The 57671-nt window shown below is 71.9% G+C and carries 57 protein-coding genes (1 of these 57 running past the window's edge); 23 read left to right on the forward strand and 34 right to left on the reverse strand.

Features of this window, described 5'->3' with window-relative positions; genetic code table 11:
- Positions 1–1097: 1097 nt before the first annotated feature.
- Entirely contained in the window at positions 1098–1535 is a 438-nt protein-coding gene (locus AC2A1K_RS18170; protein ID WP_483897712.1) for a CBS domain-containing protein, read from the forward strand.
- 37 nt (positions 1536–1572) lie between these two features.
- Positions 1573–2859, forward strand: coding sequence for an ArsB/NhaD family transporter (locus AC2A1K_RS18175; RefSeq protein ID WP_483897713.1), 1287 nt, complete (start codon positions 1573–1575; stop codon positions 2857–2859).
- A gap of 36 nt (positions 2860–2895) precedes the next feature.
- On the opposite strand, the gene AC2A1K_RS18180 is transcribed toward AC2A1K_RS18175, so the two are convergent.
- The 3 genes from AC2A1K_RS18180 to AC2A1K_RS18190 form a co-directional block, all read right to left on the reverse strand.
- A complete protein-coding gene (locus AC2A1K_RS18180) occupies positions 2896–3255 on the reverse strand; it encodes a DUF3040 domain-containing protein (RefSeq protein WP_483897714.1) in 360 nt (119 codons plus the stop codon).
- A gap of 118 nt (positions 3256–3373) precedes the next feature.
- Positions 3374–4444: an SPFH domain-containing protein gene (locus AC2A1K_RS18185; RefSeq protein WP_483897715.1), complete on the reverse strand. Its 1071-nt coding sequence runs from the start codon at positions 4442–4444 to the stop codon at positions 3374–3376.
- Positions 4445–4446: 2 nt separating this feature from the next.
- Positions 4447–4878 (reverse strand): NfeD family protein, encoded by a 432-nt coding sequence (locus AC2A1K_RS18190; RefSeq protein WP_483897716.1) that lies wholly within the window; start codon positions 4876–4878, stop codon positions 4447–4449.
- Positions 4879–4982: 104 nt separating this feature from the next.
- Here AC2A1K_RS18190 and AC2A1K_RS18195 point away from each other — a divergent pair, with 104 nt between their 5' ends.
- From AC2A1K_RS18195 to AC2A1K_RS18220, 6 genes are all read left to right on the forward strand, one after another.
- Positions 4983–6155 (forward strand): sensor histidine kinase, encoded by a 1173-nt coding sequence (locus AC2A1K_RS18195; protein ID WP_483897717.1) that lies wholly within the window; start codon positions 4983–4985, stop codon positions 6153–6155.
- Complete coding sequence (locus AC2A1K_RS18200; protein ID WP_483897718.1) at positions 6155–6820, forward strand: response regulator; 666 nt, start codon at positions 6155–6157, stop codon at positions 6818–6820. The genes AC2A1K_RS18195 and AC2A1K_RS18200 overlap by 1 nt, the downstream gene beginning before the upstream one ends.
- A 214-nt stretch (positions 6821–7034) precedes the next feature.
- The gene (locus tag AC2A1K_RS18205) at positions 7035–8465 is read left to right on the forward strand and encodes a form I ribulose bisphosphate carboxylase large subunit (RefSeq protein WP_483897719.1); all 1431 of its coding nucleotides are present in this window, start codon (positions 7035–7037) and stop codon (positions 8463–8465) included.
- Between the two features lie 14 nt (positions 8466–8479).
- A complete protein-coding gene (locus AC2A1K_RS18210) occupies positions 8480–8908 on the forward strand; it encodes a RuBisCO small subunit-like domain-containing protein (RefSeq protein ID WP_483897720.1) in 429 nt (142 codons plus the stop codon).
- Between the two features lie 3 nt (positions 8909–8911).
- Positions 8912–9898 carry a CbbX protein gene (cbbX, locus tag AC2A1K_RS18215; RefSeq protein ID WP_483897721.1) on the forward strand — a complete coding sequence of 329 codons (987 nt, stop codon included), beginning with the start codon at positions 8912–8914 and terminating at the stop codon, positions 9896–9898.
- Positions 9899–9920: 22 nt separating this feature from the next.
- Positions 9921–10817, forward strand: a complete 897-nt coding sequence (locus AC2A1K_RS18220) for a LysR family transcriptional regulator (protein ID WP_483897722.1) — start codon at positions 9921–9923, stop codon at positions 10815–10817.
- A gap of 446 nt (positions 10818–11263) precedes the next feature.
- On the opposite strand, the gene AC2A1K_RS18225 is transcribed toward AC2A1K_RS18220, so the two are convergent.
- Positions 11264–11725, reverse strand: a complete 462-nt coding sequence (locus tag AC2A1K_RS18225) for an ATP-binding protein (protein ID WP_483897723.1) — start codon at positions 11723–11725, stop codon at positions 11264–11266.
- Positions 11726–12076: 351 nt separating this feature from the next.
- Between AC2A1K_RS18225 and AC2A1K_RS18230 the strand changes: the two genes are divergently transcribed.
- The 9 genes from AC2A1K_RS18230 (at position 12077) to AC2A1K_RS18270 (ending at position 23560) form a co-directional block, all read left to right on the forward strand.
- Complete coding sequence (locus AC2A1K_RS18230; RefSeq protein ID WP_483897724.1) at positions 12077–12325, forward strand: hypothetical protein; 249 nt, start codon at positions 12077–12079, stop codon at positions 12323–12325.
- Between the two features lie 417 nt (positions 12326–12742).
- Positions 12743–14332, forward strand: a complete 1590-nt coding sequence (locus tag AC2A1K_RS18235; protein ID WP_483897725.1) for a DHA2 family efflux MFS transporter permease subunit — start codon at positions 12743–12745, stop codon at positions 14330–14332.
- A 24-nt stretch (positions 14333–14356) separates the two neighbouring features.
- A complete protein-coding gene (locus AC2A1K_RS18240) occupies positions 14357–14956 on the forward strand; it encodes a dihydrofolate reductase family protein (RefSeq protein WP_483897726.1) in 600 nt (199 codons plus the stop codon).
- Between the two features lie 590 nt (positions 14957–15546).
- Positions 15547–15909 carry a histone-like nucleoid-structuring protein Lsr2 gene (locus AC2A1K_RS18245; RefSeq protein WP_483897811.1) on the forward strand — a complete coding sequence of 121 codons (363 nt, stop codon included), beginning with the start codon at positions 15547–15549 and terminating at the stop codon, positions 15907–15909.
- A gap of 468 nt (positions 15910–16377) precedes the next feature.
- The gene (kdpF, locus tag AC2A1K_RS18250) at positions 16378–16476 is read left to right on the forward strand and encodes a K(+)-transporting ATPase subunit F (protein WP_483897727.1); all 99 of its coding nucleotides are present in this window, start codon (positions 16378–16380) and stop codon (positions 16474–16476) included.
- On the forward strand, positions 16476–18113 hold the full coding sequence (kdpA, locus tag AC2A1K_RS18255; protein WP_483897728.1) for a potassium-transporting ATPase subunit KdpA: 1638 nt from the start codon (positions 16476–16478) through the stop codon (positions 18111–18113). The genes kdpF and kdpA overlap by 1 nt, the downstream gene beginning before the upstream one ends.
- Positions 18110–20224: a potassium-transporting ATPase subunit KdpB gene (kdpB, locus tag AC2A1K_RS18260; RefSeq protein ID WP_483897729.1), complete on the forward strand. Its 2115-nt coding sequence runs from the start codon at positions 18110–18112 to the stop codon at positions 20222–20224. Before kdpA ends, kdpB begins: the two co-directional genes overlap by 4 nt.
- Positions 20225–20227: 3 nt before the next feature.
- A complete protein-coding gene (locus AC2A1K_RS18265; RefSeq protein WP_483897730.1) occupies positions 20228–20917 on the forward strand; it encodes a potassium-transporting ATPase subunit C in 690 nt (229 codons plus the stop codon).
- Between the two features lie 54 nt (positions 20918–20971).
- Positions 20972–23560, forward strand: a complete 2589-nt coding sequence (locus AC2A1K_RS18270; RefSeq protein WP_483897731.1) for a sensor histidine kinase — start codon at positions 20972–20974, stop codon at positions 23558–23560.
- Here AC2A1K_RS18270 and AC2A1K_RS18275 read toward each other — a convergent pair.
- From AC2A1K_RS18275 to AC2A1K_RS18305, 7 genes are all read right to left on the reverse strand, one after another.
- Entirely contained in the window at positions 23547–23816 is a 270-nt protein-coding gene (locus AC2A1K_RS18275; RefSeq protein WP_483897732.1) for a hypothetical protein, read from the reverse strand. The two genes, AC2A1K_RS18270 and AC2A1K_RS18275, sit on opposite strands and share 14 nt — an antisense overlap.
- On the reverse strand, positions 23813–24799 hold the full coding sequence (locus tag AC2A1K_RS18280) for a universal stress protein (RefSeq protein WP_483897733.1): 987 nt from the start codon (positions 24797–24799) through the stop codon (positions 23813–23815). The genes AC2A1K_RS18275 and AC2A1K_RS18280 overlap by 4 nt, the downstream gene beginning before the upstream one ends.
- The gene (locus tag AC2A1K_RS18285; RefSeq protein WP_483897734.1) at positions 24799–25827 is read right to left on the reverse strand and encodes a universal stress protein; all 1029 of its coding nucleotides are present in this window, start codon (positions 25825–25827) and stop codon (positions 24799–24801) included. Before AC2A1K_RS18285 ends, AC2A1K_RS18280 begins: the two co-directional genes overlap by 1 nt.
- A 93-nt stretch (positions 25828–25920) precedes the next feature.
- Entirely contained in the window at positions 25921–26466 is a 546-nt protein-coding gene (locus AC2A1K_RS18290) for a GbsR/MarR family transcriptional regulator (RefSeq protein ID WP_483897735.1), read from the reverse strand.
- On the reverse strand, positions 26463–28082 hold the full coding sequence (locus AC2A1K_RS18295) for a hypothetical protein (protein ID WP_483897736.1): 1620 nt from the start codon (positions 28080–28082) through the stop codon (positions 26463–26465). The genes AC2A1K_RS18290 and AC2A1K_RS18295 overlap by 4 nt, the downstream gene beginning before the upstream one ends.
- The gene (locus tag AC2A1K_RS18300) at positions 28079–29026 is read right to left on the reverse strand and encodes an ABC transporter ATP-binding protein (protein ID WP_483897737.1); all 948 of its coding nucleotides are present in this window, start codon (positions 29024–29026) and stop codon (positions 28079–28081) included. Before AC2A1K_RS18300 ends, AC2A1K_RS18295 begins: the two co-directional genes overlap by 4 nt.
- Before the next feature lie 29 nt (positions 29027–29055).
- On the reverse strand, positions 29056–31848 hold the full coding sequence (locus AC2A1K_RS18305) for a cation-translocating P-type ATPase (RefSeq protein ID WP_483897738.1): 2793 nt from the start codon (positions 31846–31848) through the stop codon (positions 29056–29058).
- A 258-nt stretch (positions 31849–32106) separates the two neighbouring features.
- Between AC2A1K_RS18305 and AC2A1K_RS18310 the strand changes: the two genes are divergently transcribed.
- Positions 32107–34851, forward strand: coding sequence for a cation-translocating P-type ATPase (locus tag AC2A1K_RS18310; RefSeq protein ID WP_483897739.1), 2745 nt, complete (start codon positions 32107–32109; stop codon positions 34849–34851).
- The gene (locus AC2A1K_RS18315; protein ID WP_483897740.1) at positions 34848–35747 is read left to right on the forward strand and encodes a universal stress protein; all 900 of its coding nucleotides are present in this window, start codon (positions 34848–34850) and stop codon (positions 35745–35747) included. Before AC2A1K_RS18310 ends, AC2A1K_RS18315 begins: the two co-directional genes overlap by 4 nt.
- Positions 35748–35777: 30 nt before the next feature.
- Here the strand turns inward: AC2A1K_RS18315 and AC2A1K_RS18320 are convergent, their stop codons facing one another.
- Together AC2A1K_RS18320 and AC2A1K_RS18325 are read right to left on the reverse strand one after the other, a co-directional pair.
- A complete protein-coding gene (locus AC2A1K_RS18320; protein ID WP_483897741.1) occupies positions 35778–38225 on the reverse strand; it encodes a glycoside hydrolase family 65 protein in 2448 nt (815 codons plus the stop codon).
- A 5-nt stretch (positions 38226–38230) separates the two neighbouring features.
- Positions 38231–38755 (reverse strand): universal stress protein, encoded by a 525-nt coding sequence (locus AC2A1K_RS18325; RefSeq protein ID WP_483897742.1) that lies wholly within the window; start codon positions 38753–38755, stop codon positions 38231–38233.
- 229 nt (positions 38756–38984) lie between these two features.
- Here AC2A1K_RS18325 and AC2A1K_RS18330 point away from each other — a divergent pair, with 229 nt between their 5' ends.
- Entirely contained in the window at positions 38985–40058 is a 1074-nt protein-coding gene (locus AC2A1K_RS18330; protein ID WP_483897743.1) for an NAD(P)-dependent alcohol dehydrogenase, read from the forward strand.
- Positions 40059–40065: 7 nt separating this feature from the next.
- Positions 40066–40479, forward strand: a complete 414-nt coding sequence (locus AC2A1K_RS18335; protein WP_483897744.1) for a pyridoxamine 5'-phosphate oxidase family protein — start codon at positions 40066–40068, stop codon at positions 40477–40479.
- On the opposite strand, the gene AC2A1K_RS18340 is transcribed toward AC2A1K_RS18335, so the two are convergent.
- The 4 genes from AC2A1K_RS18340 to AC2A1K_RS18355 form a co-directional block, all read right to left on the reverse strand.
- Entirely contained in the window at positions 40453–41004 is a 552-nt protein-coding gene (locus AC2A1K_RS18340; RefSeq protein ID WP_483897745.1) for an ATP-binding protein, read from the reverse strand. The two genes, AC2A1K_RS18335 and AC2A1K_RS18340, sit on opposite strands and share 27 nt — an antisense overlap.
- 292 nt (positions 41005–41296) lie before the next feature.
- Entirely contained in the window at positions 41297–41500 is a 204-nt protein-coding gene (locus AC2A1K_RS18345) for a hypothetical protein (protein WP_483897746.1), read from the reverse strand.
- A 160-nt stretch (positions 41501–41660) separates the two neighbouring features.
- Positions 41661–42383, reverse strand: coding sequence for an SDR family NAD(P)-dependent oxidoreductase (locus AC2A1K_RS18350; protein ID WP_483897747.1), 723 nt, complete (start codon positions 42381–42383; stop codon positions 41661–41663).
- 5 nt (positions 42384–42388) lie between these two features.
- On the reverse strand, positions 42389–42841 hold the full coding sequence (locus tag AC2A1K_RS18355) for a hypothetical protein (RefSeq protein ID WP_483897748.1): 453 nt from the start codon (positions 42839–42841) through the stop codon (positions 42389–42391).
- Between the two features lie 101 nt (positions 42842–42942).
- On the opposite strand from AC2A1K_RS18355, the gene AC2A1K_RS18360 reads away from it, so the two are divergent.
- Entirely contained in the window at positions 42943–44265 is a 1323-nt protein-coding gene (locus tag AC2A1K_RS18360) for a sensor histidine kinase (RefSeq protein ID WP_483897749.1), read from the forward strand.
- Positions 44262–44882: a response regulator gene (locus AC2A1K_RS18365; RefSeq protein ID WP_483897750.1), complete on the forward strand. Its 621-nt coding sequence runs from the start codon at positions 44262–44264 to the stop codon at positions 44880–44882. The genes AC2A1K_RS18360 and AC2A1K_RS18365 overlap by 4 nt, the downstream gene beginning before the upstream one ends.
- Positions 44883–44984: 102 nt before the next feature.
- On the opposite strand, the gene AC2A1K_RS18370 is transcribed toward AC2A1K_RS18365, so the two are convergent.
- The 17 genes from AC2A1K_RS18370 to AC2A1K_RS18450 all read right to left on the reverse strand — a co-directional run.
- A complete protein-coding gene (locus AC2A1K_RS18370) occupies positions 44985–46199 on the reverse strand; it encodes an alpha/beta hydrolase family protein (RefSeq protein WP_483897751.1) in 1215 nt (404 codons plus the stop codon).
- A gap of 70 nt (positions 46200–46269) precedes the next feature.
- Positions 46270–46704, reverse strand: coding sequence for a sensor histidine kinase (locus AC2A1K_RS18375; protein WP_483897752.1), 435 nt, complete (start codon positions 46702–46704; stop codon positions 46270–46272).
- Entirely contained in the window at positions 46665–47171 is a 507-nt protein-coding gene (locus AC2A1K_RS18380; RefSeq protein ID WP_483897753.1) for a hypothetical protein, read from the reverse strand. The genes AC2A1K_RS18375 and AC2A1K_RS18380 overlap by 40 nt, the downstream gene beginning before the upstream one ends.
- Before the next feature lie 143 nt (positions 47172–47314).
- Complete coding sequence (locus AC2A1K_RS18385) at positions 47315–47653, reverse strand: NIPSNAP family protein (RefSeq protein ID WP_483897754.1); 339 nt, start codon at positions 47651–47653, stop codon at positions 47315–47317.
- A gap of 20 nt (positions 47654–47673) precedes the next feature.
- Positions 47674–48768, reverse strand: coding sequence for an LLM class flavin-dependent oxidoreductase (locus AC2A1K_RS18390; protein WP_483897755.1), 1095 nt, complete (start codon positions 48766–48768; stop codon positions 47674–47676).
- Between the two features lie 86 nt (positions 48769–48854).
- On the reverse strand, positions 48855–49367 hold the full coding sequence (locus tag AC2A1K_RS18395; protein WP_483897756.1) for a cupin domain-containing protein: 513 nt from the start codon (positions 49365–49367) through the stop codon (positions 48855–48857).
- A gap of 105 nt (positions 49368–49472) precedes the next feature.
- Positions 49473–50543, reverse strand: a complete 1071-nt coding sequence (locus AC2A1K_RS18400; protein ID WP_483897757.1) for a phosphotriesterase family protein — start codon at positions 50541–50543, stop codon at positions 49473–49475.
- A gap of 37 nt (positions 50544–50580) precedes the next feature.
- Entirely contained in the window at positions 50581–51534 is a 954-nt protein-coding gene (locus AC2A1K_RS18405; protein WP_483897758.1) for a PfkB family carbohydrate kinase, read from the reverse strand.
- Positions 51531–52565, reverse strand: a complete 1035-nt coding sequence (locus tag AC2A1K_RS18410; RefSeq protein ID WP_483897759.1) for a LacI family DNA-binding transcriptional regulator — start codon at positions 52563–52565, stop codon at positions 51531–51533. Before AC2A1K_RS18410 ends, AC2A1K_RS18405 begins: the two co-directional genes overlap by 4 nt.
- On the reverse strand, positions 52562–53359 hold the full coding sequence (locus tag AC2A1K_RS18415; RefSeq protein WP_483897760.1) for a glutamine amidotransferase: 798 nt from the start codon (positions 53357–53359) through the stop codon (positions 52562–52564). Before AC2A1K_RS18415 ends, AC2A1K_RS18410 begins: the two co-directional genes overlap by 4 nt.
- 75 nt (positions 53360–53434) lie before the next feature.
- Positions 53435–54118, reverse strand: coding sequence for an HAD family hydrolase (locus AC2A1K_RS18420; protein ID WP_483897761.1), 684 nt, complete (start codon positions 54116–54118; stop codon positions 53435–53437).
- Between the two features lie 21 nt (positions 54119–54139).
- Entirely contained in the window at positions 54140–54328 is a 189-nt protein-coding gene (locus AC2A1K_RS18425) for a tautomerase family protein (RefSeq protein WP_483897762.1), read from the reverse strand.
- Between the two features lie 51 nt (positions 54329–54379).
- Complete coding sequence (locus AC2A1K_RS18430) at positions 54380–55642, reverse strand: metal-dependent hydrolase family protein (RefSeq protein WP_483897763.1); 1263 nt, start codon at positions 55640–55642, stop codon at positions 54380–54382.
- A gap of 6 nt (positions 55643–55648) precedes the next feature.
- Positions 55649–55804 carry a hypothetical protein gene (locus AC2A1K_RS18435; RefSeq protein ID WP_483897764.1) on the reverse strand — a complete coding sequence of 52 codons (156 nt, stop codon included), beginning with the start codon at positions 55802–55804 and terminating at the stop codon, positions 55649–55651.
- Positions 55801–56061 carry a hypothetical protein gene (locus AC2A1K_RS18440; RefSeq protein WP_483897765.1) on the reverse strand — a complete coding sequence of 87 codons (261 nt, stop codon included), beginning with the start codon at positions 56059–56061 and terminating at the stop codon, positions 55801–55803. The genes AC2A1K_RS18435 and AC2A1K_RS18440 overlap by 4 nt, the downstream gene beginning before the upstream one ends.
- Before the next feature lie 28 nt (positions 56062–56089).
- Positions 56090–56635 (reverse strand): pyridoxamine 5'-phosphate oxidase family protein, encoded by a 546-nt coding sequence (locus tag AC2A1K_RS18445; RefSeq protein ID WP_483897766.1) that lies wholly within the window; start codon positions 56633–56635, stop codon positions 56090–56092.
- A 175-nt stretch (positions 56636–56810) separates the two neighbouring features.
- Positions 56811–57671 carry the 3' portion of a ribose-phosphate diphosphokinase gene (locus AC2A1K_RS18450; protein ID WP_483897767.1) on the reverse strand. 192 nt of this gene lie beyond the right edge of the window, so 861 of the gene's 1053 nt are visible here — the last part of the coding sequence; its start codon lies off the right edge, out of view — the gene reads right to left on this strand; it ends in the stop codon at positions 56811–56813.

Below are 57671 nucleotides of genomic sequence, written 5' to 3' on the forward strand. Positions count from 1 at the left end.
TGAACATAGGTACCGGTACGCGCGATCTCCTCACACACCGCAGCCACCCGCGGCTCGACCGGCCCCGCCTCCGGGTTCTCAGCGTGAAACAGCCGAACGAACTCCTCGGCCTCCCCCGGATCGACACGGGACCCGACCGCTCCGATCACCGCCGCCTTCGCCGGTCGCCGACCCTCCCGACCGTCTCCCTCGGTCGCCGACGGCAGGGAACCGGTCGACGGAGCCTCGACGCGACCCGATCGGGACCGATCCGTCCTTTCTGCGCCGACCGAGCTCCGCGCCGGAGAGCGGTCGACGGTGATGACGTTGACGGCCTCTGCGCTCATTTCACCCCATGCGTCTCACGAACAACGTGCGGCGCTTGCGACCCTCGCGCAAACCTGGCTCATCGTGCGTGACAGATCTCGGGTGAGGGACCCCCGAACGGGTCGCCCAGTGCACCACAGGGAGACACGCAGCGTTGTCCCGCGTCACCAGAACCAGCGCCGGGAACGGCGCACGGACCCGCCTCCGGACCAGCTCAGGGCCGACAGACGGCCGAGGGCCTGGCGTTGGCAGCAGGGTTGCCGACCGCAGACCGGAGTCGACTACGACCTTCGGCCGCCGGGGTCGTGACTCGTCCTCGAATCGTGACCCGGCCACTCTTTCGGGCGATGATCGCCCGTATCCCCTCGTCGAGTTCGTGCCCCGTCACCGCCGAGTGCCTCGCCGAGGGATCCGCTGGCGCCTGCTCGTCGTCGTCGCGACGAGCCTGGACGGCCGACGCTCGCGCCGGGAGGACACCACGCGTGCGGTGACCTGACGGTCCGGTGTCCAGCCCTGCTCGAGAGTAGCCCACGTCTCGAGCCGCTCTCCGCGAAGACGACCGCGCTCCTACATGACTCTTCCCGCGCGATCTCGGTGGTGGACCCCATGGAGCACGTTCGAGCAGGCCTGCACTGTCAGGCACTTGGGCCTACTCCGACGATCACCCATGCCGGCGGTGACCATGCGGGACTCCGTGCGTTGGTTGACATCCGCTTCGCGGACGGCCCACGTTCTGGTGGACCACGCGGGATGTGGGGGGGAATGTGCCCTTGAGAGCCCACGAGATCCTCATGGAGGTCCCGACCGTGACCGGCGACGACCGCGTCGCCACCGCGGTGCGGTTGATGGCGGGTGCCCGCCTGCCGGGGCTGATCGTGGTCGACGAACGGCGCAGACCCCTCGCCGTACTGCCGGGGACGCAGGTCCTGCGTCTGACCGTGCCGCGGGCCCACCAGGAGGACCCGGCGCTGGCGCGGACCATCGACGAACCGCATGCGGACCTGTTCTGGCAGGAGCTCGGCGAACGGACCGTGGGCGAGTGCCTGCCGCAGCGTCGGGACAGGATGGCCGCGATCGGCCTGGACGCGACACTGCTCGAGGCCGCGGCGCTGATGGCGCGGCTGCGCAGCCCGTTGCTCGCCGTGGTCGACGGCGGGGGTCACCTGGTCGGGGGCGTCACCCTGGAAGGTCTGCTCGCGGCGCTGTCGCGCGCCGACTCCTCCGGCTGAGCCGCTTCGCCTCGACCCGAGCGGCCGGGGCGCGGCGATGAGCGCGTTGCTCGCGCTGGGCATCTTCTCGGTCGCGTTCTTCTTCATCGCCACCGAGAAGGCCGACAAGGTCAAGACGGTTCTGATCGCAGCGGGGGTGATGACCGCCCTGGGGCTGGCCCCGGGCGCGCAGGTGTTCTTCTCGGAACGGCAGGGAATCGACTGGAACGTCATCTTCCTCCTCCTCGGCATGATGGTGATCGTCGGCGTCATCAAGCAGACCGGGATGTTCGACTTCCTCGCGATCTGGGCGGCGAAACGCGCGCACGGCAGGCCGTACCGGCTCATGGTGATGCTGATGGTCATCACTGGCGTCGCCTCACCGTTCCTGGACAACGTCACGATCATCATGCTGGTGGTTCCCGTCACCGTGGTGGTCTGCAATCGACTGCAGGTTCCCGCCCAGCCGTACATCATCGCGGAGGTCCTCGCCTCGAACATCGGCGGCGCGGCCACATTGATCGGCGACCCCCCGAACATCATCATCGGTAGTCGGGCCGGCCTCACCTTCAACGACTTCCTCATCCACATGGCTCCCATTTCGGCGGTCACGTTCATCGCGTTCGTCCTGTTCACCCGGGTGCTGTTCCGCAAGGAGTTCGTGTTCAACCCGGACAAGGCCGCCGAGGTGATGACGCTCAACGAGCACCGCGCCATCACCGATCGAGGTCTGTTGAGGCGCTGCTTGTACGTGCTCGGACTCGTCATCGCCGGTTTCGCGCTGCACACGGTGTTGCACCTGGAGCCGTCGATCGTGGCCCTGCTGGGTGCCGGCCTCATGTTGTTGATCTCCCGTGCCGACATCCACGAGACGATGGGCGAGGTCGAGTGGCCGACCTTGGTCTTCTTCATGGGTCTGTTCGTGATGGTCGCCGGACTGGGAAACACCGGGGTGATCGACGCGGTCGGCGCCTGGTCCATCCGGGTGGTCGGGGACGACTATCTGGCGGCGGCCACCACGCTGATCTTCGGCTCGGCCGTGCTCGGTGCCTTCTTCGACAACATCCCCTACGCGGCGACGATGGCGCCGGTCGTCGAGGAGCTGGTGGCGGGTGTTCCGGATCCCGCCATCGGACAGGCCCTGTGGTGGGCGTTCGCCCTCGGAGCCGACTTCGGCGGCAACGGGACCGCGGTCGCGGCGAGCGCCAATGTGGTCGCGATCGGCGTCGCGGCGCGAACCGGGCACAGGATCTCGTTCTGGCAGTTCACCAAGTACGGCATCGTGGTCACGCTCCTGAGCTGCATCATGGCGTGGTCGTACATCACGTTGCGGTACTTCACCTGAACCTTTCCGCACGAAGTGCACCGACCCACGGAGGGCTCACGACGGTGGCTGCTCCCGGGTCGTCGGTGGCTCGGACCGACCGGTGTCGCGCGTGGCGTACATGCCGACGAGAACCGGAATCGACATGACGAGGAGCACGACGAGTCCGGCTCGCCATTCGGCAGGTAACACGACCAGCGCGACGATCAGCACGACACTCGCCTGGATGGTGACGTTGAGGACTCGCGGCGAGGCGCCCCTGAACAACCGAGGGCCTTCCCACGCCATACGGGCGCTGAGCCGGGGGGCCTCGGCGGTGAGAGAGGCTTCGAGATCGGCGAGAGCATGCTTCTCCCGTTCAGAGAGAGGGCGCGCGTCGCGGGGGCCGGGGTCGGGGGGTGGCGGGGTGAGTGGCATGGCGACTCCCAAGTCGCGGGCGACCCTTTACCGACCCGATGTCTGTCGAGTTCCCGGTCTTGGACCTCGAGGAGGACGTTCGAGTCGTGAGGGCGCGGTCAATTCGATCCTCGATCTCCTATTGTCGATCCGCAACGAGTTCGACGTCGTCGGTGGGCTCGGCGGAGGACTCGGTCACGGACTCGGCCGCGGTCTCGGTGGCGGCCACGGCGGCGAGAACGGCGTCCGCCACGGCCTCGGTCGCGGCTTCGGTGTCGCGGGCGACGAGCTCGTCGGATGACTCGCCCGGGTGGTCTCGACCGGCCACCGGGGACAGCGTCTCGGTGAAGGCGCGGGAGACATCGCGGAGTGCGGACGTGACCTCGCCGGGGATCACCCAGAAGGTGTTGCCCTCCCCGGCGGCGAGCTGCGGGAGCACCTGGAGGTACTGGTAGGCGAGGAGCTTGGGATCGGGATCGTTGCGGTGCACGGCCTGGAACACCTCGTCGATCTCGCGCGCCCGACCCTCGGCCTGCAGGATCAGGGCGGTGCGCTCGCCCTCCGCGCGCAGGATCGTGCCCTGCTTGTCCCCCTCGGCCGTCAGGACCTGGGACTGCCGGCTGCCCTCGGCGGCGAGGATCGCGGCGCGCTTGTCCCGCTCGGCGCGCATCTGCTTCTCCATCGCGTCCTTGATGCTCGTCGGCGGATCGATGGCCTTGATCTCCACGCGGTTGACCCGCAGCCCCCACCGCCCGGTCGCATCGTCGAGGACGCTGCGCAGCTGGCTGTTGATGTTGTCGCGTGAGGTCAGGGTGCGCTCCAGGTCCATCGACCCCACCACGTTGCGCAGCGTGGTCACCGTGAGCTGCTCGACGGCCTGCAGGTAGTTGGCGATCTCGTAGGCGGCCGAGCGCGGATCGGTGACCTGGAAGTAGAGCACCGTGTCGATCTCCACGACCAGGTTGTCCTCGGTGATGACCGGCTGTGGAGCGAACGACACCACCTGCTCGCGAAGATCGAGGGGCGGGTAGACACGATCGATGTAGGGGATCACGAAGCTGAGCCCGGGCCGGAGGGTGCGGTGATACCGACCGAGACGCTCCACGTTGCGTGCCCGGGCCTGCGGGACGATGCGTACCGCGCGCGTCACGGTCACCACCGTCAGCACGACGACCACCACCGCGGCGACCGTCAACGACGACAACTCCACGATCACTCCCGTCGGTACACGATGGCGGTGGCGCCGTCGATACGGAGGATGTCGACGGTGGCTCCCACCGGGATCGGGGTGTCGCCGTCCAGGGCTCGGGCCGTCCATTCCTCACCGCCGAGCCGCACCGTCCCGGTCCGACCGGTCACCTCGCGCAGGACGAAGGCCGACCGTCCGCGGAGCGCGTCCACGCCGAACGGTTCCTCGTGCGGCCCGTGCGCGTAGCGGGCGGCGACGGGACGCAGGAACACCACGCCGAGCACCGCGGCCATCGCGAAGGTGAGGAGTTGGAGGGGAAGCGGCAATCCGACTGCCGCCGCTCCCGCGGCGATCAGCGCCGATCCGCCGAGCAGGCCCGCCACGGCGGTGAGCGTGAATGCCTCGAGCGCGCACAGGGCGGCCGCGGCGATCAGCCACACGGCCCACGGAGTCACGTGTTCGACCCCCTTTCCGACCACCACCCCGCCCGGAAAGGCCAACCCGGCCCAGGCTGCCGTCGAGGCGACCGAACGGTTCCGGGCCGGGGCCCTCGGGGGAAGTGTCGGCCGACCCGACCGTCGCAGCCATCGGGTCCAGCACCCATATCGACCCGGGCGCCCCGCCGTCGGTCTCGAGGCCACCGACCACGGCGGAAAGTTGGGGGCTGGGCTCCATGGACAGCCCGACGCGGCGGGGTGACGCTGTGACGATGTCCGCCGCGATCGTCGGCTCTGCCCCGCCACCCTCCGGAGAGGATCATCTCTTCGGGAGGAGAACACCGGCCACGGCCTTGTTCCGTCGGTTGCTGCTGATGAACGCCCTGGTCTTCCTGGCCGGAACGGGAGTCCTCGCTCTGTCGCCGGCCACCGTCTCGACGCCGATCGCCGTCACCGAGGTCAGTGTTCTCACCGCCGGGGCCGGCGTGATGCTGGCCGTGAACGCATGGATGCTCCGAGTCACCCTCAGACCACTGGACGGGCTCACGGCACTCATGGAGCGCGTGGACCTCCTCCGGCCGGGGGAACGTCTCGCCGTCAGCCCCGGCGGCGATGTCGGGCATCTCCTGCACACGTTCAACGAGATGCTCGACCGGCTGGAGGCCGAGCGGGGTGAGAGCAGCGCACAAGCGCTCGCGGCCCAGGAAGGCGAACGTCGACGGATCGCCCAGGAGCTGCACGACGAGATCGGCCAGAGCCTCACCGCGGTGCTCCTGAGCCTGAAGCGCACGGTGGACCGCGCCCCGAACGACCTGCGTGAGGAGCTCGGGACCGTGCAGGAGCTGGTCCGCACCAGCCTGGACGAGGTCCGGCAGGTGGCCCGGCGGCTGCGCCCCGGTGTGCTGGAGGACCTCGGGCTGGTCAGCGCCATGAGCGCGCTGGCCGGCGACTTCGCCGAGGCCACCGGTGTCCCGGTCACCCGCCACCTGGATCAGGGCCTGCCCGTCCTGCCGAGGTCGGCCGAGCTCGTGCTCTACCGGGTCGCCCAGGAGGGACTCACCAACATCGCGCGACACGCCCAGGCCGACCGGGTCGAGCTGTCGCTGACCAACGAGAGCAGCGGGGTGGTGCTGCGGATCGCCGACGACGGCGTCGGCATGCGTGGCGCTCCGGAGGGAACCGGCATTCGCGGGATGCGGGAGCGGGCGATCCTCGTCAACGCCCAGCTCGTCCTGCGGCCGGGCCCACGCCGGGGCACCGAGGTCCGGCTGCGGCTGCCCGTCGAGCCGCGGTGATGGTCGACCGGCCGCCGACGCGGACTCGCATCCTCCTGGCGGACGATCACGCGCTGGTTCGACGCGGCCTGCACCTCATCCTCGACGGCGAGCCCGACCTCGTCGTGGTCGACGAGGTCGGCGACGGCGCGGAAGCCGTGGAGCGGTGCATGCGCGGCGACGTCGACCTGGCCATCGTCGATATCGCGATGCCGCGGATGACGGGGCTGCAGGCGGCCCGCGAGATGTCGCGACGCTCGCCGGACGTGCGCATCCTCATCCTGTCGATGTACGACAACGAGCAGTACTTCTTCGAGGCACTCAGAGCCGGTGCCTGCGGGTACGTGCTCAAGTCGGTGGCCGACCGCGACCTGGTGGAAGCCTGCCGCGCGGCGATGCGCAACGAACCGTTCCTGTACGCGGGAGCCATCACCGCCCTCATCCGGGACTATCTGCAACGCCACCGGGACGGACAGGCCGTCGCAGGCCACCTCCTCACCTCCCGCGAGGAAGAGATCGTCAAGCTCGTCGCCGAGGGCCACTCCTCCCGAGAGATCGCCGAAACGCTGTTCATCAGCGTCAAGACCGTCGACCGTCATCGAGCGAACATCCTGCAGAAGCTCGGCATGCGCGACCGGCTCGAGCTCACCCGCTTCGCCATCCGAGCCGGCCTGGTCGAGCCCTGAGCTCCTCGTCCTCCGGGACAGCGCCGGCGCCCCGGCGAGCGCGCCAGGTGGGAGGTCCGTCGTGGTGCGTGCTCCCCGTCAGGGCCGCGAGCTCGCGGGGGCCGGCCCGGTCGGCGTCGTTCTCGGCCGCCTCCCGCGACACTTCGGTCATCACTCAAGTGTTCACGGAAAAGACTCGATAGACGCCCAGGCCCGAGCCCCCGACCCTCGGGGCATGAGCGAACGATGGAACGCCGGAGTCATCCCCTACGCCGAGATGGGCTACTGGCAACCCGACTACGTCCCCCAGGACACGGACGTCCTGGCGACCTTCCGGATCACCCCACAGGACGGGGTGCCGCCGGAGGAGGCAGGCGCCGCGGTCGCGGGTGAGTCGAGCACCGCCACCTGGACGGTCGTCTGGACCGACCGGCTCACCGCCCACGAGCACTACCAGGCGAAGTGTTACAAGGTCGAGGCGGTGCCCAGCTCGCCGGGGCAGTACATCGCCTGGATCGCCTACGACATCGACCTGTTCGAGGAGGGGTCGATCGCGAACCTGACGAGCTCGATCATCGGCAACGTCTTCGGCTTCAAGCCGCTCAAGGCGCTACGGCTCGAGGACATGCGCATCCCGGTCGGGTACGTGAAGACCTTCCAGGGCCCCGCGCACGGGATCGTCATGGAGCGCGAGTACCTCAACAAGTACGGCCGCCCGCTGCTCGGGGCGACCACGAAGCCCAAGCTCGGCCTCTCGGCCCGCAACTACGGCCGCGTCGTCTACGAGGCCCTGCGCGGCGGTCTGGACTTCACCAAGGACGACGAGAACATCAACTCCCAGCCCTTCATGCGCTGGCGCGACCGGTTCCTGTTCGTCATGGAGGCGGTGAACCGCGCCCAGTCCTGCACCGGTGAGATCAAGGGCCACTACCTCAACGTCACCGCCGCGACGATGGAGGACATGTACGAGCGGGCGAACTTCGCCAAGGAGATCGGCTCGGTCATCGTGATGATCGACCTGACGGTCGGGTACACCGCGATCCAGTCGATGGCGACCTGGGCCCGGGCCAACGGCGTCATCCTGCACCTGCACCGCGCGGGCCACGGCACCTTCACCCGCCAGAAGACTCACGGCGTCAGCTTCCGGGTGCTGGCCAAGTGGATGCGGCTCGCCGGGGTGGACCACATCCACGCGGGCACCGTCGTGGGCAAGCTCGAGGGCGACCCGAACACCACGGCCGGCTTCTACGAGGTCCTCCGCGACGACCACGTGGCCGCGGACCCGGTGAAGGGGCTCTACTTCGACCAGGACTGGCAGTCTCTGGCGCCGGTCTTCCCGGTGGCCTCCGGCGGCATCCACGCCGGCCAGATGCACCAGCTCCTGCACCTGCTGGGCGAGGACACCGTCCTGCAGTTCGGGGGCGGCACCATCGGCCACCCGATGGGCATCGCGGCGGGTGCCGAGGCCAATCGGGTCGCGCTCGAGGCGATGATCAAGGCGCGTAACGAGGGCCGCGACTACGAGAAGGAGGGCGAGGACGTCCTGCGCAAGGCCGCGTCGAAGAACCGCGCGCTGGACATGGCGCTCTCCACGTGGGGTGACATCACGTTCAACTACGAGTCCACCGACACCGCCGACGTGGTCTCCACGCCCACCACGGTCTGACGAGGAGCCGGATCATGCGCATCACCCAGGGGACGTTCTCCTACCTGCCCGACTTCACCGACGAGGAGATCTCCCAGCAGATCGAGTACTGCCTGGACAACGACTGGCCGCTGTCGGTGGAGTTCACCGACGACCCCCACCCCCGCAACATCTACTGGGAGATGTGGGGCCTGCCGATGTTCGACCTCAAGGACCCGGCCGGTGTCCTGCTCGAGGTCAACGAGTGCCGTAAGGCGAAGCCGAACCACTACATCCGGCTCAACGCCTACGACGCGCGCCTCGGACGCCAGACGACCGCGCTCTCGTTCATCGTCCAGCGCCCGCCGCAGGAGCCGGGCTTCCGCCTCGAGCGCCAGGAGGCCGACGACCGTCGGATCCGGTACACCGCCCACGCCTACGCCACGGACCGCCCCGCCGGGGAGCGGTACTCCCCGGCGGAGTGACCGATGAGCACATCGGCCGAGACCGGCCGGAACTCCTTCGGGTTCCGGCCGGGGGACGACGACGAGCAGGAGGCCGAGGCGCTCTCGTCCGACGCCGTGGTCGATCTGGCCGAGGCGCGGCGGGAGTCGGGCATCGACGAGGTGCTCGAGAAGCTCGATGCCGAGCTCGTGGGCCTGGCCCCGGTGAAGACACGGATCGAGGAGATCGCCTGCCTGCTGCTGATCGACCGCATGCGGGAGCGGTTCGGGATCACCGCTCAGCGTCCGACCCTGCACATGTGCTTCACCGGCAACCCGGGGACGGGCAAGACCACCGTGGCGTTGCGGATGGCCGAGCTGCTGCACCGGCTCGGCTACCTGCGGCGCAACCAGCTCGTGAGCGTCACCCGCGACGATCTGGTCGGTGAGTACGTGGGGCACACGGCGCCGAAGACCAAGGACGTGGTCAAGCGGGCGATGGGCGGCGTGCTGTTCATCGACGAGGCGTACTACCTCTACAAGGTCGAGAACGACCGGGACTACGGCTCCGAGTCGATCGAGATCCTGCTGCAGGTGATGGAGAACAACCGCGACGACCTCGTGGTGATCCTTGCCGGGTACGCCGACAAGATGGACGTGTTCTTCGCGGCGAACCCCGGGATGCAGAGCCGGATCGCCCACCACATCACGTTCCCGGACTACACGGTCGAGGAGCTCGAGGAGATCGCGGTGATGATGGCCGACGATCTCGACTACCGGTTCGCCGACGACGCGCGCGGGGTGCTGCGCGACTACCTCGAGCGCCGCGTGGGCCAGCCGTGGTTCGCCAACGCGCGCAGCGTCCGGAACGCGATGGAGCGGGCCCGGTTGCGGCAGGCCCGTAGGCTCCTCGATCAGGACGACCCTCGGGTCGACCTGACCGCGCTGACCACGATCGAGGCGGCGGACCTGCTCGCCAGCCGCGTGTTCAGCGAGGAGGCCGACTCCGGGGCGACCGTGCGCTCGTACTGACGCGGACCGACCGAGGGATCAGGTGACCACCAACGCCAGGCTGCGGACCCTGATCGAGCTGGCCGAGGCCGGCTCGGTCCGGGCCGCCGCCGAGCGCCTCGTGGTCACCGAGTCGTCGGTGTCGGCGGCGCTCAGCGCGCTCAGCGCCGAGGTGGGCACCGCGCTGCTCACCCGGCACGGGCGCGGGGTCCGCCTGACCGCCGCCGGCGAGCGCTACGTCGAGTACGCGAGGCGGATCCTCGGCCTGCACGCCGAGGCCGTCCTCGCGGCGGGCGCGGAGGCCGATCCCGAGCACGGGGCGGTCCGCCTCGCCGCCGTCACGACCGCCGGGGAGTACCTGATCCCGGGCATGCTCGCCTCCTTCCGGGCCAAGCACCCGGGCGTGACGTTGCAGCTCGAGGTCGCCCCCCGCGGTCTGGTGTGGCCGATGCTGCGCCGCCACGAGGTCGATCTGGCCGTCGCCGGGCGGCCACCGGACGACCTGCTCGACTCCCGGGTGCGGGCGGTGAGCCCGAACGCGGTGGTCGTGGTCGGCGCGCCGCAGGAGCGGGCCGGCTTCGACCCGGCCCAGGTGACCTGGCTGCTGCGCGAGCCCGGTTCGGGGATGCGGGCCACCTGCACGGCCGTGCTCGAACGCCTCGACATCGCTCCGTCGTCGATGACGCTGGGCTCGAACGGCGCGGTCGTCGCCGCCGCCGTGGCCGGGCTCGGGGTCACGCTCGTGTCGCGGCAGGCCGTGCATCGCGAGCTGGACGCCGGCGCGCTGATCGAGCTGCCGCTCGCCGGCGTCCCGCTGGAGCGGCCCTGGCACATGGTCACCCACCCGGACCCGACGCCGTCCACCCGGCTCCTCATCGAGCACGTGCTCGCCACCCGCGAGCTCGGCTGGCGCGAGCCTGCCCCGGACCGCACGGCCTGACCGCACGGCACGGCCCCCGTCGGCAGGCTCGGGGGGCTGCGGGTCGCGACCCGTCCCGGGGCGAAGGTGCGCCCTGCCCAAACGCGCGGAGCAGGAACTGCTCACCGGCGTCCCGCACATCACCGCGGGCCACCCCGAGCTGGTGCGCGCCGTCGAGACCATCCCGGTGGCCCCGCGCCGTGGCCCCGACCCCTCGACGCCAGCACGCCAGCACGCCAGCACGCCAGCACGGTTGCCCAGCGTCATGAACCTCTCGGGGGTCTCCCCCACTGGCCGACCCAGATGGTCACCGAGGGCTGACGAAAGCGCGATCTGCGCTCTTCCGATCCGGTGACATCATGCGCGTGTTCCGTTCTCGACGTTTCTCTTCCACGCGGAAGAGTCAAATTATTCGGTAGAAGTTCTTCTTTGGGGAACTGCTCCCGAGGCGGAGTGCCGCCCGAGCGCTATCTCGGGTCGCGGTGGCGCCGGGGAAGGGGCATGCGGTGATGGACGAGAGTCACCGAGGTCCCGCCCGGGCCGGGCTGGATGCGGCTGAGGTCGGCCAGGCGATTCATGAGTTCGATCCCTCGACCGCGGTGGCCGGGGTCGGGGTCGGGGTCCTGCCAGTGACCGTCGTCGCGGACCACGATGGTGACGCGGTCACCGTGATCGTCCGCCCGCACGCACATCGTGCCGACCGTGGCGGTCTCGGCGAAGGCGTGGTCAGCCGCGTTCTCGAGAGCCTCACTGGTGGCCAGCGTGAGGTCGTCGGCGACGTCGAGCTCGTTGGGGTCGTCACCGAGAGCGTCATCCAGCCATCGACGCACCGCGCGGCGCAGGATCCCCACGTTCGACGAGACCGCGGTCGCGCTGGCGGTCAGCGGAGGAACAGCGGTCACCGCAGACACCAGCTCCCACTTCCGCACGGTGCTCATCATGTGGCGTCGGCAGAGTTCCCGAGGGTTCTGCGCAGCACACCCTCACGGCACGGTCGAGCGGCCTCGGCCCGCCGGCGCCCGGAGACCGCCGCGCTGATCCTCGGCGCCGTTGTCGGTCGGACCATGACCAGGGTGGTGATGTTAGAGCCGTGGACCTTCCGGGGTATTCCGTTATCTGAGCGTGATGTGTGGCTTCGGGAGCCGGGCGCTCAGGACAGGTCGGGGACCTCTTGCGGGTGCAGGTCGAGCACTCCACGATTCGCGCCCGGGAGCTGTCGCCATGCACGAGGACGTGCTGAGCTCGCTCGCACGGACACGGTTCCGGGCGGAGCCGCAGCGATGAGCGGCGCCCGTGACGGCGTCGACGACAACGCCTTCGTGGTGATCGTCGCCGATCCCCAGACCGGGGAGCTCGACTGCTACGGGCCCCACCGGGAGCTCGGCACCGCCGAACACCACGCGGATCGCCTGCGCCGCGAGTTCGATCTCGCGGACCTCCCCGACGTCGTTGTCGTGGTCTCCCGATGCCAGACGCCACCGAGACCACCGCCGACTCCACCATCGGGTCCGCCGCGTCAGCTGCCCTGAGCCGCGGCCATGGACTCGTGAGCACGTGTGCCCGCGGACGGCGGCGCCTCGGCCGCCGCTGCTCGCGACGCCAGCGAAATCCACCGAACTCGAGCGGTGCACGCCTGCGCAGCCGCGGCGAGCAGGACACCGTCGAGCTGGTCGCAACGGCAGCCCAGGCCACGCGGCCCCGACGGGGCGTCCGTGTCGGTCGACATGGACGGTACTTCTCTGCCGTATTCAACGTATAGCGCAGTGGGGGACTTGTGGCAAGACCCGGGCCGTACCTCAGAATCAGCGCTCGTTGTCTCCAGCCCCTGCACCAACCGGCCCGATCGATCGGGGTCAATCAGCCCGATTCTGCGCGCCAGGGGCGACGGCTGACTGACCCGGCGAGCACTAGACAGCGGCCGGTTCGCTGACGAGCAAGGAACGGTCTTGGCACAATCCACCACTGGTACCAGCACCGAAAACGCGGCAACCACGCCGGACAAGCTCGACCGGAGAATCCTCGCGATCGGCGGCGTGATCGTACTCGGTGCGGTCATGGCGATGCTCGACATCACGGTAGTGAACGTCGCGCTCGATCAGTTGATCGTCGAGTTCGGCACCACGCTCACCACGATGCAATGGGTGATCACCGGCTACACGCTCGCCCTCGTCACGGTGATCCCGATTTCTGGCTGGGCCGCGGATCGGTTCGGGAGCAAGCGGGTCTACCTCACCGCAGTGTTGGTGTTCGTCGCCGGCTCGGCGTTGGCCGGCATCGCGTGGTCGGCGGAGTCGCTGATCTTCTTCCGGGTCCTGCAGGGCCTCGGCGGCGGCATGCTGCTCCCGCTCAGTACGGCGATCCTGGTCGGCGCGTCCGGCCCGGCGCGAATCGGCCGGGTGATGGCCGTACTCGGCATCGCCATGCAGCTCGCGCCGATCGCGGGCCCCGTCCTCGGCGGTTGGCTGGTCGACGACCTGTCGTGGCGCGCAATCTTCGCCGTGAACGTTCCGATCGGCATCGTGACGCTGATTCTCGGCGCGCGCATCCTCCCGGACGACGAGCCCCGGGAAGCGGAGAGACTCGACGCGGTCGGACTGCTGCTGCTCTCGCCGGGCCTGGCCGCACTGATCTACGGCCTCGCCCAGGTGCCCGCGCACGGAGGTGTCGCCCACCCCGAGGTGTACCTCCCCGCAGGGGCCGGCGCCGTCCTGGCCGTCGTGTTCGTGTGGCACGCAGCGCGCACCCCGCACGCCCTGATCGACCTGACGCTGTTCCGCAGCCGGGGTTTCTCGGTCGCCGCAGCAACAATGGCGCTGTTCATGATCGCTGCACTCGGCTCCATGCTGCTGTTCCCGCTGTACTTCCAGCAGGTGCGGGCGCAGAGCGCGCTGCAGGCGGGCCTCTTGATCGTGCCCCAGGGAATCGGCGCAATGATCATCCTGCCGATCTCCGGCCGCCTGGTCGACCGCGGCCATGCCGCACGCCTCGTGCCGACGGGCATGGCGCTGGTCATCGGCGTGACCGTGGTGCTCACCCAGCTCACCGACACCACCCCGTACTGGCTGATCGGCGGGGCACTGTTCGTGCTGGGCCTCGCGATGGGCATGGTCGGCATGCCGACCATGTCGATCGCGCTCAAGACGCTACGGCCACCGGACATCCCACGCGGCACGACAACCTTGACCATCATTCAGCAGAGCGCCGCTGCGATCGGCACCGCGACGCTCTCGGTGATCCTCTCCCACGAGATCGAGAACCGGCTGGCACCGGCCGTCGCCCAGCTGAGGGCACGGACTCCATCCGGAGCCGACACCATCGTGCTGGGCGCCCCGCCCGAGCAACTGCGCCCCCTGCTCGCCGCCCCCTTGGCCCACGCCTACGCCTCGACCTTCACCTGGGCGCAGGTACTGCTCGCTCTGGCACTGCTTTCGGCTCTGTTCCTGCCGCGCGGCAGGGCCGGGAACCGACGAGCTCCTCTCGACGGGGACAGGACGAGGACCCACGAGAGCCACGACCACGTCGAAACAAAGGAGTAGGCAATGACCGCACATCCTGGTCAGGTGATCGCCAACCAGACGATCTCGGCCGATGGGTATTCGGCCGGAATCAACCAGACCGAGGAACGACCGTTCGGCGAGGACGGCGGTGACGGCTGGGGCGACACGCTGCACGCCTGGATGTTCGACCCCGGCGACGACAACCAGGCGGAGGTCGAGCAGATCAACACCGCCGCCGCGGTCATCATGGGGCGCAATATGTTCGGCCCCGTACGGGGCGAATGGGATCGCCCATGGAACGGCTGGTGGGGCGACGATCCACCGTTCCACGCGCCGGTGTTCGTGCTCACCCACCACGCCCGGGAGCCCCAACCCATGGAGGGCGGCACCACCTATCACTTCGTCACCGACGGCATTCAGTCGGCACTCTCGCAGGCGCGGGCCGTGGCCGGCTCCGGCGACATCTCGATTCACGGAGGAGCGACCACCATCAACGAGTACCTGGCCGCCGGCCTGGTCGACGAGCTGCGGTTGCACATCGTTCCGCTCACCCTCGGTGCGGGCTCACGACTGTTCGACGGAGTCCCACCGCTGGCTCTCGAGCAGAAGACGTCGCGGGTAGCGCGTTCGGTCGTGCACGTGACCTACCGCGTACTCCGCTGAGCGGGACAGCAGCCCGCCGACGCGCGGGCAACAGCCACGACCTCTGCCAGTAACGAGGCCGTCGCCGCGCGGCGCCCCGGGATCCAGCGCGTCGTCGACCGCCTCGAGGGCACCGCCGCGGACACCGGCGACGGAGTGGGACCGTCGCGCGAAACGGGGCAGTTCAGGGCCGCTGCTACCGAAGTCGCCGCGGATCTCCGCGTCGAGCCTGCACCACCCAGGCTTCGGTCTGCGACAGCGAATGCCGCGCCATGGGTGTTCAGCACCCCCGGCCTGCTGAACACAGGCCGCGATGCGCCTCCTCCAGGTCGCGCCGAGCGGACATCCGGATGCCCGACTACCGGGCGCATGGAGAAATTCTTGCCAAGGCAGAGAGCGCCCTGCGGCGGGTGCGCGACCGAAGCAGATCACGCCGGCGTCGACCGCGGGCGCGCCACGTCATGAGTGGCGACAAGAAGACTCGGGCCGGTACGAGCGGCTGTCGGTGCAGCAATGATCGTCACTCAACGGGGCATTCCCAACGCGCCGGTTGCGGCGCTGATGTATAACGATACCGAGAACGACCGAAACCTCCTTGAAAGATGGACCATATGGCGCGGAAGACTGTGGTGTCCCTGATCGATGACCTCGACCAGACCGAGGCCGGCGAGACGGTCGAATTCGGGCTCGACGGCGTCAGTTACGAGATCGACCTTTCGGACGAGAACGCGGAGAGGTTGCGCGAGGCGCTGGAGAACTATGTGGCGCACGCGCGTCGACAGGGCGGCCGACGTCGGAGCCGGGCCGCCGGCCGTCCGGCAGCTCGGCGGGGCGCGACCAGCGGGACGCGTCCGTCATCGGACCGTGAGCAGAATCAGGCCATCCGGGAGTGGGCTCGTGGGCAGGGTATGACCGTGTCCGACCGTGGCCGCATTCCGAGCGAGATCACCGCGGCCTACCAGAAGGCTCACTAGCCGATCAGCCCGCGGGCTCCACGACAGTGGAGCGAAGGTCGCCAGCAACCACGGCCATCCTCCGCAAGGGACTTCCACGCCGTCGCCACCGCCCGTTCGCGGGCTCACCCGATCAGTAGATGTCCCGATGGCGGACCGCCCCTTGACCGCGGCGGCGGTGAGGGCGGCGGCGACGAGTTCGCGGAGCCCATAGCGGGCGACCACGGAACGGACTACCGGCTCCGAGCCGTCGCCGTCGGGCAGGTCACACCTGGCTAGGGGAGCGTGAAAAGGCGGCGGCGCCGCGTCAACGACGCGTCAAGACGACGCCGCGCGCTTCGCGATGCCCGCATGCTCGGCGACCGCGTGCGCCGCCGACCGAGGCGGTCCTCCGAGGGAAGGGAATCCGGTGCTCGATCTCCTCTTCGCGGGCGTGGTGATCGCGATCTTCGCGGTCCTGGTGCTCGCCGTGCGCGGGCTGGACCGGCGGTGAGCGGCGAGGCGGTCGCCAACCTGATCGGCGGCCTCGTCGCTCTGGGTCTGCTCGTGTACCTCGTGATCGCGCTGCTGCGCCCAGAGCGCTTCTGATGGCCGGGCTCCTGCAGGTCCTCACCCTGCTCGTGCTGCTCGCCGCGGTCTGGCGTCCCTTCGGGGACTGGATGGCGCGCGTCTACACCGACGAGCGCGACTGGGGGGTCGAGCGCGTGCTCTACCGCGTGGTGCGCGTCGATCCCCGCTCCGAGCAGCGGGCGAGCACCTACGCCGTCGCGATCCTCGCGTTCTCGTTCGCCGGTATCGTCCTGCTCTATCTGATGCAGCGCCTCCAGACGCTGGTGCCGTGGTCGTTCGACCGCGGAGCGGTGGAGCCCGGCGTCGCGTTCAACACCGCGATCTCCTTCGTCACCAACACGAACTGGCAGTCCTACGTCCCCGAGACGACCATGGCCCACACGGTGCAGCTGGCCGGTCTGACCGTCCAGAACTTCGTCTCGGCGGCGGTGGGCATGGCCGTGGCCGTCGCCCTGATCCGCGGCTTCGTCCGCAGCCGCACCGATCGACTCGGCAACGCGTGGGTCGACATCGTGCGCGGCTGCACGCGGATCCTGCTGCCGATCGCGACGGTCGCCGCGGTGGCGCTCGTCGCGACGGGCGTCGTCATGAGCCTGCGCTCGGGGGTCGACCTCGTCGGCCCGGACGGGCGCCCGACGACGGCGGCGATCGCGCCGGTGGCGTCCGAGGAGGCGATCAAGCAGCTCGGGACCAACGGCGGCGGCATCCTCAACGCCAACTCCGCGCACCCGTTCGAGAACCCGAACCCGCTGTCGAACCTCCTCGAGCTCTTCCTGATGCTCGTGATCCCGGTGGCGCTCACGCGCACGTTCGGCCGCATGGTCGGCTCGATCCGCCAGGGCGTCTCGCTGCTCGCCGTCATGGGCGGCCTGTGGGGCGTCATGCTCGCGGTGATCTGGAGTGCGGAGGCGACCAGCGCCTCGTTCGCCGGAGCGAACATGGAGGGCAAGGAGGTCCGGTTCGGCATCCCCGGGTCGGCGCTGTTCGCGAACACCACCACCGGCACCTCGACCGGGGCGGTCAACTCGCTGCACGACAGCTACTCGGCCTTCGGCGGCGGCGGGACGCTGCTGAACATCCTGTTCTCGGAGACGACTCCGGGCGGCGTCGGGGCCGGGCTCTACGGGATCCTCATCATCGCGATCATCGCGGTGTTCCTCGCCGGGCTCATGGTCGGGCGCACGCCGGAGTACCTCGGCAAGCGCCTCGGTCGCCGCGAGGTGACGTGCGCGGTGGTCGTCACCCTGACGATGCCCGCGCTCGTGCTCTTCGGCACCGGCGTCGCGATCGCCCTGCCGAGCACCTCCGACGCGATGACGAACGACGGCCCGCACGGCCTGTCCGAGGTCCTCTACGCCTTCGCGTCGGCCGCGAACAACAACGGATCGGCGTTCGGCGGCCTCACGGTCACGAGCGGGTTCTTCCAGATCGCGCTCGGGATCGCGATGCTGCTCGGCCGCTTCCTGCCGATCGTCGCCGTGCTCGCCCTGGCCGGGCTGCTCGCGCGGCAGCCCCGGGTCGCGCCGTCCTCCGGGACGCTCGCGACCGGTACTCCCCTGTTCTCGATGCTCGTCGCCGGCACGATCGTGCTGGTCGCGGCGATCACGTTCCTGCCTGCCCTGGCACTGAGCCCCATCGCGGAGGGACTGTCGTGACCGCCCCGACCTTCCACAACGCCCGTCCGCCCGCCGAGGCGGAGGAGCTCCACGCCGCGCGCACCGGCCGGGCCGTCGGCGCCGGCGCGTTCCGGCCCGCGCAGCTGCTCGAGTCGCTGCCGACGGCGCTGCGCAAGCTCGACCCGCGCCACCAGGTGCGCAACCCCGTGATGTTCGTGGTGTGGGTCGGCTCGGTCGTCGTCACCGTGGCGACCACCCTCGACCCGAGCGTGTTCGCCGCGCTCATCGCGATCTGGCTGTGGTTCACCGTCGTGTTCGCGAACCTCGCCGAGGCCGTCGCCGAGGGCCGCGGGCGCGCCCAGGCCGACGCGTTGCGGGCGACGCGGACGGACACGGTGGCCCGGCTCGTCGAGGGCGGGGAGGTGCCGGCCACCGACCTGCGCGTCGACGACCTCGTCGTCGTCGAGGCCGGGCAGACGATCCCCGGTGACGGCGAGATCGTCGAGGGCATCGCGACCGTCGACGAGTCGGCGATCACCGGCGAGTCCGCGCCCGTGGTCCGCGAGTCCGGCGGCGACCTCTCCTCGGTCACGGGCGGCACCACGGTGCTCTCCGACCGGATCGTCGTGCGGATCACCGCGAAGCCGGGCGAGTCGTTCGTCGACCGCATGATCGCGCTGGTCGAGGGCGCACAGCGGCAGAAGACGCCGAACGAGATCGCCCTGACGATCCTGCTCTCGGCGCTGACGATCGTGTTCCTGCTCGCGGTGGTGACACTGCAACCGATGGCAGGCTACTCCGGTCAGCTGCAGTCGCTCGTGGTGCTGGTGGCCCTGCTGGTGTGCCTCATCCCGACGACGATCGGTGCTCTGCTCTCCGCGATCGGCATCGCCGGGATGGACCGGCTCGTGCAGCGGAACGTGCTCGCGACCTCGGGCCGCGCCGTGGAGGCCGCCGGCGACGTGTCGACGCTGCTGCTCGACAAGACCGGCACCATCACCTACGGCAACCGCCGCGCGACCGCCCTCCACCCCCTGGACGGCGTCGACCCCGCGGACCTCGCCGCCGCGGCCCGGCTCGCGAGCCTGGCCGACACCACACCCGAGGGGCGCTCGATCGTCTCGCTGTGCGCCGACGCCTCCAGGCTGCCCGCGGAGGCGTCCGCCGCCGAGGCCGCGGCAGAGTTCGTGCCGTTCAGCGCGACCACCCGCATGTCCGGGGTGAACATCGACGGCCGCGAGGTGCGCAAGGGTGCGACGTCGGCGGTTCTCGCCTGGCTCGATGACGACCGCGACCGCGCCCGCCTCGAGGCGATCGCCACCGAGGTCGCGGAGCGCGGCGGCACGCCCCTGGTGGTCGCCCATGTGAGTACTTTCCGGGCCTATAGCACCGGAAAGCGCTCACGTGGGAGGGCGCTGGGGGTCGTGGAGCTCTCCGACGTCGTCAAGGCCGGCATCACGGAGCGGTTCGCCGAGCTGCGCACGATGGGCATCAAGACCGTCATGATCACCGGCGACAACCCGGTGACCGCGCGGGCGATCGCCGCCGAGTCCGGTGTCGACGACGTCCTCGCCGAGGCGACCCCCGAGGACAAGCTCGCCCTCATCCGCCGCGAGCAGGCCGGCGGGCGGATGGTCGCCATGACCGGCGACGGCACCAACGACGCGCCCGCCCTCGCGCAGGCCGACGTCGGCGTCGCCATGAACTCGGGGACGACCGCGGCCAAGGAGGCCGGCAACATGGTCGACCTCGACTCCGACCCCACCAAGCTCATCGGTGTGGTCGAGGTCGGCAAGCAGATGCTGATCACCCGCGGCGCCCTGACCACGTTCTCGCTGGCCAACGACCTCGCGAAGTACTTCGCGATCCTGCCCGCGATGTTCGTGGCGATCTTCCCGCAGCTCGCCGCCCTCAACGTCATGGCGCTCGCCACGCCGCAGTCGGCGATCCTCTCGGCGGTCGTCTTCAACGCCCTGGTGATCGTGGCGCTGATCCCGCTGGCCCTACGGGGCGTGCGCTTCCGGCCCTCGACGTCGGACCGGCTGCTGCGTCGCAACCTGCTCGTCTACGGACTCGGCGGCATCGTCGTCCCCTTCCTCGGCATCTTCCTCATCGACCTCGTCGTCCGGCTCATCCCGGGGATCGGCTGAACCATGACCACCGTCACCGACCAGCAGACCGAGTACGACCCCGACCACACGCCACGCGAGTCGGCCGTCACCGGCACCCAGCTGCGGCGCCAGGCCGCCGCCGCCGTGCGGGTCCTGCTCGCGCTCACCGTCCTGCTCGGCGTCGTCTACCCCGCGGTCGTCTGGAGCGTCTCGCGCATCCCGGGACTGTCCGCGAACGCCGAGGGCTCGGTCCTGCCGAACGGCAGCTCCTCGCTGATCGGCATCGATCCGGTGCCCGCGGACCCCGCCGCCGACCCGTGGTTCCACACACGGCCCTCGGCGTCGGCCCCCGACGACGCGATCGCGGGCCTCGGCCCCGCGGACGCCACGACCTCGGGCGGCTCCAACCTCGGCCCGTCGTCGGGGGACCTCGAGCAGGCCGTGCAGGAACGCCGCGCCGCCATCGCCGCCCGCGACGGCGTCAACCCCGCGACGATCCCCCCGGACGCGCTGACCGCCTCGGGCTCCGGGCTCGACCCGCAGATCAGCCCCGCGTACGCGACGCAGCAGGTGCCGCGCGTCGCGCGGGTCGCCGGCCTGCCCGAGGATCGGGTGCGGGCGCTGGTCGCGGACGCCACCGAGGGGCGCACGCTCGGGTTCCTGGGCGAGCCGCGGGTGGACGTGCCGGAGCTCAACGCGGCCCTCGTGACAGCGAGGCCCGGGATCCGCTGACGTCGGTGGCGGAGGATGCCATCACACGCTTCCACCGGGGAGGAGGGACCAGACATGCCCGACGAGAATTCCTCCGAGCGCGCTCACGGCGGTGAGGGCGATCCGTCCGGGACCAGCGGCTCGCCGGCGGCGCACCGGCGGGGTGAGCTGCGCATCCACCTCGGTGCGGCGCCGGGCGTCGGCAAGACCTACGCCGCGCTCAACGAGGCCCACCGCCGCCTCGACCGCGGCACCGACGTCGTCGTCGGGCTCGTCGAGACCCACGGGCGGGCGCGCACGGCCGAGCTGCTCGCGGGCCTCGAGGTCCTGTCGCGCAAGGTGATCGACCACCGCGGCACCGAGCTCACCGAGCTCGACGTCGACGCCGTGCTCGCCCGCGCGCCCGAGGTGTGCGTGGTCGACGAGCTCGCGCACTCCTGCGCGCCCGGCTCGCGGCACGCCAAGCGGTGGGAGGACGTCGAGGAGCTGCTCGCGGCCGGGATCGACGTGATCTCCACGGTGAACGTGCAGCACCTCGAGTCGCTCGGCGACGTCGTCGAGCGCATCACCGGCGTCCGCCAGCGCGAGACGATCCCGGACGCCGTGGTGCGCGCGGCCGACCAGATCGAGCTGGTCGACATCACGCCCGAGGCGCTGCGCCGGCGCATGGCCCACGGCAACATCTACCGCCCCGAGAAGATCGACGCCTCGCTGGCGAACTACTTCCGCACCGGCAACCTCATCGCGCTGCGCGAGCTGGCGCTGCTGTGGGTCGCCGACCAGGTCGACGTCGCCCTGCAGCGCTACCGCAGCCAGGAGGCGATCTCGGAGGTGTGGGAGGCCCGCGAGCGGGTGGTCGTCGCCGTCACCGGCGGGCCCGAGAGCGCGACGGTCATGCGCCGCGCGGCGCGCATCGCCCGCCGCGCCGGGTCGGCCGACCTGCTCTGCGTGCACGTGCTCCGCAGCGATGGCCTCACGCGGCCGGGGCCCGGGACCAACGCTGCGGCGCTGCGCCGCCTCGCCGAGGACGTGGACGCGTCGTTCCACACCCTGGTCGGAGACGACGTCCCCGCCGCGCTGCTCGACTTCGCCCGCGCCGCCAACGCCACCCAGCTGGTACTCGGCACCTCCCGGCGCTCACGGTGGGCGCGGGCGCTCGACCCCGGCATCGGGGCGCGGACGATCGCGCGGTCCGGGAGCATCGACGTCCACCTGGTCACCCACGCCGAGGCCGGGCCCACGCCGCGGCGGCGGATGTCGCTGCCGGCGCGGCGCCACGCGTTCGGCTGGCCCGCCGCCGTGCTGCTGCCCGTGCTCGCGACCGTCATCGGGGTGGTGCTGCGCGAGTCGGTCGACCTCTCCACCGACGTCGTGCTGTTCTTCCTCGCCACCGTGGTCACCGCCATGATCGGCGGGCTCGCACCCGCGCTGCTGGCGGCCATCAGCGGCGGTCTGCTGCTCAACGTCTTCCTCACCCCACCCCTCTACACCCTGACCGTGGCGCGGCCGGAGAACGCGTTCGCGATCGTGGCGATGGTCCTCGTCGCCCTGCTCGTGGCCGCCGTCGTCGACCGCGCCGACCGTCGCTCCGCCCAGGCCACCACCGCCCGCGCCGAGGCGACACTGCTCACCTCGTTCGCCCGCGTCGTGCTCTCGCGCTCAGACCCGCTGCCCAAGCTCCTCGAGCGGGTGCGCGAGGCCTTCGGGCTCACATCCGTGGCTGTGATGGAGCGAGACACGAAGGCCGGCTGGGAGATCACCGCCTGCACCGGGGACACGCCGTGCACGAAGCCCGCCGAGGCCGACGTCGACGTCGAGATCGACGAGGGCGTGCACCTCGTGGGCACCGGACGCACGCTGACCGCGCAGGAGAGCGCGCTGTTCGCCACGGTCAGCGGGCAGGCCCTGCTCGCCCTGCGCAACCGGCGGATGGCCGCGCAGGCCACCGAGGCGCAGCGCCGCGCCGACGCCGCGGGCCTGCGCACCGCGCTGCTCTCGGCGGTCGGGCACGACCTGCGCACCCCGCTCACCGCGATCAAGGCGGCCGCCGGGAGCCTGCGCGCCCCCGGACTCCCGATGTCCGACGGTGACCGCGCCGAGCTGCTCGCGACCGTCGAGGAATCCGCCGACCGCCTCACCGGACTGGTCGACAACCTCCTTGACTCCTCTCGCCTGGCGGCGGGCACCGTCACCCCGATCGCCGAAGAGGTCGGCCTCGACGAGATCGTCGCCACGGCGATGGCAAGCGTCCACGGCGATATCAGGCGGGTGCGCTCGGAGGTCCGCGAAGACCTCCCCGATGTCCTCGCCGACACCGGGCTCGGCGAGCGGATCGTCGCCAACCTCATCGACAACGGACTGCGCCACGGCGGCGACGGCACCGTCGCGATCCGTGCGAGCGCCTACGGCGACCGCGTCGAGCTGCGCGTCGTCGACACCGGACCCGGAGTGCCGCGCAAGAAGCACGACCACCTGTTCATGCCGTTCCAGCAACTCGGCGACAACCGGCGAGCGACCGGGGTCGGGCTCGGCCTGCACGTGGCGCGCGGCTTCACCGAGGCGATGGGCGGCACTCTCGATGCCGAGGACACCCCAGGCGGTGGCCTGACGATGGTGCTGTCCCTGCCGGCAGCTCGGGTCCCGGCTCCGGTCACGACCCCATGAATCGCGTCCTCGTCGTCGTCGACGACGACCCCGCCTGCGCCGCGCGCTGCGGAGCAACCTCACCGCGCACGGCCACCACGTCGTACTCGCCGCCGACGGCGCCGCGGCCCTGCGCGCCGCGGCCGAGCACCCGCCGCTCCGGCGCGGCGCCGTGGTCGCGCCAGAACAGGGCCCGCTGGTCCCACACGACGCTCCCGTCGCCGCGGAGCACCGCGTTCGAACGACGGGACTGGCCCTGACGCTCCGGGCACATCACGACATGGATCGTCCGCTCGTCGCGGCGAGGCCGGGCCGGCTCGCCGCGCTCGTCGCGGTGGAACCGAGTGGAGGTGAGAGACCTTCACCGGGGGGCGGCACGACGGCGACGGGGCACGGCGCCCGGTGCACCATCGCGCGGCCGACCGACCCCAGCAGGAGCCCGGCGAAGCCGCCACGACCACGGGAGCCGACCACCAGCAGTCGCGCACCCCGGGCCCGGTCGAGCAGGACCCGGGCGGGATGCGAGCGCTCGACCACCGTGGACACCACGAGGTCCGGGTGTCTCGCCGACCGGCCCGCCAGCTGTTCGGAGAGCACACGCCGCTCGTCGTCGACGATCGCCTCCCAGTCCAACAACGGTTTCAGGACGGGGTCGACGAACAGGTCCCACCAGGTGTGCACCGCGACCAGCGGGCACCTCGCGGCGTCCGCGGCCGCCACCGCGAAGTCGATCGCGGCCTCGCTCGCCGGGGACCCGTCGACACCGACGACCACCGGCGCGTCCGGGTCGCCGAGCACGTCGCCGCGGACCACGACCACGGGGCCGGCCGCGTGCGCGGCGACCGTCGAGGCCACCGACCCGAGCAGCGCGCCCCCGAGACCACTCGCGCCCTGCTCGCCGACCACGAGCGGCACGTCGGCCGAGGCCCGGGCGAGCAGCGCCGGCGCCGCCGGGCCGTCGACGACCTCCTCGGCGACACACACCCCCGGCGCCTCCGCGCGGGCGGCGTCCGCGGCTCGTGCCGCCACGTCATGGGCGCGGTCGAGGACGTACCGCTGGTAACGACGCCACAGCGCCGCGTCGGTCACGAGCGAAGGGTCCACACCACCGTAGGCGTGCACGACCCGCAGGTCGCGACCCCGGGACACCGCGTCGTGGGCTGCCCAGCGCACGGCCCGCAGCGCGGAGTCCGACTCGTCGGCCCCGACCACGACCGGGTGGCCGGGGCCGGTGTCGGAGACCTCCCGATCCTCGCCCATCACGCTCTCCCCCCTCGACCGCCGTGGCACCCGCCGGCGACTCGGCCGGGTCGGGGCGACCCGGCGACGTCGCCGACGGTCGGCGGCCTCTCACCGCGGGATGGTCGTCCGGCGAGCCTGCCGGACGGCACCACCGTGACCGGGCACGGTGCGGATGCCGTGAGGGCACGGTCCACGGAGCCGCGCCGCCGGCTCCCCCGCTGCCCTCCCGCGCGGTGCCCGACGACGACGAGACCGGCTCCGGTGTCCTCGGCGGCGTCCACGACGGCCCGGACGGCCGCGACGGGCCCGACCCGCAACTCGTACGACGGGGTGGGGAGGTCACGGCGGCTGAGGTCGGCGACGGTGCGCTCGACGAAGGCCCGGGTGCCCTCCTCCACCGCGGTGAGCAGCTCGGCGGTGGCGGCCTCGACGGCCTCGGCCTGCTCGGCGTCGTCGGGGAGATCGGCCACCCAGCCCGGTGGCAGCACACCGGTCACCGCCACGAGGCCCGTCGACCGGGCCGCGGCCTCGGTCAGGGCGTGGTCGAGGGCGGGGCGGCAGTGCGCGGACCCGTCCACGCCCACCACCACCGGCCCACCATCCCCGCCCGCCCCGCGAACGGGCCGGACGACGGTGAGGGGGCAGGTCGTGACGTCCAGCAGCCGCAGCGCCGTCGAGCCGAGCGCCGTGTCGGACGGACCGCCGCGTCCGTGGTCCCCGACCACGACCATGTCCGCACGCGCCGAACGGGCCCGCAGAACCGTGACCGGATCGCCGGCCGGCACGTCGACCGCGGCTCCGGCGGCAGAGCCTCCGAGCGCCATCACCTGCGCGTGGAGCTCGGCCCGCATCTCGGCTCGCGCCGCCTCACCGGTCGCGTCGCCCTCCACCCGGATCACTTCCACGGGCGCGGCCAGCCTGGTCGCGCGCGCGACGGCCCAGGTCACGGCCTCCCACGAGCGCCGCGACCCGTCCCATCCGACGACGACGGGCGCGCCGTGCCCGTGCACGACCGGCGGGACGACGTGCGGTCCGGCACGGGTCATGGCCTCCTCCTCGGCGGGGTGACCGGCGGATCCGGTCGCCACCCCGAGGGTGCAGACCCGTTCCACGGCCTCGGGAGGGCCGGAGGTCCCGGATCATCCGTCGCCTCGTCGTGTTCGGTCCCATTCCTCGAGGAGGGAGGGGAGCTTCTGCACGAGAAAGGTGAAGAACCGCGCCATCTGTTCGACACGCCGGCGGGTGGCGTCGTCCTCGGTTCCCAGGGCGGGCGCCGCGTCGCGGCACATCTCGGCCATGGACTCGTAGAACCCGATGCGCGAGATCGCTCCGCGGTACCAGTCCTCGCGCGCGAGGGAGTACAGACGACGACGGGTGCCCGGAAGGGCGCGCACGCGGACGAGCTGGAGGGACTGCGCATAGTTGAGGGCGCTCGAGACGGCCGCGGCGCTCGCACCGAGCACCTGCTGGAGCTGATCGGCGGTCAGGCCGTCGCCAGGGCTGATCGTCAGGGCCATCAGGACCCGGGCAGGCATACGCGGGAAGCCCTGAGCGTGGAACGCACCGGCCACGTCCTCGGCGAACCGCCAGGCCTGCGTCGTGGGAGTGCCCACGGGCGTGTCCGCATCGTCGTGGGCCGGGTCGGCGGGGCCCTCCGGGTCCGGACCGTCACCGGTGGCGGTCACGGGGAGAGGTCCCTCCTGGCGTAGCAGACGGCGGCGATGCCTGCGCAGACCAACGCCGCCGCCGACATCCACAGCAACGGGGTGAGGTCGGGGTCGGCGGTGGTCACGAGGGGGGTGTGGACGAACGGTGTGACCGAGATCAGCCAGTCCGGGAGGTTGGCCCTGCCACCGAACTCGGCGAGGAACACCCCCACCGCCACCAGAGCCCAGGAGACCGGCGCCGTGAGCCGTGGAACGAGCGCGAACAGCAGGGCCGCGACGCCGACGTAGACCGCAGCCGCCGGTAGCTGCACGAGGACCGCTGCGAGGGTGTGCCCGAGCGCCACGGCCCTGTCGGCACCCGAGGCGAGGTAGACCGACGCGGCCCCCACCCAGGACGCGGCCACGACCGTCAGTGCGGAGAACAACGCGACCATGAGCTGGGACAGTATCCACCGCAACGGACCGACCGGCGTGCCCCTGACCGTCTCGGTGTTCCCGGTGGCCTCCTCTCGTCGTGCCCGCAGCACCACCAGGACGCCGGCGACCGCGGCGCACTCGGCCACGAACAGCATCACGTACCCCAGCAGGAGATCGTAGATCGGTCCGTCCTCTCCGACCGTCGTGCGGATCGTGGTGGCGATCGCCGGATCGGTCCGCGCGGCGTCGCTGCCCAGCAGCGCCAGCGCGGCCGCGAACGCTCCGACCCCCCATCCGGCCACCAGCATCGTCGTCAGGGCACCCCGCTGCAGCCGCAGGGCCAGGCGCACCGAGGTGGCCAACGACGACCCGCCATGGGCCCGCCCCGGCCGCTTGGGGAACAACGAGGCTCCGAACTGCCGGCCGCGTTCCACCAGCAGGGCGGTGACGACCAGGATGACGCCGAGGCCCCCGAGGGCCCCGAGCGCGACCGGATCGACCCGCCCGTAGGGGTTGACCACCTGCGCCAGGGACAGTGGTGAGAACCAGGCCAGCGGGGACGGCTCGGCGGTCAGAGTGATCTCGTCGACGGCGGAGAGCGCGTCGGCGGCCGCCCGGACCAGATAGGCGAGCGTGACGAGCCCCAGTCCCAGACCGACAGCGGTCCGCGCTCCGGACGCCACTTGCCCGCAGACGACGCCCGCGGCCAGGAACACCTCACCGACCAGCACGAGAGCGAACGCAGCCCAGGCGCTTCCCGGGACCGGCGCGCCGCCGAGCACGAACCCGAGGAACACCCCCGACACCAGGACGATCAGGGAACAGGTTCCCGCCACCACCGTGGCGCTCGGGATCGAGAGCCGACCCGTCGCGGCCGCCCGGAGCAGCTCGGTAGCCCCCTCGTCCTCCTGGGCCCGACCATGTCTCACCGCGAAGAGAACGCCGTGGATCGCGACGAGCACGGCGAAGACCATGCCCATCTGGAAGAAGAGGAACGCCCCCGGCTCGGGGCCCTGGGGCATACCGCGGCTGATGAGGAACGCCGGGTTGCCCACTACGAGCTCCAGGGCACCGACCCGCTCGGCGTGGCTGCCGTAGGTGGTCGCCGTCGACATCGCGCTGACCAGAGCCGCCACGAACCCACCGACGGCCCACACCGTGATCTGCCAGCGGTCGCGACGCACCGCCGCGACGACGAGCGTGCGCACCGCGCTCATCGCCCGGAACCGTCGACCCCGGCACCGGCCGCGACCGGATCGTCGTAGTGGCGCAGGAACAGTTCCTCCAACGACGGTGGCACGACCGTCAGGCCTCGCACGTCGAGCCCGGCCAGGATGCCCAGCACCCGAGCGGTGTCGCGCGGCTCGACACCGAACGACACCGTGCGGCCCTCGTGTCGAAGGTCGCTGCTCAGGGCCGCCAGCTGCCGGGCCCGGACCGGGTCGAGATCCACATCCACGGTGTAGCGAGCGGCTGTCAGGTGGCGCAGCTCCTGGAGGGTCCCGGTCTCCACCCGTCGCCCCCGACGGATGATCGAGACCCGATCGGCGAGCTCCTCGACCTCCGAGAGGATGTGACTCGACAACAGGACCGCGGCTCCGCCCGCCGCCGCCCGCTTCGCCTCGTCCTGGAACCGCTGCTCCATCACGGGGTCGAGCCCCGAGGTCGGTTCGTCGAGGATGTACAGCTCCGCCGGCAGCGCGAAGGCGGCCACCAGGGCCACCTTCTGTCGGTTGCCCTTGGAGTAGGTCCGGATCGGCTTCGTCGGATCCAGCTCGAACACGTCGATCAACCGCTCCCGCTCCGAACGGTCCGGCTTCCCGCGACGCAGTCGGATCAGCAGATCGATGGCCTCACCGCCCGACAACGTCGGCCACAGGTTCACCTCCCCGGGCACGTACGCCAACCGCCGGTGCAGCGACGCCGGGTCCACCCACGGGCTACGCCCGAACAGTCGCACCATCCCCGAGTTCGGCCGGTACAGCCCCAGCAGGACGCGGATCACGGTCGACTTCCCTGCCCCGTTCGGCCCGAGCAGGCCATGGATCTCGCACCGCGACACCTCCAGGTCCAGCCCGTCCAGGGCGACGGTGTTCCCGAACTCCTTGCGCAGCCCGGACACGGACACCACCGGATCGGGAGCGAAGCCAGATGCGCGCACGGTCGTGAGAATACCGAAAATTCAGAAAATTATGAATCCCGATCGCATGGAGGGGGTTCGTGCTCGTCGCGTGCGTGGCGGCCGGCCCGCAGGCGCAGCACGACCTTCACGATCTCGACGACCCACAGGATCGTCGAGCCGACCGCCACGCAGGACAGCCACTGGGCAGGCGTGAGGTCGGTGGTCGTGAAGACGTCGTGCAGGACGTCCCACTCGATGACCAGGACCAGCAGCGCGAGGACGGCCGCGGTGGCGGCGAAGGCCGAGCGGTTCTCCAGCGTCGCGCGGGTGAACACGCTGCGGGTCGGGCTGCGCACGTTGAGCAGGTTGAAGATCTGGAAGAACACGAAGGTGGCGAAGGCCATCGTGGCGACCACGGACGGCTCGCCGAGTCGGGGTTCCGGGCCGGGGCCCCAGGCGAGCACCGCCAGTGTGCCCGCCGCCATGACGGCGCTGGCGAGCAGGATCTGCAGGAGACGGTCGCGGGTGAGGATGCGCTCGCGCCGCGGTCGCGGGGGCCGGTGCATCACCTCGGGACGGACCGGGTCGACACCCAGCGACATCGCCGGCGGACCGTCCATGACCAGGTTGACGAACAGGATCTGCAACGCGCTGAACGGCACGCCGCCCGCGATGCCGGTCGCGGCGGCGACCAGGAACGTGACGACGAAGCCCAGCGCGGTGGACACCTGGAACCGCGTGAACTTCACGATGTTGTCGTAGATGCCGCGGCCCCGGCGGACTGCGCTGACGATGGTGGCGAAGTTGTCGTCGGTGAGCACCATGGTCGCGGCCTCCTTGCTCACCTCCGTGCCGGTCACACCCATCGCCACTCCGATGTCGGCCTTGCGCAGCGCCGGGGCGTCGTTGACCCCGTCGCCGGTCATCGCGACGACCTCGCCCTGGGCCTGCAGCGCCCGCACGATCCGGATCTTGTGCTCCGGCGACACCCTGGCGATCACACCGATCCCGTCGAGCCGGCGGGCCAGCTCGTCGTCGGGCACGGCGTCGAGGTCGCGGCCGGTCACCGCCCGTCCGGGGATGCCCAGTTGGTCGGCGATGGCCCCGGCGGTCACGGCGTGGTCGCCGGTGACCATCCGCACCCGGATCCCGCCGGCCCGGCAGTCCGCGATCGCCGGCCCGACCTCCGGGCGAGGCGGATCGACGATGCCGACGAGCGCGAGCAGCACGATCCGGTCGAGCAGCGCCTTCGGGTCCCCGGCCGCGTCGAGGTCGTGGGCATCGATGTCCTCGGCGTCGAAGTCCTGCACGCCCACGGCCAGCACCCGCATCCCCTGCCGGCCCAGCGACGTGTTGGTGGTGTCGTAGATCTCGCGCGCGGCGCGGTCGAGGGGCAGGACCTCGTCTCCGTCGAGGTGACGGTCCGCCCGGGTGGCCAACACGTCCGGGGCTCCCTTGACGAAGCACCGCACGACGTCGCGGCCCTGCTCGTCGCGCCAGCGGTGGAAGGTCGCCATGAACTTGTCGTCGGAGTCGAACGGGACCTCCCCCAGCCGCGGGCGCTCGCCGCGCAGGGCCGCGACGTCGACACCGCCCTTCTCCGCGAGCACCAGCAGCGCACCCTCGGTCGGGTCGCCGACGAGCTCGCCACCGCGCATCTCCGAGTCGGTACACAGCGCCGCGCCCTCCAGCACGCGCCGCACGGCGTCCGGCAGCGGGGACCCGTCGGCGCCGCGGATCCGCCCCTCGCTGCCGTAGCCCTCCCCGGACACCGTGTAGCGACGCCCGCCGACGATCAGCTCCCGGGCGGTCATCTCGTTCACGGTGAGCGTCCCGGTCTTGTCGGTGCAGATCTGGGAGGTGCTGCCCAGCGTCTCGACCGAAGCGAGCTTCTTGACGATGGCGCCCCGCCTGGCCAGCCGCCCGGTTCCCATGGCCAGGGTGAAGGCGACCACCGCCGGCAGACCCTCGGGGATGGCCGCCACCGCCAGCGAGACCGCCGTGACGAACAGGTCGGAGAAGGACTGCCCACGCACCAGTCCCACGACCAGCACGATCGCGATCACGACCCCCGCGACGACCGCCAGGGTGCGCGCGAGGTCGTCGACCTGGCGCTGCAACGGCGTCGTCTCCGGTCCGGCACCGCTCAGCAGGCCGGCGATCCGGCCGATCTCGGTCGCCGTCCCGGTCGCGGTGACCAGCATCTCCCCCCGGCCGCGGGTGACCGTGGTGTTCATGTACACCGCCGTGACGCGGTCGCCCAGCGGCGCGTCCTCGTCGACCTGCGCGGTCGCGGACTTGGTCACCGGCGCCGCCTCGCCGGTCAGCGCCGACTCCTGCACCTCCAACGAGGTCGCCGACCAGAGCCGGCCGTCGGCCGGGACCCGGTCGCCGGCCGCCAGAACGACCACGTCACCGGGCACCAGCGCCTCGGCGTCCACCCGAGCGGTCCGTCCCTCGCGGCGCACCGTGGCCGTGGTGCTGCTCATCGTCCGCAGCGCCTCGAGCGACGCCTCAGCCCGCGACTCCTGCACGAAGCCGATCGTCGCGTTGAGCAGCACCACCACCACGATCGCGATCGGGGTCTCCCACTCCTGCGAGACCAGCAGGCTGACCACAGCGGCGATCAACAGGATGACGATCATCAGGTTCTGGAACTGCCGCAGGAACGCGCGCCACCGAGGCTCCCGCGGGATCTCGCCGAGCCTGTTGGGCCCGTGCTCGGCGATGCGACGTACGGCCTCGGAGTCCGACAACCCGACCCCCGGGCCGACGTCGAGCTCCCTCGCGGCGGCCTCCGCGGGCAGCACATGCCAGACCGGGTCGGCAGCTGCCCGGGATTCCAGGGGTGATCGATGCACGGCGTCGTCCTTCGAGGTCCAGCGGTGTCCGGCGCCGCGGGGACCGGGTCGTGCCGACCGGGTCGCCCCCGGCGGAAGAGCCCGGGCGGCGAGGAAGGAATCGTCGTCGACGAGTCCGATCATGACCCTCCGCACGGTCGCCGACCACGGCCGGACGGGCCCCAGGAACCGGGACCTCCGGCCGGACCGCCCGAGGGAGCAGACAGGGCAAGATCGACGCAGCCGACCACCCCCCGCACGGGCACCGCAGGAGCGTGGATGACTGCCCACACCCCGACGATGGAGCACGCCACCGGCGGGCGTTGGCACGTCCTGTCCCGCCAGGACGTCCTCGGGTGGCTCGACACCGGCCCGCGGGGCCTGTCCTCGGTGGAGGCCGCGGCCCGGCTGGAGCGATCCGGCCGCAACGAGCTCCCCGTCGCGGAGTCCGCGTCCGCGCTGGCCGTCCTGCTGCGGCAGTTCGTCAGCCCGCTGATCGGGATCCTGCTCATCACCTTCGCCATCACCACGGTGCAGGGTCACTGGGTGGACGCCGCCGCGATCGGCGTGGTACTGGCCCTCAACGCCGGCATCGGCTTCTGGCAGGAACGCAAGGCCGCGACGGCCGTCCGTGCCCTGCAACGGCTTTCGGTGCCGGTGTGTCGGGTCCTGCGGGACGACTCCGAGCAGGAGATGGTCGCCGCCGAGCTCGTGGCCGGGGACGTGGTGCTGCTGCAGAGCGGCGAGCGGGTACCGGCCGACCTGCGGCTGCTCGAGGTCAACGGCCTGCAGGTCGACGAGTCGATGCTCACCGGCGAGGCCATGCCGGCGACCAAGCAGGTCCACCGCCTGCCCGTGCACACCCTGGCCGCCGACCGCACCAACATCGCCTTCAGCGGCACCCTGGTGACCTCTGGTCGCGGACAGGGCGTGGTCGTCGGTACCGGCACGGACACCGAGCTCGGAATGATCAACGCGCTGGTCCAGGGCCCGTCGGGCCGGACGCCACTGACCGTGTTGACGCACTCCCTCGAGCGGCGCATCGGGGTGGTCATCGCGCTCGTGTCTCTATCGATCTTCCTGGCCGGTCTCGCCCTCGGTTACGGCGTCTCGGACATGTTCCGTACGGCCGTGGCTCTGGCGGTCGCCTCCGTCCCCGAGTCGTTGCCGATCGTGCTGACCGTGGCGATGAGTCTGGGCGTCGCCCGGATGGCCCGGCACAACGCGATCGTCCGCTCGCTGCCCGCCGTCGAGACCCTCGGGTCGACGACGGTGATCGGGTCGGACAAGACGGGCACGCTGACCCGCAACGAGCTGACCGTCGAGGTCGTGTGGACGGCGAGCGGCGTGCTCGACCTGAGCGCGGACGGCGCCACGGCCGCCTCGCGGCTGTCGGACACCGTCGGCCGGACGTTGCGCGCCGGCGCGCTGACCAACGAGGCGCACCGGGCGCCCGCCGGATCGAGGACGTCCACCGACGAGCCGCTCGACTTCACCGGCGACGCGGTCGACGTGGCCATGCTGCGCGCCGCGGTGCGCCTGGGTGCGGTCACGACCGAGGAACGGGACGAGCGCTGGACGGTCCACGCGCCGTACGAGCCGGAACTGCAGCTCTCCCAGACCCTCCGGACGGCGCCGGACGGGAGCCGCATCCTCTACGTGAAGGGGGCTCCCGAGGTGCTGGCGGCGCTGTCGACGACCCTGGCCACCGACGACGGCGACCTCCCGTTCGATCCCGAGCCGGTCGACGCGGCGAACGACGGACTCGCGCGGCAAGGGATGCGCGTACTGGCCACGGCCGTGCGGGTGCTCGACCCCGACGAGCCGGTGCACCGCCCCCTGCCACGCCCGTCGGGACTCACCTTCCTCGGGCTCCAGGGGATGGAGGATCCGCCCCGTCCCGGGGTCGTCGCCGCGGTCGCGGACTGCCGGCGCGCCGGGATCACGGTGGTGATGATCACGGGGGACCATCCGGCCACCTCGGCCTCGATCGGCGACCGGCTGGGGTTGGGCACCGGCGCGCCTCCGGTGACCGGTGGCGACATCCAGGACATGGATGACCACCTGCTCACGGCACGGCTGCGCAGCAGCGGGGTGGCGGCCCGGGTGACCCCGCAGGACAAGCTGCGCATCGTCCGGCTGCTCCAGGCCGAGGACGAGGTCGTGGCGGTCACCGGCGACGGGGTGAACGACGCACCGGCCCTGCGCGCGGCGTCGATCGGCGTGGCCATGGGTCGCTCGGGCACCGCGGTCGCCCGCGAGGCCGCCGACATCGTGCTCACCGACGACAACTTCGTGACGATCGTCGACGCCGTCCGCCAGGGTCGGGTGACGTTCAGCGCGATCCGCAAGGCCGCCTTCTTCCTGCTGGCGACCGGCCTGGCCTCACTGCTGTCGGTGTCGATCAACCTGATGGCCGGGCAGCCTCTGCTGTTCCTCCCGGTCCAGCTGCTGTTCATCAACGTCGTCACCAACGGGCTGCAGGACATCGCGCTGGCCTTCGAACCACCCGAGGGCGACGAGCTGGACCGGCACCCGCGGCCCCGCCGGGAAGGCCTGCTGTCGCGAACGCTGTGGCTGCGCACCGTGGTGGTGGCGGCGTGGATGGCCGTGACGATCGTCGTGGCCTTCCGGTGGGCTCTCGAGGCCGGCTATCCCGAGGTGCACGCGCGCACGCTCGCCCTGACGCTGTTCGTGATGCTCAACTTCTGGCTGGTGCTCAGCGCCCGGGCCGAGAACCGTTCCCTGTTCGTCCAGCATCCCCTCGGGAACCCGTTGCTGGTCGGCAGCGCCGTCGGCGCACTCCTGCTGTACTTCGGCGCGACGCAATGGTCGGCCACCGACACGCTCCTGGGGCTGGTCGCACTGGCACCGGGCGAATGGCTCGCCTGCTTCCTGCTCGGTGCCTCCGTGCTCGCCGTCACCGAGACGCACAAGCTCGGCCGGTGGCTCACGCGGACACGCCCCACCCATCCGGGGGAGAGCGGTCGCGCCGATCGGCCGGTCAGCGGAGGGATCGGATGAGCAGTGCGTCCGACGACGTCGTCCTGGCCGGTGTCGACGGCTCGGCCCCGGCGCTGCGCGCAGCCGTCTGGGCGGCGCGCGAGGCACGACTGCGGCAGCTCCCGCTCCGGCTGGTCAACGTGTTCACGTGGCCGGAGGGCACCGTCGACCCGAACGCGGTGCTCGCCCGCCACGTGGCCCACACCTCGGCGGGAGAGCAGTACCGGGCCGACCTGCTGCGCATCGCCGAGGAGGAGCTCGCCGCAGCGGTCACCGCCGCCGAGCAGGCCGCGCCCGGAATCGAGGTCCGCCGCCAGGTGATGCTCGGTACTCCCCGGGACATCCTGCTCTCGGAGGCGGAACGGGCCACCCTCACGGTCGTCGGCAGCCGCGGCAGCGGGGGTTTCGCCGACCTCTTGCTCGGCTCGGTCGCCCTCGCCCTCGCGACCCGCGCGGCCTGTCCGGTCGTGGTCGTCCGCGGTGATCTCCCGTTCCGGACCGGCGCGTCCGTGCTGCTCGGCTTCACCCCCGACGGCACGAGCACGAGTGCGCTGGACTTCGCCTCCGACGCCGCCGCAGCTCGGTGGGTGCCGCTCGACGTGCTGTACGCGTGGCGTGACCGGTACCGGCTACCGGAGGCCGGCGACGTCGGGGAGGCCGGGGAGCGGCTGCTCGCGGAACATCTCGCCGGTCCACGGTCCCGCCACCCCGACCTCGAGGTCCGGGAGCTGATCGTCTCCGAGCGGCCGACCCCGGCACTGATCGACAGGTCGCGCGACGCCCAGCTCGTCGTGGTCGGGTCCCGTGGCCGCAGTGGCCTCGGAGCGCTGATGGGTTCGGTGAGCAACGCCCTGCTCCACCACGCGCAGTGCCCGGTCGCGGTCGTGCGCACCACCGATGTGGCCGCGGCCCGATAGCCCCGACGGAGCTCCGGGAGCCCTGCGGGGTCAGCCGGCGCCTGCGGGCTCCTCGTCCTCCAGCACGCCCACGGCGGTGAAGCGCACCGATTCGCCCGGATGCAGGGTGCGGACCTCCTCGCCGCAGCCGACCCGCACCGGCCCGCCGGGCCCCGCCTCGATCGACACGTGGACGTCGCGTCCGGTCACCACCGCTGTGACCGGGTGTCCGCGGTACTGCAGCGAGAACTCGAGCCGGCCGAACCGTCGGGGCCAGTGCGGGTTGAACCAGAGGACGTCGTGCCGGGTCTCCAGGCCGGCGAAGCACCGTTGCAGCAGGTCGACGCAGCCGGCCATCGCCCCGAGGTGGATTCCCTCCGCCGTGGTCCCGCCCTGGATGTCGGCGATGTCGCTCTGCAGCGCCCGTTCGAAGTGCTCGAGTGCCTGCGCGCGATGGGCCCGGGCCATGACCCAGGAGTGCACCAGGGAGCTGAGGGTGGAGCCGTGGGCGGTGCGTGCCGCGTAGTACTCGATCGTGCGCGGGATGGCCTCGGGCGGCAGCGAGTACCCGAGGTCGGTCAGCAGGGCCCGCAGTTCGTCGGCGGAGAAGAGGAAGAACAGCATGAGGACGTCCGCCTGTTTGGCCGCCTGGAACTCGTCGACCGAGCGCCCCTCGGACTCCAGGATGCGGTCCAGGCGGTGGATGTCGCCGTAGCGCTTCCGGTAGTCGTCCCAGTCGAGCTCCAGCAGGTCGCGATAGCCCTCGAACTGGCTGATGATCGCGTCCGGACCGATGGGCACATACATGCGTCGGGCGATGTCCCGCCACCGCAGGAGCTCGGCCGCGGTCAGACCGAGCTGCTCGACGAGCTCGGTCCGCCGGGTCCACGGCAGAACGGCGAGGACGTCGTGGGCCCGGGCCAGCAGCCACGCCGTCATGACGTTGGTGTAGGCGTTGTCGTCGATCCCCGGGGTCTCGGCCCCCGGGTAGCGGGTGCTGAACTCGTCGGGGCCCATCACCCCCCGGATGTGGAAGCGGTCCCTCGCCGGGTCGTACGTGGCCGCACCCGCGAAGTACCGGGCGATCTCGAGCAGGGTCTCGGCACCGTGGTCGGCGAGGAACTCGATGTCCGCGGTCGCCTGGTGGTACTGCCAGAGGTTGTAGGCGATCGCGAGCCCCACATGCCGCTGCAGGTGACTCGTGTCGGGCGTCCACCGTCCCGAGCGCGGGTTGAGATGGAGGCGCTGGCTCTCCTCCCGTCCGTCGCTCCCGGACTGCCACGGGTACATCGCTCCGACCTGCCCGGCCTCTCGCGCCGCGCGGCGTGCCGCGTCGAGGCGGCGGATGCGGTAGCGCAGCAGCGCCCTGGCGAGGCCGGGCGACCGCAGTGTGAGCACGGGGAAGACGAACAGCTCGTCCCAGAAGACGTGTCCGCGGTAGGCCTCACCGTGAAGACCCCGGGCCGGGATCCCCGCGTCGAGGTCGAGGTTGTGCGTCGAGAGGGTCTGCAGGAGGTGGAACAGGCTCAGACGAAGGCTGCGCAGCGTGTCGTCCGTCGTCGCGTGGTCGCCGTCGTGCAGCTCCAGCCGGAACCGGCGCCACAGCTGCTGCCAGGTCAGCTCGTGGCTCGCCAGGAGCTCGTCGAACGTCGGGGCCTCCGTGACCAGCGCCGTGCTCGCCGAGGACGGCTCCGAGATCGCCGGATCCCGCGAGGTCACCAGCGCGGCGATCTTCTCCACGGCGACGGACTCGGCGTGCCGCACCGGCAGGTCGAACGCCAGGCACACCCGGCCGGGTGTCTCGGCGAACCGTGGCACGTGGTCGACGCCGGCCGTGATGTTCACGGTCCGGGTCCGTGCCGCCTCGGCCACCAGGATCCGGGACTGACGGGAGCGTGCGGTCAGGAGCACGCTGTCGGGGGCGGTCCGACCCGTCGCGGTCGACTCGAGGTGCTCGCCGGCCAGGTCGTGGTACCGGGCCACCCCGCGGTTCGCGACCCGGCCGTCGATGCCGGACTCGATCCGGAGTCGACCCGACCAGTTCTCGGCCGTGACCACCGTGTGCAGTCCCGCCAGGCACGGGCGGGTCACGTGGACGAAGCGACGTTGCCGCACGGTCGTGCGCCGCCCGGCGGGGTCGACGACGGTCAGCACACGCACCAGCAGGCCCCGACGCATGTCGAGCTCGACGCGGTGCACCTCCACGGTCGCGGTCGAGGGGGTGAGCCACTCGCCGTCGTCGACCGCGACGCGGAGATCGAGCCAGTTCGGGAGGTTGACCAGGCTCTCGTTCTCGATCGAGACGCCGTCGATCTCGTCGCGGAGGCGGTTGTAGACCCCTGCGGCGTAGGTGCCCGGGTAGTGCACGCCGTCCGCGCTCGACTCGGGCAGCGCGCCGCGCGTGGCGAACCGGCCGTTGCCGAGGGTGCACAGCGCCTCGCGTCGACCCTCGTCGGACGGGTCGAAACCGTCCCACACCAGCACCCAGCAGTCGCTCACGTCGTTCATCCCTCGCTGCCGCGCCGATCCGCCGCGGCGACCGTGGCCTCGTCCGACCCGACGGACGCCGGAACGATGGTCAGCGGGCAGCGAGCGTGCCGCAGGCACCACCACCCGGTCGATCCCAGCAAAGCGGTCGTCACGCGGCTGCGACCACGGCTGCCGAGCACCAGGAGATCGGCTCCGGAGGACGCGTCGGTGAGCGCCCGGCCCGGGTCGCCCGCGACGACCCGCACCTCGACGGCCGGTACGGCACGGTCGGGACACTCGGCACGCTCGGCGGCCACCACCTCGTCGACCACGGCGCACGCGGCGACCTCCACCGCGGCCGTGATCTCGGCCCGCGCCGCGACGATCGGAACGTGGGCGATGGCCGCGAGGCGCTCCGGGGAGATGAAGGCGGAGACGACCTCGAGCGCCGCCTCACGGCGGCGCGCCTCCTGCAGGGCGTACCGCAGGGCGACGCGTGCGCCGACCGACTCGTCGAGCCCCGCCACCACACGACGGTTCCGACTCGCCGCACCGGCCATGCCCACCACACCTTCCCGGGTCCCCGTCGCCCGACGCTCTCGCCGTACCCGGAACGGGGACAGGGCCCACGGTCCCGACCGCTCGGACCCACCGTCCCCGCAGGACCCCGACGAGGACCCCGACGAGGAGGGACGTGCGTCGTGCGGGACATGAACCGGAAGGACCTCGACGCACGTGGCCGACCGCACTGGGCTTCCTCCCGACACACCGACCCGAGAGGAGAACGCCGTGAAGGCGTGGCGTCTGAACCGGTGGAAGTCCGACCCCGTCCTCGTCGAGCTCGAGCGGCCGCAGCCGTCCACGGGCGAGGTGCTGGTCCGCGTCGGCGGGTCCGGGGCCTGCCATTCCGACCTGCACCTCATGCACGAGTTCGACGAGGGCGTTCTGCCGTGGGGCCCACCGTTCACGCTCGGTCACGAGGTCGCGGGGTGGGTCGAGGAGCTCGGGCCGGGCGTGGAGGACGGCCCCGAGCTCGAGCCCGGCCGTCCCGTGGCCGTCTACGGCCCGTGGGGCTGCGGCCGGTGCGAGCGGTGCCGTGCCGGCGCGGAGACCTATTGCGAGAACCCGGCTGCGGCCCCGGTGCCCGGCGGGGGCGGCGGTCTCGGGCTCGACGGAGGCATGGCCGAGTACATGCTGGTGCCCGCCGCACGCCAGCTCGTTCCGCTGCCGGAGGGTCTCGATCCCGCCGCGGCCGCGCCGCTGACCGACGCCGCGCTGACCCCGTACCACGCGATCCGCCGGTCCTGGCCCAAGCTCCTGCCCGGCAGCACCGCTGTCGTCGTGGGCGTCGGGGGGCTCGGCCACATGGCGTTGCAGATCCTCGCGGCGACCACGGCCTGTCACGTCGTCGCCGTCGACACCCGGCCGGAGGCCCTCGCGCTCGCCGAGCGCACCGGCGCCGAGCTCGCGCTGGCCCCGGACGGGGACACCGCCGACGCGATCCGGGCGTTCACCGGCGGGCGCGGCGCCGACGCCGTCTTCGACTGCGTGGGCTCCGACACCACCCTGGCCCTGGGGGCGGCTGTCGGGCGCACGCTCGGCGACCTGACGATCATCGGTCTCGCCGGCGGCACCCTGCCGCTCGGGTTCTTCGCGGTGCCCTACGAACTGTCGGTACAGACGACGTACTGGGGCACCCGACCGGAACTGATCGAGGTCCTCGATCTCGCCGCCCGTGGCCTGCTCCGCACCGAGATCACGACCTTCACCCTGGAGAACACCCTCGACGCCTACCGGGCGCTGGAGAAGGGCGCCGTCACCGGACGGGCGGTCGTCGTCCCGCACACCGCCGGGCCTCGGTGAGGTGGCCGTGGCGATCACGGAGCCCGGACTGCTCGAACCGCTCGGCCCCGCCGAGTCCCGGGCGCTGCTGATGACCGCCGAGCTCGGGCGCCTCGCCTTCACCGACGAGCACGGCCCGACCGTCGAGCCCTTCGGATTCGCGCTCGAGGGGAGCTCGATCGCGATCGCCGTCGGCCCCGGGAGCGGGGCACGGGGCGCGGTCGGACAGCGCGTGGCCTTCGAGGTCGACGAGGTCGACCTCGTCCGGCGCACCGGGTGGTCGGTGGTGGCGGTCGGCCCCCTCCACGTCGCCCCTGCCGACGCGCTCGCCCGCCCCGAGGCCTGGCCCGACGAGACGATCGGCGCGGAACGGCTCCTGCTCGAGGTCGCCGTCGAGCGCCTCACCGGGCGGCGCCTACGCCGCGAGACGCGGCGCGACTGACCCGCTCGGTCTCGACGAGGCCGACGGTGCTCTCGCCCCAGCGACGCCGGACCGGTCCGGGGTCCCCGATCCTTCGGGGAGGGCATCCTCGCCGAGACCGACGCCGTCGTCGGAGATCGTGAGCCGGACCTCGTGGTCGACGACGTCGAACTCCATCGAGAACCAGGTGGCTCGCGAGTGCTCGATGATGTTCGTGATCGCGGCCGAGACGACGTGGCGGATGTGTTGCGCGATGCCGGGGGGCACATCGTCCAGTTCGCCGTTCACCGACAGGTAGGGCCGCGTCGACTCGTCCGCGGCGTACTCGACGATCTTTCTCAGGTGCTTCTCCAGGCTGCGGCTCCCACTACCGGTCGCCGGCAGCCGCTGCATCTCACTGCGGGCGTGCGCCACCGCTGCGTCGGCTTCGTCGACGAGCGCCGTGACCCGACGCGCGACCTCTCCGTCGACGAGCGACAGCAGCCCGGCCAGCCCCAGGCCGATGTGGACGGAACGCGGGACGAGGACGTCGTGGATGTCGCGCACCAGGGCCTCGATCGCCCCGTCGACCCGACCGCAACGGCATCGGCGGGGTCCTCGAGCTCCCCCGCCCGGAACTCCGAGCGCGAGGGATCGGGACCGTCTCGCTCGCTCACGGCGGCCTCCCCGTCCGATGTCCGTGGGCGTGAACCGCGCCTTCGGACCATGACGTCCGTGTGCGCAAGCTACCGATCACGGCACCGCAACAGCATGGGAGGCCCGCCCTCGTGCCGCGCGTGCCGGCGGGCCCGGTGACCCGGCCGGGTCCGTGGGAGTGTCGGTCGGCGGGAGTCCGCCCTCAGCTGTCCCGGACGAAGGCGCAGCGCTCGGCGCTGTGATGGCCTCCGACGGGCTCCCACGCGACGTCCACGACCTCGGAGTCGTCCAACTCGACGGTGGCGGGGATGATCGTCGTCCCGCAGGCTGGACAGCGGCGGTACTGCGCGCTGTGGAGCTCGAAGACCCGCCGAACGAATCGCCGGGGCCCTGCTCGCTCAGCCATGGACCTGCTCCCTGTTCGCCTCGGGGTGGACGACAGGTCCCATTTGGGCGCTTTGCTCCCGGGAGGGTCAAGGGCACGTCCGTGTGACCTTCCGGGCGCTGCCGTCCGGCGGGCGAGGGTCGCCGATGCGCCGTCAGACCCTGGAGCCGCTCCATGAGTCTCAGCTTGCGTCCTCGGTGGCCGGCCCGCGCGGCGCGACGGTGACCTCCGGTTCGCCGCGGACGTGGGCGTCGAGCGCGGCGACGACGACCTCCTCCGCGCTCTGCCAGCGCTCCGGCGGCAGCCGGGAGACGTCCTCGCCGGCGCGGGCGTGGAACGCGGTGCGCGTGCGGCCCGGGCGCAGGACGGTAACCGTGATCCGGCGCCGGCGCGCCTCCTTGCGCGCCGCCCTGGACAGCGACTCGAGGTAGGCCTTCGCCGCCGCGTAGACCCCGATCGCGGGGTCGTCGCGCCCCGCGGCGGTGCTCGAGACGTTGATGATGCCGCTGCCCGGGGGCATCGCCCGCAGCCCGGCGGCGGTGAGGCGGGTGGGCGCCAGGACGTTGAGCAGCACGGCGTGGTCGAGGGCGCCGGCGCTCTGGCGGCCGATGCCGCCGTGGACGGCGCTCCCGGCGTTGTTGACCAGCAGCCGGACCGGTGCGCTCGGGTCGACGAGGATCTCCTCGAGGCGGGCCAGGCCCCCGGCGGTCGCGAGGTCGGCGGGGACGACCCGCACCGGCACCGGCAGCGTCGCGGCCAGCTCGTTCAGGGCGGCGCGGGACCGCGCGGTGAGCACCAGCGAGTGCCCGCGGCGCGCGAGCTCGCGGGCGAAGGCGGCCCCGATCCCCGACGACGCGCCGGTCACGAGCGCCAGCGGCTCGCCGACGACGGCGAGCCGTTCCACCGCCCTCACCGGACACCGTGCCGGCCCGGCGCGTCGAGCTCGTCACGTCCGGTGAGGAACGACCACGCCATGAACCACACGGCGCCGACGGTCACCGCGAGGGCGCCGACGACGTGCCCGGCGAGCGTGCTCCCGCTGCCCAGCGCGGCCTGCAGGAAGGTCGTCGCGCACACCACGGCCGCGAGCGCCGCCGGCCACCACGGGACGCTGCGCTGCGCCGAGAACCGGATCGCCACCGCCGCGACCGCCGCCACACCCGTGACGACGTGCAGCAGGATCGCCGCGGCGCCGTGGACGTCTTCGAGGGCTCCGTCGCCGCCCGGAGCGACCAGCGTGCCCGCGGTCCCGAACAGCACCAGTAACGTGATCACCGTCAGGGCGGCCGCGACGCGCAGGGTCCACAGCGCGACCGGCGCCCGGGAGCGGGCGGTGACCGGATGCGTCGGGGTGAAGGTCATGATCTCACGGTCCCGGCGGCCGCGGCCGGTCCTCCATCCGACGATGGTGCTAGCACTCCCGGACAGGGGCCTCACGTTCCACGCGTCCGTAGGCTGACCCGGTGACGAGCCGGGACGAGGCGGGGCCCGAGCGCCGGCGCTCGTCGGCCGCCCGCCTGGTGATCGGGTTCGGGGCGGCCGGTGTCGTCGTGACGCTTGGGCTCGCGGTCGCGATCGCGCTCGTGGCGCGCCAGCAGGCGATCGAGGTCGAGAAGGGCCAGGTCGCGCAGATCGCGTCGATCACCGCCCGCGGCATCGTGGAACCGCGCGTCACCGACGGTCTGCTGCGCGGCGACCCCGCGGCCCTGGCGTCGGTCGACGAGGCGGTGCGCACCGCGGTCCTCAGCGACTCGCTGGTGCGGGTGAAGATCTGGGACGACACGGGACGCGTCGTCTACTCCGACGACAGCGCGCAGCTCGGCCAGATCTTCCCGCTGGAGGACGGCGAGCGCGCGGCGCTGGCGGGCATCGACCAGCGCGCGGGCGTCAACGACACCTCGGAGCCGGAGAACGCGAGCGAGGCGCCGTACGGCCGGCTCCTGGAGATCTACACCGGCATCCGCACCCCCACCGGGACCCCGCTGCTCTACGAGGCCTACTTCCGCTACGACGCCGTCGCCGACGCCGGCTGGGACTCGTGGCGCGCGTTCGCCCCGCCGGCCGTCGGGGCCCTGGTGCTGCTCCAGCTCGTGCAGATCCCGCTCGCCGCGGTGCTCGCGCGCCGGCTCCAGGGCCGCGAGCGCCAGCGCGAACGCCTGCTGCGCCACGCTGTCGGCGCGGCGACCGCCGAGCGCCGGCGCATCGCGGGCGACCTGCACGACGGCGTCGTCCAGGAGCTCGCCGGCATCACCTACGGCCTCGACGCCAGCCGCATGAAAGGCGACGACCCGGGCCGCGCCGAGGTCGTCGCCGACGCCGCGCGCCGCCTGCGGGAGAGCGTGGGGTCCCTGCGCACCCTGCTCGTCGACATCTACCCGCCCAACCTCGCCGAGGAGGGCCTCGGCGCCGCGCTGCAGGAGGTCGCGGCCGGTCTGCGCCGGCGCGGGATGACGGTGACCGTCGATCTCGCTGCCGTCGAGGACGTCACACCCGACGAGGCCGCGCTGCTCTACCGGGCGGCACAGGAGGCCCTGCGCAACGTCGCCAGCCACAGCGGCGCCGAGCATGTCGCGCTGACGCTCACGCCGGTCGACGGGGCGTGGCTCCTCATCGTCGCCGACGACGGCCGGGGCTTCGACCCCGCCGAGCGCGACGTGCACGCCCGGTCCGGCCATCTGGGCCTGCGCTCGATCGCGGATCTGCTCGCCGACGCCGGCGGGGAGCTCACGATCAGCAGCACTCCCGGCGCGGGGACCCGGATCGAGGCGAGGGTGGACCGGACGTGATCACCGTGCTCGTCGTCGACGACCACGCCGTCGTCCGCCAGGGTCTCGTCCAGCTCCTCGCCAGCGCCGACGACCTCACCGTCGTCGGCGAGGCGCGCGACGGCGACCGCGCCGTCGACCTCGCCGGGGAGCTGCGGCCGGACGTCGTCCTCATGGACCTCTCCATGCCGGGCATCGACGGCGCGACCGCGACCGGGCGCATCCGCGCCGCCGTGCCGACGACCCGGGTGCTCGTCCTGACCTCGTTCTCCGACCACGCCCACGTCATGTCCGCGCTCGACGCGGGCGCCGACGGCTACCTGCTCAAGCACGCCGAGCCCGAGACGATCATCGACGCGATCCGGCAGGTGAGCCGGGGCGAGTCGCCGATCGACGGCAAGGCCGCCCGGGTCCTGCTCAGCGCCCGCGGCGAGCGACCGGCCGCGGAGCTGTCCGCCCGCGAGCGAGAAGTGCTCCTGCTGGTGTCCGGCGGGCTCGGCAACAAGCAGATCGCCCGTCGCCTCGGGATCGCCGAGCGGACCGTCAAGGCGCACCTGACCAACGTGTTCCAGCGCATCGGGGTCGCCGACCGGACGCAGGCAGCGCTGTGGGCCCAGCGTCATCTCGGACCCGGCTGACCAGCGGTTCGGTCGATGGGCTCCGGAGGCGGTCGGTCAGCCCAGCAGACCGAGAATGGGCAAGAGGTCTTCAAGCGGTTCGTCACCGTCGACGCGCCGCGGTCATGACCGGTGGACCACCGTCTCGTCGAGCCAGTCGAAGATGCGCTGGTGGTACAGGGAGCGGGCCCGCATCTCGCAGTGGTCGCCGGCGCCCTCCTCGCCGGTGAAGGGGACCAGGTCGACCGGCACGCGCAGGGCGTCACGCAGACGAGGCGCACCGTCGGCGATGCGATCGTCGAGGCCCTGGGTGATCAGGGTCGGGCAGGCGATGTCGGCGGCGACCGACGAGACCTCGTAGCGGAGCTGGTCGACGAGGTAGTCGAAGAACGTGGCAGTGCCGGCGACCCACGGGCCGCGCTGGAGCATCCGCCACCGCGTCGAGGCGTCCGCCTGCTCGCGCAGCCACGTCTCCATGGGGTCGAGGGTGTGCGGGTCGACGTCGGGGAACGCTGCCTTCTGCGCGTCGGTGAGAGGGAGCCGGGCGACGATCGCATCGCGCATGTCCCACTGACCGGGGTCGGCGACGAGCGCGGCGATCCGGTGCTCGACGCCGGCGGCGCGCGGCGCGAGGAACCCGCCGAAACTCCAGCCCACGAGGGCGATCCGGTCGGGGTCGACGCCGGACAGGGTCCGCACGTGGTCGACGACGGGAGTCACCACTGTCTCCCAGTCGGGCCGCATCGGTATTCCGTCACGGATGAGCACACGCCCCTGGCCGGGACCGTCGAACCCGATCCCGTTGTAGCCGCGGGCCAGCGCCGCCGGGCCGTGACTGAGGTACATCTCGTGGATGGTCGAGTCGAGGCCGTTGGTCTGCAGCACCGTCGGGCGCGGCGTGTCGGAGTCGTCGGGGCGCGCGAACCAGCCCGGGAGCGTCCCGGCCTCGGTGGTGATCTCCAACGGCTCGACCGGCCACGGCGCGTGCGCCGCGGCGGCGGTGAACACGCGCGTCTCGTCGTCGAACGCCTCCACCAGCCGGGACTCGGTCGGCGCTCCGTAGAGCGGAAGGTACGAGACGCGCTGGTAGGTGCTCGCCCGCAGCAACGCCTCGTGGGCGCTGCGCCGGTGTCCCTTGGCCGCACAGTCCTCGCCGATCCGCTCGATCCGCCCGGCGATCGCGCGCCACTCGCGGTGCCAGTCGTCGCCGGTCCCGTCGTCGCCGACCCGGGCGACCGTCACCTGGCATTCCCCGACGTCCCCGCCGCCGACCGGCGCGAACAGCAGCGCACGCTCCCCGAGCTCCTCCCAGAACGGGTTGCTGCTCAGCAGCGGCATGGGTCTCTCCTCGTTCCTCGCCTGCTCTCCCTGCGCCTGGGGACCGTGGCATCCCTCGGGCAGGGGGTCGTCAGGGCGCGCCCTGAGAACCGGGGAGACCCGGGCCCCGGGGGAGGCCCGCCCGGATCGTCGTCCCGGCGCCGGGCGGGCTGTGGATGTCGAGCCGGCCCCCGAGGGCCGCGACCCGATCCGCGAGGCCCCGCAGACCGGGTCCCTCGGGTACGGCTCCCCCGGCACCGTCGTCGGTGACCTCGATCCCGAGTCGAGCGTTCCCGTGCTGCACGTGCACGGCCGCCCGGGACGCCTCGGCATGCTTGACGCAGTTGGTCAGCGCCTCCGCCACGACGTAGTAGGCCGTGGTCTCGACGGTCGGCGGGAGGCGCCGTCCCGCGGTTCCCGCGACGGTCACGGGCAGCGGCAATCGCTCGGCGAGGGCCTCGAACGCGGCGTCGAGGCCGTCGCTGGTCAGCAGCGGTGGGTGCAGCCCCCGGGCCAGTTCGCGCAACTCGCGTGGGCAGCGCGGGTGGCCTCGGCGGCGTCGTCGATCAGGGTCGCGAGGTCGGGGGCGGCGTTGCGGGAGCGGACTCGCCCCAGGGTGGCGGAGGCCAGCAGGAGGTGCTGCTGAGCGCCGTCGTGCAGGTTGCGCTCCACGCGCCGGCGCTCCATGTCGGCTGCCTCGACGATCCGGGCCCGCGAGGCGCGGACCTCTCCGAGCTGGGCCAGCAGATCGGCGCGCAGTGCCACGTTCTCCAGCGAGAGCCGGGCGGCGGCGGTCACGGCCGCCAGCAGGTCGGCGCGGTAGCGCAGGGCCGGGTCGTGCACGACGGCGCCCACCGTCCGGCCGTCGCGGTCGATGAGTACCGCGTCGGGGCCGGGCTCGGGCGCCGGTCGGCCGGCGTCGTCGACCCACCCCTCGGCGTCGACCCGCGGATAGCGGATCTCCAGCGTCGGGTCCTGCAGGGCGTCGGCCACCGCCCCGACCCGGCCGACGGCTGGCTATGGTTCACCAACAAGGACGGCGACTCCCTCGCACGCATCCGCACGGCCTGAATCGAGCGTTCAGGGACCGAACGGCGACGCGAGGCCGAAGCCGCTCGCTCGGCGAGAACTGTCGATCAGCTCGGACCAGTGACGGGAGCGAACGGCCCCGGATCGAGCAGCCGGCGACGCATCGACGCGATGAGCGGCCCGTCGGCCTCCCGGGCGGTCGCCGCCGCGACCCATTCCGGGTCGTCGAGGAACGTGGCCCACTTCCGCTCCAGGTCGGCCACGTCTGCGAATCGCATGGTGTACACGAATTCGTTGAACGAGTTGTCGCCGATCCAGGTGCGGCCGACGGTCACCAGCTCCATCCCGTGCTTCGCGAACAACGGGACGGTGTGCTCGGTGAAGAGCTCGATCAACGCGCCGATGCGACCCGGGACGGCGACGTACTCGCGGACTTCGTACAGCACCTTCCGGTCCCTCCCGCTCGTCAGTCCGTGAAGGCGGGGAGGACTTCCTTGGCCATCAGCTCCATGTTCTCGACGACCTCGTCGATGGGCTGCCCCACCGCGACCAGACAGGCGAGGTGGTCGACGCCCATCGCCTCGTAGGACTTGAACCGCTCGATCATGCGGTCGGGGGTGGTGAGGACCGGGTCCGCGTACTTCTCGTAGAGACCGTCCCGGGAGAACGTCTCGTCGCCCGGCTCGACGCGGCCGGCCCTCACGAAGTCGACCTTCTCGCCGACGCCACGGACGGCGAGGCGCTCCTCCTGGCTAACCTTGCTGGTCCCGCCCTGCACCAGGGCCATGTAGTAGTTGTACTCGTTGACCACGTCGTCGAAGGCGCGCAGTGCCTCCTCCTCGGTGTGGCCGACCCAGGTGTGCCGCAGCACCATGACCTCGCCGCGCCGCTGCCCGCTCCGGGCCGCGGCCTCGTCGTAGGCCGCCAGGAGCGTCTCCAGGTCGCCGTGCGGCTCGAAGGTGCCGTAGTTCGGAGCGGTGATCAGGTTCAGGCCCTGCTGGGCGACCTTGCGGAAGCCGTCGATGCTCTGGGACGCGACCCAGATGTCGGGATGGGGCTGCGTGGCCGGCTTCGGCACGATCGTGGTGGACGGGAAGGAGAAGAAGCGGCCGTCGTAGCTGACGTCGTCCTCGGTCCACACCCGCCGGATGATCTCCAGCGACTCCTCGTAGATCGCCCGCGCGTCCTTCGGGTCGACCCCGAGACGATCGAGCTGGTACCGGCTGCCGCCCCGCGCGACCCCGATGCCCATCCGACCGGGAGCCAGGTGGTCGAGCATGCTCATCTCGGAGGCGACCAGGAGGGGGTTGTAGTTCGGCAGAACCACCACGCCCGGCACGATCCGCAGCCGTTTCGTCCGTGCCGCCGCGAGCGCCGCGAAGGTCAGGGAGGACGGGTTCGTGACGTAGTTCTGGAACTGGTTCTCGTTGATCGTGACGCCCTCGAAGCCGAGGTCCTCGGCCGCGTCGACGATGCTCAGCATGTCGTTCAGGAGCTCCGACCATGGACGGGTCATGTCCGGGTAGAAGAACGGGGCCGTCACCCAGAACTTGAGCGCCACTCGTCTCTCCTCACCTTCGGCCCGCGGTGGCGGGGCTGGGCGGCCGTCTCGGAAGGGGGCGGGCCTGAGACCCGAGGGAGACGCCGCTACTGCGTATCGGGGCGACGCAGCTCGATCAGCGCGTCGCTGTAGGACTCGTCATCGCCGGTGTAGCGCCAGCCCGACGGCATCTGCGGCGCCGTCGTGAAGAAGCTGACGGACTGGACACCGGTCGCCTTGACGGCGTACCGGTAACCGGCCGGGGCCCAGTAGTGGTCGCCCGGCTCGAGGGTCCGGTCCAGCTCGTCGCCGCGGTCGTCCGTGGCCACGATGCGGACCCTGCCGCTGATGCAGTAGAACGCCTCGTCCCAGCTCGTCGCCTGCCAGACGACGTCCTCGGCGTCCGCGGCGTGGAAGCTGATGCCCTGGCTGTAGTGCCGAGACCCGTCGCGCTCGCGGGAGATGAACATCCCGCTCTCGACGCCCTTGCTGAACGCGATGCGCGGCATGGCCGCGATCTCGTCGGGGTGGAACAGGCGCGGGAAGCGGATCTCCTGGCGGGGCACGGAGGCGCGGATGGCGGCCCCGACCTCCCGCTTGGCCTTCCCGTAGCCCGCCATCCGGCTCCTCCGATATAAAGCATTCTACATCGCTCGACACCGACTTCCGGCGCCGTCGACACTACCGAGGTCGAGAACCGCGCCTCAAGGCTCGGAACGTTTCCATCAGGTAAGCCGACCCGCGGCGGTGAACAGGCGTCGGGGGTTCGCCGTCACGAGGTCCGCGGTGACCTCGGACGGGACGCCGTGACGTTCCAGGCGGGGCAGGAAGAGCCGCGGCACGTAGCCGAACCCGTTCCCGCCGTGGCGGGTCCACATGCTCTTGACGGCGACGTCGTGGCTGAGCAGGAGGCTCCCGGCGAACCCGTCCCGCACCAGCCCGGCGACCGCCGCCGCGGTCTGCTCCGGCGCCGGTGACTGGCCCTCGCCGGCGTAGAAGAGCGGCATCCCGATCATGTCGAACTCGAGCCACACGCCCCGCGCCGCGACGGCCCGCTGGTAGTCGAGGTCGGCACCGGACGGGTCCATGTGGCAGAGCACCACGGCGTCGTGCTCGACGCCCTCCTCCTCGAGCACGATGTCGAGCACCTCGTGGGCGCGGCGCTGCCACCCGGGGAGGTGGATCAGCAGGGGTACGGCGACCCGGCGCTGGGCGCGGCACGCCGCCCGGAGCCGGGTCCTCTCCGCGTCGGTGAACCGCGGCGACACCCCGATCTCCCCGATGACCCCGGGCACGACCCCGGTGTCCCCGACTCCGTCGGTGAGCTCCGCGGTGAGCTCGTCGCACAACTCGTCGGCGCCCGCGTGGGCCCGGTCGGGATCGTGGAAGGCCTCCACGTACCACCCCGAGCCCATCACGATCTGGAGCCCGGACCGATGCGCGATGTCGCGCAGCGCCACAGGGTCGCGGCCGATGTCGTCGTTCGTGCACTCCACGACCGTCCGGCCGCCGACGGCGGCGAAGGTGCCCAGCTCCTCGACCACGGCACCCGGGTCGTCGAGGCTGCCGTTGTCCCGGCAGCAGCCCGGGTCCTCGGTGAGCAGCCACCGGAGCGAGGCGTCGACGCGGGCGTGGTACAGCGCCCGGCGGTCGGGGTCCGCGGGCTCCTCCATCCGACGGCCCCAGTCGCTCACCAGATGCTCGTGGGTCAACGTCACGCCGAGCCGGCCGACCGGGACCGGCCCGAGGACCGTGGCGACCTGCACGGCTGAGTCGGGCGCTGACGGCGCGTCCATCGACCTCCTTCCCCTCCCCGCTCAGGCCCCTCCCCGCTCAGGCGCGGTCGACTCCGCCGACCGTCGCGCCTCGCGCGGCGTCGATGGCGTGCGCGCGGGGCATGCCCGCCCGGGCGCCGAGCCCGCCCACCGACAGCGAGGCCGCGACCACGCCGCGCTCGCTCGCCGCCGTGATCGGCGCCCCCGCCGCGAGGGCGGCCGCGAGCACCCCGTTGAACGTGTCCCCCGCGCCCGTGGTGTCCCGGACCTCGGTGACGGGACCGGCCGGGAGCGGCGTTGTCGTCCCGTCCGGGTGGACGACCAGCGCCCCGTCCCGGCCCAGCGTCACGACCACCGGGGACGCGGTCCGTCGGGCGATCCCGGCCGCCATCTCCGCCACCGGCGCGCCGTCGGCCCCACGCAGCAGGCCGTGGAGATCCTCGAGCTCCGAGGCGTTAGGGGTGACCACGGGGCCCGAGGCCAGGAGGTCGACGAGCCCGGGGGTGACCGGCGCCGGGTTGAGCACGCAGGGCAGACCGTGGGCCGTGGCGGTCGTGACCGCTGCCGCGACCGCGCTCGGCGGTACCTCGGTGCTGACGAGGACACAGCTCGCCCACCCCCCCGCGCGTGTCACCGCCGCACGGACGGCCCCGGCGTCGACGGCTCCGTTGGCGCCCGCGCCGACGGCGATCTGGTTCTCCCCGTCAGGGTCGACGACGATCAGCGCCGCGCCGGTGGTCACCCCGTCCAGGACGGCGACGTCGTCGACGTCGACGCCCTCGGCGCGCAGCTCGGCCAACGCTGCGGTGCCGGTATCGTCGGCCCCGACGGCACCGCAGCACCGGACCTCGGCGCCGGCGCGGGCGGCGGCGACCGCCGCGTTCGCGCCCTTCCCGCCACCGTGGCGCTCGACGCCCGGGCCCACCACCGTCTCTCCGGCGCGGGGCAACCGGTCGGCCGCGACCACGAGATCGACGTTGACCGCGCCGACCACGAGCACCGTCGTGGTCACGGGCCCGTCCCCGGTGCCGCCACCGAGTCACGGTGCTGCACGGCGGCGGGCAGCTCGCCGATGGCGCCGGACTCGCCGTCCTCGAGCAGGTCGAACAGTGCGGACGCGGCGCGGAAGCCCATGTCGTGCGCCGGCTGACGCACGGTGGTCAACCGCGGGGTGAGCAACGAGGACACCGGCAGGTCGTCGAAACCGACGATGCTGACGTCCTGCGGCACCTGTAGGCCCACCTCGCGGCAGTGTTCCATCGCCCCGATGGCCATGAGGTCGTTGGTGCAGATCAGGGCGGTCGGCCGCGGACCGGCCGCGAGGGCCTTCCGCGCGAGCTCACGGCCCGACGCCTGCCTGTAGTCGCCGGGGAAGACCGGGACCACGTCCGGGTCGAGACCCGCTCCCGCGAACGCCTCGCGGTAGCCCGCGAGACGCTGCTGGGCGGTCCAGAGCGCCGGCGGTCCCCCGATCACCGCGATCCGCCGGTGGCCGCGCTCCAGCACGTGGGCCGCGATCTCGCGCGCACCCCGGCGGGAGTCGCACACCACGGCCGGCAGGTCCAGCCCCGGGATCTGCTCGTCGACGAGCACCACGGGTCCGGAGCGGGCCAGCTCGTAGATCGACGCCGGCATCGATCCCGTCCCGGAGAGGTAGACGACGCCGTCGATGCGCTGGCTGCGCAGCAGCTTCGCCTGCTTCTCCTCGGGCTGCTCGGTGGCGTCCGGTACGACCAGGACCACCAGGACGTCCCGTGCCGACGCCGCCCGTTGCACGCCCTCGGCGACCATCGCGAAGAACTGGTTGGTCAGGTCCGGGACGACCATCCCGATCGTCGAGGCGCTGCGCCGCTTGAGGTTGCGGGCGGACTCGTTGGGTGAGTACTCGAGGACCCGCACCGCGTCGAGCACCCGGTTGCGCCGGTCGGGTGCCACGGGTCCGGAGTCGTTGAGGACGTAGCTGACCGTGCTCACCGAGACGCGGGCGTGCTCGGCGACGTCCTTCATCGTGGGGCGCTTGCGCCGCCGGTCGGACCGGGTCACCCCGTGCCGTCGCCCACGCCCGGGGTGGCCGGCGCCTGCGCCGCCCACGACAGGATCGAGGTCCACAGGCCCGCGTAGTGCGGCCACTCCAGAAACTCGGGCGGCGCCCAGTGCGGGGCGAGGTCGGAGGCGAACGCGACGGCCCTTCCACGCCCGTACTCGCCCGCCACCAGCAGCGGATCGTCACCGGTCCGCGCAACGACGTCTGCGCCGGGCTTGGCGACGAGCTTGTTGTAGCCCAGCAGGGGCGGCCACTCCGGGGGCGTGCCGCCGAGGACGGGGTGCGTCGGCGCGCAGACGTCGACCTTGAGCCCGTCCGACATCTCGATCCGGTCGTCGTGGGGCAGCATCTCCACGGGCAGGACCTCCGCGAGGGGGCTCATCCCGTAGCGCGCCTTGCCGTCGATGCCGGTGAACGACAGGTACCCGCCGATCATGAGCAGCCCGCCGCCGCGCCCGACGTAGTCGGCCACCAGGCCGAGCCGGTTCGGCGACTTCTCCGACCGCAGGAACGTCTCGTCGGGCAGCAGGAAGGTGTTCGACCCGATGTCGGAGAGGACGACGACGTCGAAGACGTCGAGCTCCTCGGCGGACCGCGGGAACCGCGCCGAGACCTCGTGGCCGCGGACGTAGGTGACCGCGTGCCCCGCGGCCGTGAGGCAGGCGAGGAAGACCCCGGCACCCTCTTCGTACTCGGTGGAGTGGAACTGGTCGAAACCCTTCATGTGGATCGTGTGCTTGATCCACGACTCCCCCGCGACCAGGACGTTCAGCGGCGATCCCGACCTGCTCATGGGCGACGGTCCTCCATCGATCATCTTCTCCGACAGCAGCACGCCGGGTGCGTCCTCGGCACCGACGCGCCCCGACTATAAACGATTTCTGTTTCCACTCGGTGACACCGACGGCCGCCGCTCCGGGGCTGCCGCGGCCCCCGCCAGCAGGTCACGGCCGAGGGCGTAGGCCTCTCGGATGTCGGTGCCGACGTATTCGGCGGTGGCCAGCGCCGCGAGGGCGGGTCGGGGGTTCACCGCCACCGTGTGCGACAGCCGGGTGAACAGGTCGACGTCGGACGAGGAATCGCCGTACGCGACGCACGCCTGCTCGTCGACCCCGTACCGGGCCAGGGCGTCCTCGGTGATCGCGACCTTCGCGCTCGGCGAGAGAGTGGCCCCGTCGGGCAGCGGGCGGCCGGCGACGACGTCCGAGCCGTACGTCTCGTGGGCACCCCACCGCTCCAGCCGCCGCACGAAGAAGGCCGGCGACTGCGAGATCACGATCGCGACCTCGCCGCGGGTCCGGATGTCGTCGAAGGTGTCGGCGACGCCCGTCATCCAGGGAGCGCCGTCGAAAGCGGCGTCGAGGTCGGCGTCGCTCGCGTCGCCGCAGATGTCGAGCAGCGTCTGCCAGAACTCCCGGTCCGAGATGGCGCCCGCCAGCCAGCGGGCCTCGATCTCGTTGCCCGCCGCGAGCTGCCCGAAGTGGCGGGCGAGCTCGACCGTGGCTGCGCCGCGCAGGAGTGTGCCGTCCATGTCGAAGACGTGGAGCACCATCGACCCCCTCACCGCACCGTCTCAGCCCATCGTCTTCCCGCCGTGACCCCACCGGGACCGGGGGATCCCTTCGACGATCACGGTGGACTCGCTGCCCGCCTCCTCGCCGATCACCGATGAGACGGCGCGGGTGACCGCGTCCACCATCCGTCCCGCGAAGGTCTCGTCGTCGAAACGCTCCTCGAACACCTTGACTTCGACGTATGGCATGTCCCGTGTCCCTTCGACGTGGTGCCTGCGACGTCCCGCAGTCCTGAGCCTTCACAGCCCGAGCACCTCACCGGTGGCGCGGAGCTGCTCGGTGAGATCGCGGCCGGCTCGTACGACGTGCTTGATGCTCCCGGGCCGACGGAGCAGGCCGATGTCGCCCAGGACGTCGCCGTCGACGACGACGGCGTCGCCCGCGCAGCCCGGCCGCAGAGCACCGATCTCGGGCCGGTCGAGGAGCTCGGCCGCGGTGGTCGTGGCCGTGGCCAGCGCCTCGTCGACCGTCATGCCCTGCTCCACGTAGAGCTCGAGCTCGCGGGCGTGGGCGCCGAAAGGGCAGAGGGTGCCCGATGCGTCGGTGCCCATGACGATGCGTACGCCGGCCGTCCGCGCGAGCGCGAAGGCCTCCAGGGTGCGGTCGTGCGCCTCCCGGAGGTCGGCCACGCCCTGCGCCGTGAGGCCGCGGGCGGTGCCCTCCCGCTGGCACCAGTCGTTGAACGCCATCGTGGGCACGAGGAACGTGCCGCGCCGCGCCATCTCGCCCGCCGCGTCCTCGTCCAGGTAGGAACCGTGCTCGATGCTGTCGACCCCGGCCTCGAGGCTGCGCCGGATGCCCTCGATCGACAGCGCGTGGGCAGCGACGCGCAGGTCGAGGTCGTGCGCCTCCTCGACGATGGCGGTGAGCTCCGCGACCGTGTAGTTCGGCCAGTGCGGCCGCTCGCCCCGGGACATCCCGCCGCTGGCCATCACCTTGATGAAGTCGGCACCCTCCCGCGCCTGGAGCCGCACGAGGGTGCGGCACTCCTCGACGCCGTCGGCGGTGTCCCAGCGCCGGCGCGGGGTGTACGGCGGGTAGAAGAGGTCCCCGTGGCCGTTGGTCATGGTGATCCACCAGGGCGACACCACGAGCCGCGGTCCGACGGCCAGGCCCGCCCCGACGAAGTCGCGCAGCTCGACCTCACCGACGCCGCGGTGACCCATCACCCGCAGCGTGGTGACGCCGGCGGCGAGCGCCCGATGCGCGTTGCGCAGCCCGTGGAGGAGCTTGCCCGGCCCGCTGACCTGCCCGCGGAACACGTCGCTCGGCACCACGCTCGCGTGGTCGGAGTTCGTGGTGAGGTGGACGTGCGCGTCGACCAGTCCGGGCAGCACTGTGCACCCCGTGGCGTCGAGACGCGGCGTGCCCGCCGGGACGACGCCGTCGCGGGCCGGCCCCGCGTGGACGACGACGCCGTCCCGGATGTGGACGAGCCCGCCGTCGTGGTGCTCGCCGGGACCGACCCACAGGTCGCCGCCCTCGATCGCCAGATCACCCACGGTCGCTCACGCGGCGCGACCGGGTCCCGGCACGACGTCGGCCTGACGGAGGGCCGGGCGACCCGCCGTCGACCGCTGCATCTCGTTGCCCGTCGGCGTCTTGGAGACGTCACGCCACTCCCCCGCGACCCACACCGCGTTCGCCCCGAACCCGACGTTCATCGTGTCCCGGTCGACCTGCTCGAGCGGCCACCCATGCCGCACAGCACGTTGTCCGCGGCCGGGCCGTGGGCCTCGAGCGTCCCGTAGATCGCGGCGTCGCTGTCGTGGCGGTCCATCCGCAAGGCCCGGGGGTGGTCGGAGGCCCCGTCCAGGTGGCCGCGGATGGCCTGCTCGGCCCTCCAGCTCGACGTGCCGACCGTGGTGGGGTACCGGTCGGCGTTCACGATGATGTCTCGCCACAGCGACGACTCGCTCATGGGACTCCCAGGGTGGATCGGTCGGGGATCAGGGCCTGCCGAGGGCGTGGGGCGGAAACGAGAGCAGGTCCTGGACGGGCGGCTGGGGGAGCTCCCGCATGTCCCAGCCGTCGACGCGGTCGGGCACGATCCGGTACCAGCGCCGTGCCGCGACCGCTCCCGCGCTGAAGTAGTACTCGAGGTGGGGGTGGCCGACGTGGAAGTACTTCTCGGCCACGAGGTCCAGCAGCTCCTCGACGAGCTCGGGGTCGCTGACCGCCTCGGCGGCCCCCTCCAGCTGCACCGCGCGCGCGTTGGCGATCTCGTCGCCCTCGTCGATCACCGCCGACACGCGTCCACCCGCATCGATCACCTCGATGTGACGGTGGTCGGGGGTCCTGGTCTGGATGGGGTCGCCGACGGTGGGGTCGAGCGGGACGTGGACGGTCTCGTCGACGACGACGAACCAGGCCGGCGAGACGTTGATCGCCTCGTCCGGGAGGGCCGAGGCGAGCCGGAGCCGCCCGGCCTTCTCCACGAAGGCCCACCGCTTCGCGCCGTCGAGCGGGGCGAGCTCTCCCAGGGAGACGGTCACGGGGACGTCGTCCTCTCGGTCGGGGTGTCCGGTACGAAGGTTTCTGGTCACCGCTTGTCGCGGAGTAGTGGGAGGTTTTTCCAGGTGAGAAGCATGGTCGACCGTAGCCAGGGCTTGGGAGGAGCCTCAATACATCGAACGTTTCCATCTCGTTAGCACCCGACGGAGTGCCGCGTCAGAACGTGTGGTTCTTGCCGCCGAACACCTCGGCGACCGAGTCGTCGGTGAAGATACTGCGGATCGAGTGCGCGAGCAGGGGCGCGCACGACACGACGTCGACGGTGTCGGGCGCGCCGGGACGCAGCGGGATGGTGTCGGTGACGACCACGCGCTCGAAGGGCGCCGACGCCAGGTTCTCGTAGGCCCGCCCACTGAACACCGGATGCGTGGCCGCGGCGTAGACCCGGGCGGCTCCCGCGAGCATCACCGCCTGGCCGGCGGCGCAGAGCGTGCCCGCGGTGTCGATGATGTCGTCGAGGATGATCGCCGTGCGCCCCCGGACGTCGCCGATGACGTAGCCGACCTCGGCGACCTGCTGCTCGGGGCGTTCCTTGTCGAGGATCGCGAGGCCCGCACCCATACGCGTGGCGAACTGCTTGTTGAGCTTCACTCTCCCGGCGTCCGGCGCGACGACGACGAGGTCGTCGCGGCGCGGACCGAGCAGGGCGGTGAAGTGGTCGGCGAGCATCATCAGCGCGGTCATGTGGTCGACCGGAAGCTGCGAGAAGCCCTGGAGCTGTCCCGCGTGCAGGTCCATCGTCAGCACGCGGTCCGTCCCGGCGGCCTCGAGCATCCGCGCGACGAGGCGGGCGGAGATCGGCTCGCGGGGCGCGGACTTCTTGTCCTGGCGCGAGTAGCCGTACCACGGCGTCACCGCGATCACCCGGTGCGCACTGGCCCCGACGGCGGCGTCGACCATGACGAGCAGCTCGAGCAGGGCGTCGTTCGCGTTGACGCCGGTCGCAGGGTTCCCGCACATGGGCTGGACGAGGAAGACGTCCGCACCGCGGATCGACTCCTCGAAGCGGCAGTACAC

Source organism: Actinomycetospora sp. 2LY8.5, from assembly GCF_057180585.1.

What these genes read in the sequence shown, in the direction of transcription:
- AC2A1K_RS18170 (WP_483897712.1), top strand. Translation starts at nt 1,098, where the DNA reads ATGGAGGTCCCGACCGTGACCGGCGACGACCGCGTCGCCACCGCGGTG.
- AC2A1K_RS18175 (WP_483897713.1), top strand. Translation starts at nt 1,573, where the DNA reads ATGAGCGCGTTGCTCGCGCTGGGCATCTTCTCGGTCGCGTTCTTCTTC.
- AC2A1K_RS18180 (WP_483897714.1), bottom strand. Translation starts at nt 3,255, where the DNA reads ATGCCACTCACCCCGCCACCCCCCGACCCCGGCCCCCGCGACGCGCGC.
- AC2A1K_RS18200 (WP_483897718.1), top strand. Translation starts at nt 6,155, where the DNA reads ATGGTCGACCGGCCGCCGACGCGGACTCGCATCCTCCTGGCGGACGAT.
- AC2A1K_RS18205 (WP_483897719.1), top strand. Translation starts at nt 7,035, where the DNA reads ATGAGCGAACGATGGAACGCCGGAGTCATCCCCTACGCCGAGATGGGC.
- AC2A1K_RS18210 (WP_483897720.1), top strand. Translation starts at nt 8,480, where the DNA reads ATGCGCATCACCCAGGGGACGTTCTCCTACCTGCCCGACTTCACCGAC.
- cbbX (WP_483897721.1), top strand. Translation starts at nt 8,912, where the DNA reads ATGAGCACATCGGCCGAGACCGGCCGGAACTCCTTCGGGTTCCGGCCG.
- AC2A1K_RS18230 (WP_483897724.1), top strand. Translation starts at nt 12,077, where the DNA reads ATGAGCGGCGCCCGTGACGGCGTCGACGACAACGCCTTCGTGGTGATC.
- AC2A1K_RS18245 (WP_483897811.1), top strand. Translation starts at nt 15,547, where the DNA reads ATGGCGCGGAAGACTGTGGTGTCCCTGATCGATGACCTCGACCAGACC.
- kdpA (WP_483897728.1), top strand. Translation starts at nt 16,476, where the DNA reads ATGGCCGGGCTCCTGCAGGTCCTCACCCTGCTCGTGCTGCTCGCCGCG.
- AC2A1K_RS18265 (WP_483897730.1), top strand. Translation starts at nt 20,228, where the DNA reads ATGACCACCGTCACCGACCAGCAGACCGAGTACGACCCCGACCACACG.
- AC2A1K_RS18270 (WP_483897731.1), top strand. Translation starts at nt 20,972, where the DNA reads ATGCCCGACGAGAATTCCTCCGAGCGCGCTCACGGCGGTGAGGGCGAT.
- AC2A1K_RS18280 (WP_483897733.1), bottom strand. Translation starts at nt 24,799, where the DNA reads ATGGGCGAGGATCGGGAGGTCTCCGACACCGGCCCCGGCCACCCGGTC.
- AC2A1K_RS18285 (WP_483897734.1), bottom strand. Translation starts at nt 25,827, where the DNA reads ATGACCCGTGCCGGACCGCACGTCGTCCCGCCGGTCGTGCACGGGCAC.
- AC2A1K_RS18295 (WP_483897736.1), bottom strand. Translation starts at nt 28,082, where the DNA reads ATGAGCGCGGTGCGCACGCTCGTCGTCGCGGCGGTGCGTCGCGACCGC.
- AC2A1K_RS18310 (WP_483897739.1), top strand. Translation starts at nt 32,107, where the DNA reads ATGACTGCCCACACCCCGACGATGGAGCACGCCACCGGCGGGCGTTGG.
- AC2A1K_RS18315 (WP_483897740.1), top strand. Translation starts at nt 34,848, where the DNA reads ATGAGCAGTGCGTCCGACGACGTCGTCCTGGCCGGTGTCGACGGCTCG.
- AC2A1K_RS18325 (WP_483897742.1), bottom strand. Translation starts at nt 38,755, where the DNA reads ATGGCCGGTGCGGCGAGTCGGAACCGTCGTGTGGTGGCGGGGCTCGAC.
- AC2A1K_RS18345 (WP_483897746.1), bottom strand. Translation starts at nt 41,500, where the DNA reads ATGGCTGAGCGAGCAGGGCCCCGGCGATTCGTTCGGCGGGTCTTCGAG.
- AC2A1K_RS18355 (WP_483897748.1), bottom strand. Translation starts at nt 42,841, where the DNA reads ATGACCTTCACCCCGACGCATCCGGTCACCGCCCGCTCCCGGGCGCCG.
- AC2A1K_RS18370 (WP_483897751.1), bottom strand. Translation starts at nt 46,199, where the DNA reads ATGCCGCTGCTGAGCAGCAACCCGTTCTGGGAGGAGCTCGGGGAGCGT.
- AC2A1K_RS18395 (WP_483897756.1), bottom strand. Translation starts at nt 49,367, where the DNA reads ATGGCGGGCTACGGGAAGGCCAAGCGGGAGGTCGGGGCCGCCATCCGC.
- AC2A1K_RS18400 (WP_483897757.1), bottom strand. Translation starts at nt 50,543, where the DNA reads ATGGACGCGCCGTCAGCGCCCGACTCAGCCGTGCAGGTCGCCACGGTC.
- AC2A1K_RS18415 (WP_483897760.1), bottom strand. Translation starts at nt 53,359, where the DNA reads ATGAGCAGGTCGGGATCGCCGCTGAACGTCCTGGTCGCGGGGGAGTCG.
- AC2A1K_RS18420 (WP_483897761.1), bottom strand. Translation starts at nt 54,118, where the DNA reads ATGGTGCTCCACGTCTTCGACATGGACGGCACACTCCTGCGCGGCGCA.
- AC2A1K_RS18425 (WP_483897762.1), bottom strand. Translation starts at nt 54,328, where the DNA reads ATGCCATACGTCGAAGTCAAGGTGTTCGAGGAGCGTTTCGACGACGAG.
- AC2A1K_RS18435 (WP_483897764.1), bottom strand. Translation starts at nt 55,804, where the DNA reads ATGAACGTCGGGTTCGGGGCGAACGCGGTGTGGGTCGCGGGGGAGTGG.
- AC2A1K_RS18440 (WP_483897765.1), bottom strand. Translation starts at nt 56,061, where the DNA reads ATGAGCGAGTCGTCGCTGTGGCGAGACATCATCGTGAACGCCGACCGG.